The sequence below is a fragment of the Caballeronia sp. PC1 genome (genome assembly GCF_021353155.1).
GTDB lineage: Bacteria > Pseudomonadota > Gammaproteobacteria > Burkholderiales > Burkholderiaceae > Caballeronia > Caballeronia cordobensis.
Genome location: NZ_JAJUBH010000003.1, coordinates 741,472 through 797,490, shown reverse-complemented (window position 1 = coordinate 797,490; position 56,019 = coordinate 741,472). Strand labels below are relative to the sequence as shown.

At 64.1% G+C, this 56,019-nt stretch carries 58 protein-coding genes (2 of these 58 cut by a window edge); 31 read left to right on the top strand and 27 right to left on the bottom strand.

Annotation, left to right across the window (positions count from 1 at the left end):
- The 3 genes from LY284_RS28355 to LY284_RS28345 form a co-directional block, all read right to left on the bottom strand.
- Positions 1-199, bottom strand: the start of a protein-coding gene (locus LY284_RS28355; RefSeq protein ID WP_233389525.1) for a cellulose biosynthesis cyclic di-GMP-binding regulatory protein BcsB. Its footprint begins 2,039 nt before the window's first position; the window shows 199 of its 2,238 coding nt (coding positions 1-199); it begins with the start codon at positions 197-199; the stop codon falls past the left edge of the window.
- Positions 200-271: 72 nt separating this feature from the next.
- A complete protein-coding gene (gene wecB / locus LY284_RS28350; protein WP_233389523.1) occupies positions 272-1,474 on the bottom strand; it encodes a non-hydrolyzing UDP-N-acetylglucosamine 2-epimerase in 1,203 nt (400 codons plus the stop codon).
- A 198-nt stretch (positions 1,475-1,672) separates the two neighbouring features.
- The gene (locus LY284_RS28345) at positions 1,673-2,731 is read right to left on the bottom strand and encodes an NAD(P)-dependent alcohol dehydrogenase (protein ID WP_233389521.1); all 1,059 of its coding nucleotides are present in this window, start codon (positions 2,729-2,731) and stop codon (positions 1,673-1,675) included.
- A gap of 436 nt (positions 2,732-3,167) precedes the next feature.
- Between LY284_RS28345 and LY284_RS28340 the strand changes: the two genes are divergently transcribed.
- Positions 3,168-3,440: a hypothetical protein gene (locus LY284_RS28340; protein WP_045461657.1), complete on the top strand. Its 273-nt coding sequence runs from the start codon at positions 3,168-3,170 to the stop codon at positions 3,438-3,440.
- Between the two features lie 27 nt (positions 3,441-3,467).
- Here the strand turns inward: LY284_RS28340 and LY284_RS28335 are convergent, their stop codons facing one another.
- Entirely contained in the window at positions 3,468-3,899 is a 432-nt protein-coding gene (locus tag LY284_RS28335) for a hypothetical protein (RefSeq protein WP_233389519.1), read from the bottom strand.
- A gap of 298 nt (positions 3,900-4,197) precedes the next feature.
- Here LY284_RS28335 and napE point away from each other — a divergent pair, with 298 nt between their 5' ends.
- The 14 genes from napE to LY284_RS28270 are packed head-to-tail and all read left to right on the top strand — an operon-like array spanning position 4,198 to position 14,859.
- The gene (gene napE, locus LY284_RS28330) at positions 4,198-4,356 is read left to right on the top strand and encodes a periplasmic nitrate reductase, NapE protein (RefSeq protein ID WP_053571672.1); all 159 of its coding nucleotides are present in this window, start codon (positions 4,198-4,200) and stop codon (positions 4,354-4,356) included.
- Positions 4,357-4,390: 34 nt separating this feature from the next.
- A complete protein-coding gene (locus LY284_RS28325; RefSeq protein WP_045461668.1) occupies positions 4,391-4,729 on the top strand; it encodes a chaperone NapD in 339 nt (112 codons plus the stop codon).
- Entirely contained in the window at positions 4,701-7,184 is a 2,484-nt protein-coding gene (gene napA, locus LY284_RS28320; RefSeq protein ID WP_233389517.1) for a periplasmic nitrate reductase subunit alpha, read from the top strand. The genes LY284_RS28325 and napA overlap by 29 nt, the downstream gene beginning before the upstream one ends.
- A gap of 9 nt (positions 7,185-7,193) precedes the next feature.
- Positions 7,194-7,679 carry a nitrate reductase cytochrome c-type subunit gene (locus LY284_RS28315; RefSeq protein ID WP_045461673.1) on the top strand — a complete coding sequence of 162 codons (486 nt, stop codon included), beginning with the start codon at positions 7,194-7,196 and terminating at the stop codon, positions 7,677-7,679.
- A gap of 9 nt (positions 7,680-7,688) precedes the next feature.
- A complete protein-coding gene (locus LY284_RS28310) occupies positions 7,689-8,294 on the top strand; it encodes a NapC/NirT family cytochrome c (RefSeq protein ID WP_014252797.1) in 606 nt (201 codons plus the stop codon).
- A gap of 40 nt (positions 8,295-8,334) precedes the next feature.
- Positions 8,335-8,958: a cytochrome c biogenesis heme-transporting ATPase CcmA gene (gene ccmA / locus LY284_RS28305; protein ID WP_233389514.1), complete on the top strand. Its 624-nt coding sequence runs from the start codon at positions 8,335-8,337 to the stop codon at positions 8,956-8,958.
- On the top strand, positions 8,955-9,617 hold the full coding sequence (gene ccmB, locus LY284_RS28300; protein WP_014252799.1) for a heme exporter protein CcmB: 663 nt from the start codon (positions 8,955-8,957) through the stop codon (positions 9,615-9,617). The genes ccmA and ccmB overlap by 4 nt, the downstream gene beginning before the upstream one ends.
- A gap of 5 nt (positions 9,618-9,622) precedes the next feature.
- The gene (ccmC, locus tag LY284_RS28295) at positions 9,623-10,363 is read left to right on the top strand and encodes a heme ABC transporter permease CcmC (RefSeq protein WP_233389512.1); all 741 of its coding nucleotides are present in this window, start codon (positions 9,623-9,625) and stop codon (positions 10,361-10,363) included.
- Positions 10,360-10,488, top strand: a complete 129-nt coding sequence (locus LY284_RS38825) for a hypothetical protein (RefSeq protein WP_255724936.1) — start codon at positions 10,360-10,362, stop codon at positions 10,486-10,488. Before ccmC ends, LY284_RS38825 begins: the two co-directional genes overlap by 4 nt.
- The gene (gene ccmE / locus LY284_RS28290) at positions 10,485-10,946 is read left to right on the top strand and encodes a cytochrome c maturation protein CcmE (RefSeq protein WP_233389510.1); all 462 of its coding nucleotides are present in this window, start codon (positions 10,485-10,487) and stop codon (positions 10,944-10,946) included. Before LY284_RS38825 ends, ccmE begins: the two co-directional genes overlap by 4 nt.
- Complete coding sequence (locus tag LY284_RS28285) at positions 10,943-12,898, top strand: heme lyase CcmF/NrfE family subunit (RefSeq protein ID WP_233389508.1); 1,956 nt, start codon at positions 10,943-10,945, stop codon at positions 12,896-12,898. The genes ccmE and LY284_RS28285 overlap by 4 nt, the downstream gene beginning before the upstream one ends.
- Positions 12,895-13,434, top strand: coding sequence for a DsbE family thiol:disulfide interchange protein (locus LY284_RS28280; protein ID WP_233389506.1), 540 nt, complete (start codon positions 12,895-12,897; stop codon positions 13,432-13,434). Before LY284_RS28285 ends, LY284_RS28280 begins: the two co-directional genes overlap by 4 nt.
- Complete coding sequence (locus LY284_RS28275; RefSeq protein ID WP_052485893.1) at positions 13,427-13,810, top strand: cytochrome c-type biogenesis protein; 384 nt, start codon at positions 13,427-13,429, stop codon at positions 13,808-13,810. Before LY284_RS28280 ends, LY284_RS28275 begins: the two co-directional genes overlap by 8 nt.
- Positions 13,807-14,859 (top strand): tetratricopeptide repeat protein, encoded by a 1,053-nt coding sequence (locus tag LY284_RS28270; protein ID WP_233389504.1) that lies wholly within the window; start codon positions 13,807-13,809, stop codon positions 14,857-14,859. The genes LY284_RS28275 and LY284_RS28270 overlap by 4 nt, the downstream gene beginning before the upstream one ends.
- A 9-nt stretch (positions 14,860-14,868) precedes the next feature.
- Here the strand turns inward: LY284_RS28270 and LY284_RS28265 are convergent, their stop codons facing one another.
- The 17 genes from LY284_RS28265 to LY284_RS28185 all read right to left on the bottom strand — a co-directional run bounded on the left by LY284_RS28265 (position 14,869) and on the right by LY284_RS28185 (position 36,744).
- The gene (locus LY284_RS28265; RefSeq protein WP_233389502.1) at positions 14,869-15,090 is read right to left on the bottom strand and encodes a DUF3079 domain-containing protein; all 222 of its coding nucleotides are present in this window, start codon (positions 15,088-15,090) and stop codon (positions 14,869-14,871) included.
- Positions 15,091-15,215: 125 nt separating this feature from the next.
- Positions 15,216-16,391 carry a nitronate monooxygenase family protein gene (locus LY284_RS28260; protein ID WP_233391047.1) on the bottom strand — a complete coding sequence of 392 codons (1,176 nt, stop codon included), beginning with the start codon at positions 16,389-16,391 and terminating at the stop codon, positions 15,216-15,218.
- 75 nt (positions 16,392-16,466) lie between these two features.
- Positions 16,467-17,129, bottom strand: coding sequence for a response regulator transcription factor (locus LY284_RS28255; protein ID WP_014252807.1), 663 nt, complete (start codon positions 17,127-17,129; stop codon positions 16,467-16,469).
- A gap of 43 nt (positions 17,130-17,172) precedes the next feature.
- Positions 17,173-19,023, bottom strand: coding sequence for a type IV pili methyl-accepting chemotaxis transducer N-terminal domain-containing protein (locus LY284_RS28250; RefSeq protein WP_233389500.1), 1,851 nt, complete (start codon positions 19,021-19,023; stop codon positions 17,173-17,175).
- 15 nt (positions 19,024-19,038) lie between these two features.
- On the bottom strand, positions 19,039-19,722 hold the full coding sequence (gene narI / locus LY284_RS28245) for a respiratory nitrate reductase subunit gamma (protein WP_077161206.1): 684 nt from the start codon (positions 19,720-19,722) through the stop codon (positions 19,039-19,041).
- Entirely contained in the window at positions 19,719-20,393 is a 675-nt protein-coding gene (narJ, locus tag LY284_RS28240; RefSeq protein ID WP_233389498.1) for a nitrate reductase molybdenum cofactor assembly chaperone, read from the bottom strand. Before narJ ends, narI begins: the two co-directional genes overlap by 4 nt.
- Positions 20,394-20,407: 14 nt before the next feature.
- Complete coding sequence (gene narH, locus LY284_RS28235) at positions 20,408-21,961, bottom strand: nitrate reductase subunit beta (RefSeq protein WP_233389495.1); 1,554 nt, start codon at positions 21,959-21,961, stop codon at positions 20,408-20,410.
- Positions 21,958-25,674 carry a nitrate reductase subunit alpha gene (locus LY284_RS28230; protein WP_233389493.1) on the bottom strand — a complete coding sequence of 1,239 codons (3,717 nt, stop codon included), beginning with the start codon at positions 25,672-25,674 and terminating at the stop codon, positions 21,958-21,960. Before LY284_RS28230 ends, narH begins: the two co-directional genes overlap by 4 nt.
- Before the next feature lie 143 nt (positions 25,675-25,817).
- Positions 25,818-27,212, bottom strand: a complete 1,395-nt coding sequence (locus LY284_RS28225; RefSeq protein ID WP_233389492.1) for a NarK family nitrate/nitrite MFS transporter — start codon at positions 27,210-27,212, stop codon at positions 25,818-25,820.
- A 2-nt stretch (positions 27,213-27,214) separates the two neighbouring features.
- Positions 27,215-28,465 (bottom strand): nitrate/nitrite transporter, encoded by a 1,251-nt coding sequence (locus tag LY284_RS28220; protein WP_233389490.1) that lies wholly within the window; start codon positions 28,463-28,465, stop codon positions 27,215-27,217.
- 138 nt (positions 28,466-28,603) lie between these two features.
- Entirely contained in the window at positions 28,604-29,716 is a 1,113-nt protein-coding gene (locus LY284_RS28215; RefSeq protein ID WP_233389487.1) for an ABC transporter ATP-binding protein, read from the bottom strand.
- A gap of 22 nt (positions 29,717-29,738) precedes the next feature.
- Entirely contained in the window at positions 29,739-31,481 is a 1,743-nt protein-coding gene (locus LY284_RS28210) for an iron ABC transporter permease (RefSeq protein WP_233389485.1), read from the bottom strand.
- A 191-nt stretch (positions 31,482-31,672) separates the two neighbouring features.
- On the bottom strand, positions 31,673-33,025 hold the full coding sequence (locus LY284_RS28205; RefSeq protein ID WP_233389484.1) for an MFS transporter: 1,353 nt from the start codon (positions 33,023-33,025) through the stop codon (positions 31,673-31,675).
- A 38-nt stretch (positions 33,026-33,063) separates the two neighbouring features.
- Positions 33,064-34,038 carry an FAD-binding oxidoreductase gene (locus LY284_RS28200; RefSeq protein ID WP_233389481.1) on the bottom strand — a complete coding sequence of 325 codons (975 nt, stop codon included), beginning with the start codon at positions 34,036-34,038 and terminating at the stop codon, positions 33,064-33,066.
- Between the two features lie 11 nt (positions 34,039-34,049).
- On the bottom strand, positions 34,050-35,000 hold the full coding sequence (locus tag LY284_RS28195; RefSeq protein ID WP_233389479.1) for a PdxA family protein: 951 nt from the start codon (positions 34,998-35,000) through the stop codon (positions 34,050-34,052).
- Positions 34,997-35,464, bottom strand: coding sequence for an aromatic-ring-hydroxylating dioxygenase subunit beta (locus LY284_RS28190; RefSeq protein ID WP_233389477.1), 468 nt, complete (start codon positions 35,462-35,464; stop codon positions 34,997-34,999). Before LY284_RS28190 ends, LY284_RS28195 begins: the two co-directional genes overlap by 4 nt.
- 20 nt (positions 35,465-35,484) lie before the next feature.
- A complete protein-coding gene (locus LY284_RS28185; protein WP_375294303.1) occupies positions 35,485-36,744 on the bottom strand; it encodes an aromatic ring-hydroxylating dioxygenase subunit alpha in 1,260 nt (419 codons plus the stop codon).
- 98 nt (positions 36,745-36,842) lie between these two features.
- On the opposite strand from LY284_RS28185, the gene LY284_RS28180 reads away from it, so the two are divergent.
- The 9 genes from LY284_RS28180 (at position 36,843) to LY284_RS28140 (ending at position 45,379) form a co-directional block, all read left to right on the top strand.
- A complete protein-coding gene (locus LY284_RS28180) occupies positions 36,843-37,685 on the top strand; it encodes an IclR family transcriptional regulator C-terminal domain-containing protein (protein ID WP_233389475.1) in 843 nt (280 codons plus the stop codon).
- 238 nt (positions 37,686-37,923) lie between these two features.
- On the top strand, positions 37,924-38,811 hold the full coding sequence (gene cyoA / locus LY284_RS28175; protein ID WP_233389473.1) for a ubiquinol oxidase subunit II: 888 nt from the start codon (positions 37,924-37,926) through the stop codon (positions 38,809-38,811).
- Positions 38,812-38,814: 3 nt separating this feature from the next.
- Positions 38,815-40,824: a cytochrome o ubiquinol oxidase subunit I gene (gene cyoB, locus LY284_RS28170; protein WP_233389472.1), complete on the top strand. Its 2,010-nt coding sequence runs from the start codon at positions 38,815-38,817 to the stop codon at positions 40,822-40,824.
- Positions 40,824-41,432 (top strand): cytochrome o ubiquinol oxidase subunit III, encoded by a 609-nt coding sequence (cyoC, locus tag LY284_RS28165; RefSeq protein WP_014252825.1) that lies wholly within the window; start codon positions 40,824-40,826, stop codon positions 41,430-41,432. The genes cyoB and cyoC overlap by 1 nt, the downstream gene beginning before the upstream one ends.
- The gene (gene cyoD / locus LY284_RS28160) at positions 41,432-41,764 is read left to right on the top strand and encodes a cytochrome o ubiquinol oxidase subunit IV (protein WP_014252826.1); all 333 of its coding nucleotides are present in this window, start codon (positions 41,432-41,434) and stop codon (positions 41,762-41,764) included. The genes cyoC and cyoD overlap by 1 nt, the downstream gene beginning before the upstream one ends.
- Before the next feature lie 168 nt (positions 41,765-41,932).
- Positions 41,933-42,460 (top strand): 2,4'-dihydroxyacetophenone dioxygenase family protein, encoded by a 528-nt coding sequence (locus tag LY284_RS28155; protein ID WP_014252827.1) that lies wholly within the window; start codon positions 41,933-41,935, stop codon positions 42,458-42,460.
- 68 nt (positions 42,461-42,528) lie between these two features.
- Positions 42,529-43,830, top strand: coding sequence for an MFS transporter (locus LY284_RS28150; protein ID WP_233389470.1), 1,302 nt, complete (start codon positions 42,529-42,531; stop codon positions 43,828-43,830).
- Between the two features lie 11 nt (positions 43,831-43,841).
- Positions 43,842-44,570 (top strand): SDR family NAD(P)-dependent oxidoreductase, encoded by a 729-nt coding sequence (locus LY284_RS28145; protein WP_233389467.1) that lies wholly within the window; start codon positions 43,842-43,844, stop codon positions 44,568-44,570.
- Positions 44,567-45,379 (top strand): IclR family transcriptional regulator, encoded by an 813-nt coding sequence (locus LY284_RS28140; RefSeq protein ID WP_014252830.1) that lies wholly within the window; start codon positions 44,567-44,569, stop codon positions 45,377-45,379. Before LY284_RS28145 ends, LY284_RS28140 begins: the two co-directional genes overlap by 4 nt.
- Here the strand turns inward: LY284_RS28140 and LY284_RS28135 are convergent.
- A complete protein-coding gene (locus tag LY284_RS28135; protein ID WP_233389465.1) occupies positions 45,376-46,821 on the bottom strand; it encodes an AarF/UbiB family protein in 1,446 nt (481 codons plus the stop codon). The two genes, LY284_RS28140 and LY284_RS28135, sit on opposite strands and share 4 nt — an antisense overlap.
- 241 nt (positions 46,822-47,062) lie before the next feature.
- On the opposite strand from LY284_RS28135, the gene LY284_RS28130 reads away from it, so the two are divergent.
- Entirely contained in the window at positions 47,063-47,419 is a 357-nt protein-coding gene (locus LY284_RS28130; RefSeq protein WP_014252832.1) for a hypothetical protein, read from the top strand.
- 233 nt (positions 47,420-47,652) lie between these two features.
- Positions 47,653-48,048: a hypothetical protein gene (locus LY284_RS28125; protein ID WP_233389463.1), complete on the top strand. Its 396-nt coding sequence runs from the start codon at positions 47,653-47,655 to the stop codon at positions 48,046-48,048.
- Here the strand turns inward: LY284_RS28125 and LY284_RS28120 are convergent.
- Positions 48,024-48,491 (bottom strand): response regulator, encoded by a 468-nt coding sequence (locus tag LY284_RS28120; RefSeq protein WP_233389461.1) that lies wholly within the window; start codon positions 48,489-48,491, stop codon positions 48,024-48,026. The genes LY284_RS28125 and LY284_RS28120 overlap by 25 nt on opposite strands.
- Before the next feature lie 218 nt (positions 48,492-48,709).
- Between LY284_RS28120 and LY284_RS28115 the strand changes: the two genes are divergently transcribed.
- Together LY284_RS28115 and LY284_RS28110 are read left to right on the top strand one after the other, a co-directional pair.
- Positions 48,710-48,949: a hypothetical protein gene (locus LY284_RS28115; protein WP_233389459.1), complete on the top strand. Its 240-nt coding sequence runs from the start codon at positions 48,710-48,712 to the stop codon at positions 48,947-48,949.
- A gap of 97 nt (positions 48,950-49,046) precedes the next feature.
- Complete coding sequence (locus LY284_RS28110; RefSeq protein WP_233389457.1) at positions 49,047-49,601, top strand: universal stress protein; 555 nt, start codon at positions 49,047-49,049, stop codon at positions 49,599-49,601.
- Here LY284_RS28110 and LY284_RS28105 read toward each other — a convergent pair.
- The gene (locus LY284_RS28105) at positions 49,580-50,326 is read right to left on the bottom strand and encodes an IclR family transcriptional regulator (RefSeq protein WP_233389455.1); all 747 of its coding nucleotides are present in this window, start codon (positions 50,324-50,326) and stop codon (positions 49,580-49,582) included. The genes LY284_RS28110 and LY284_RS28105 overlap by 22 nt on opposite strands.
- 103 nt (positions 50,327-50,429) lie before the next feature.
- Here LY284_RS28105 and LY284_RS28100 point away from each other — a divergent pair, with 103 nt between their 5' ends.
- The gene (locus tag LY284_RS28100) at positions 50,430-51,617 is read left to right on the top strand and encodes a fumarylacetoacetate hydrolase family protein (RefSeq protein WP_233389453.1); all 1,188 of its coding nucleotides are present in this window, start codon (positions 50,430-50,432) and stop codon (positions 51,615-51,617) included.
- A 3-nt stretch (positions 51,618-51,620) separates the two neighbouring features.
- Here the strand turns inward: LY284_RS28100 and LY284_RS28095 are convergent, their stop codons facing one another.
- The 3 genes from LY284_RS28095 to LY284_RS28085 form a co-directional block, all read right to left on the bottom strand.
- Positions 51,621-52,604, bottom strand: coding sequence for a substrate-binding domain-containing protein (locus tag LY284_RS28095; protein WP_053571703.1), 984 nt, complete (start codon positions 52,602-52,604; stop codon positions 51,621-51,623).
- A 94-nt stretch (positions 52,605-52,698) separates the two neighbouring features.
- A complete protein-coding gene (locus LY284_RS28090) occupies positions 52,699-53,097 on the bottom strand; it encodes a DUF302 domain-containing protein (protein ID WP_233389451.1) in 399 nt (132 codons plus the stop codon).
- Positions 53,094-53,591 (bottom strand): GAF domain-containing protein, encoded by a 498-nt coding sequence (locus LY284_RS28085; RefSeq protein ID WP_233389450.1) that lies wholly within the window; start codon positions 53,589-53,591, stop codon positions 53,094-53,096. Before LY284_RS28085 ends, LY284_RS28090 begins: the two co-directional genes overlap by 4 nt.
- A 249-nt stretch (positions 53,592-53,840) precedes the next feature.
- On the opposite strand from LY284_RS28085, the gene LY284_RS28080 reads away from it, so the two are divergent.
- Together LY284_RS28080 and LY284_RS28075 are read left to right on the top strand one after the other, a co-directional pair.
- Positions 53,841-55,085 carry an ROK family transcriptional regulator gene (locus LY284_RS28080; RefSeq protein WP_014252841.1) on the top strand — a complete coding sequence of 415 codons (1,245 nt, stop codon included), beginning with the start codon at positions 53,841-53,843 and terminating at the stop codon, positions 55,083-55,085.
- Positions 55,075-56,019: the 5' portion of a sugar ABC transporter ATP-binding protein gene (locus LY284_RS28075; protein ID WP_052485894.1), read on the top strand. 594 nt of this gene lie beyond the right edge of the window; the window shows 945 of its 1,539 coding nt (coding positions 1-945); it begins with the start codon at positions 55,075-55,077; the stop codon falls past the right edge of the window. Before LY284_RS28080 ends, LY284_RS28075 begins: the two co-directional genes overlap by 11 nt.

Genomic DNA, 56,019 nt, shown 5'->3' with positions numbered 1-56,019 from the left:
GCAGCCCGAGCTGGCGCAGCGTCACCGTGCGCGATTCCTGCGTGTCGAGCCCGAGCCGGGCGAACGCGCCGGGGATGCCGCTATCCGCGGCCGACGCGCCGAAGACCGCGGCCGGCGAGCCGAAGAGCAGCACAGCGCACGCGGCGCATGAAGCGAGGACGGCACGCGGGCCGCGCCGCTCGAAGATGTCGTTGATCAAATTGGATGACTCGGAATATCGCTTCGCGGCGGCGGGCCGCGATGCAGTCCGCCCGGCGGACGGATGAGACGCTTATGCGAACGCCTCGCGCCAGGCCCACGGCGTATCGTTCGCCGCGCGCAGGACGCCGGGCCTGAATTCCTCGAACGGCCGGCCCGCGAGCGCCGCGACGATGCGCGCCGAAGCCTGCCCGTCGCCGTACGGGTTGGCATTGCGGGAGAACGACGCGCAGGCGTCTTCGTCGTCGAGCAGCAGATTCACCGCGCAGACGATCGCGTCGCTATTCGTGCCGACGAGTTGCGCCGTGCCCGCGTCGATGGCTTCGGGGCGCTCGGTGACGTCGCGCATCACGAGCACGGGCTTGCCGAGCGCCGGCGCTTCTTCCTGCACGCCGCCGGAATCGGTCAGGACGAGCGTCGCGCGCTCCAGCAGCCGCACGAAACCCATGTAGTCCTGCGGCTCGGTCAGGAACACGTTCGGCGCATCGCCGAGCGCGCCGACCACCGTCGCCTGCACGTTCGGATTCAGATGCACCGGATAGACGATCTGCACGTCACGGCGTTTGCCGATCTCCGCGAGCGCCCTGCAGATATTGCGCAGTCCCTCGCCGAAGCTCTCGCGCCGATGCCCGGTGACGAGCACGAGCTTTTTCGCCGGATCGAGAAACGGCAAGCGCGCATCGAGCGATGCGCGCAAAAGGTGGTCCGAATCGATGCGCCTTTTCACGGCGAGCAGCGCGTCGATCACCGTGTTGCCGGTGACGAACGTTCGTCCGTGCACCCCTTCCTCCGCGAGGTTGTCTCGCGAGCGCGGCGTCGGCACGAACATGAGATCGCTGACGACATCGACGACGCGCCGGTTCATCTCCTCCGGCCACGGGCTGTGCATGTCGCCGGTGCGCAAGCCCGCTTCGACGTGGGCGACCGGCACGCGGCGATGAAACGCGGCGAGCGCGGCGGAGGTCGCCGTGGTCGTGTCGCCATGCACGAGCACGCGGCAAGGCTGCTCTTTTTCGATGGCCTCGTCGATGGACGCGATCAGCCGCGACGCCAGCCCGTTCAGGCTCTGGTTCTCCGACATCACCGCGAGATCGTAATGAGGCTTGATGTCGAACAGGTCAAGGACCTGTTGCAGCATCGAACGGTGCTGGCCCGTCACGCAAACTACCGAGCGAACGTTCGGCTCCGCCTCCAGAGCCTTCACGAGCGGCGCCATCTTGATGGCTTCCGGTCGCGTTCCGAATATGGAAAGTATCGTTTTTTTCTTTGTATGCATGGCCCGACTGGTACACAATCTTTAACAATCCCGATTGTATTCAGGCGCTTAGAACCACCAATCAACTAAAGTGTAAAAAAGTCTAACGAGAAGCTTTGCTGAGTTTTTGTCTATCCGGTTTCAGGAATTTTTACGTCATCGCCGCGAAATTGCCCAGAGTTTGAGGCGCCGGCAAGACTCCACCGGCGCATTTCACGCTCAGCTTTCCAGCGTCGCCATGTCGATCACGAAGCGGTACTTCACGTCGCTCTTCAACATGCGCTCGTAGGCGTGGTTGATTTCGTCCATGCGGATCATCTCGATGTCGGACGTGATGCCGTGCTGGCCGCAGAAATCGAGCATCTCCTGCGTTTCCGCAATCCCGCCGATGAGCGAGCCGGCCAGCGAGCGGCGCTTGAAGATCATGTTCATCACCGAAGGCGACGGATGCGGATGCTCCGGCGCGCCGACGAGCGTCATGGTGCCGTCGCGCTTCAACAGCGCCATGAACTGATCGAGATCGTGCGACGCGGCCACCGTGTTCAGAATGAAATCGAAAGTATTGGCGTGCGCCGCCATCTGGTCCGCATCCTTCGAAATCACGACTTCATGCGCGCCGAGACGTTTGGCGTCGTCGATCTTGCCCGGCGACGTCGTGAAGAGCACGACATGCGCGCCCATCGCGGCGGCGATCTTCACGCCCATGTGCCCGAGTCCGCCCAGGCCGACGATGCCGACCTTCTGCCCTTTCTGCACGTTCCAGTGACGCAGCGGCGAATACGTCGTGATGCCCGCGCACAGCAACGGCGCGACCGCCGCCGGGTCGAGATTGCCGGGAATGCGCAGCGTGAACGCCTCGTCGACGACAATGGCCGTCGAATAGCCGCCCGCCGTGAAACCGCCCGACTTCGCGTCCGGTGAATTGTAGGTTTGCGTGAAGCTCGCGGGACCGTCGCAGAACTGTTCGAGTCCTTCCTGGCAGGACGCGCACACGCGGCACGAATCGACCATGCAGCCGACGCCCGCGAGATCGCCGGCCTTGAACTTCGTCACGTCCGCGCCGACCTCGACCACGCGCCCGACGATCTCATGGCCCGGCACGACCGGATAGTTCGAGCCGCCCCATTCGTTTCTCGCCATGTGCAGGTCGGAGTGGCACACGCCGCAGAACAGAATGTCGATGCGCACATCGTTCGGGCCGACATCGCGGCGCTGGATCTCGAGCGGACCGAGCGCCTTGTCGGCTGCCGATGCGGCATAGGAATACGCTTTCAGCATGGTTTGCTTCCTTTCTTTTTGATTCGAATCGTTGTGAACAGGACCAGCGCTTGCTCCAAAGGAACAAGCGCGGTTGATGACACATGCAAGATGATTGGTTTGTGTGCGACAGCGAACATGCATTCACTGTCATTGCCCAGCGCGTTGCAAGCGACTTGCCGATCGCGCCGATACTTTGGCGGCGATGTGCAACGCCGCTACTGTATGCCTTTGAAACGATCTCTGCCGAATCGACCGCGCGTTTAACGCGTTCTTGCAGAATTTGACAATCGTGCGCCCTACGTATGGCTCCCCGCTCAAGCGGGATTGTCCGACGATGGATGCGCGTCTTATGCTTGTAATGCGCGCGGAGACGACGACTCTTTTCGCGCGGCGCCGGGCGGCTCGCGCGCCCGGTGCCTGCTTGCGACTCATGCGACCTGGAGAGAGCTAGACAATGAAGGCGAAGGCAATCACGGTGAGCATCGATATGCCGGAGGGCGCGGTGAGCGCCGAATTCCATATCGATACGGGGCGCCTCAGAATTTCCGAGCGCGGACTTTTACGCGTTGAACTGTTTCCACCGCATTCGTGGTTCATGGTGGCGTCGGTGGCGGGCAACAGCCGCTGGGGCACGCGGCCGCGCGAAACGGATCTGCGTCTCGTGCTGGAGAATTTCATCCAGCAACGCTTCGGCATGAAGGCCTTGCAACACCAGACGCTTGCTTGATTAGCAAAGCGAATCTTTTTGCCCGGATCAGCAAGCGCTGCGTACCGGCGGCCGATAACCGGGAATCTGATGCAACGCATAGTCACACGCGGCCGAAAGCGCCGCCAGCCGCTCCATGTTCTCGCGCATGCCGGCCTGCGTTTGCGCCACCGTTTCGCGCAGCGCTTCGAGCCGCGGCATCAGCCGGTCTGCGATCACATCGCATTCTTCCTTGCGCGTGAGTAGCGCCTCCGCGTCTTCGCGCGCCTCGCGAAGCTCCATCAGCGACACCGCGTTTTGCGCCTGGAAACGCGCATAGCTTTCGGCGAGTTCACCGAGGCCCATCGATTGCATGCGCTCGACGAAATCGCGCGTCGAGTGCATGGCGAGTTCGCCGGCGTCGTAAGCCATGAACTGGACGTCGTCGATCGGCAGCGAGATGCGTCCTTCGGGTGTGGCGAATTCGAGTCTGGTCGGCATGAGTCGTGGTGCGCGGTAGTGAAGGTGCACGCATTCTAGAAACGCAAGCCTCGAAGGAATTTCGGATCACGCCTAAAGCGCAGTGGAATAAACGAAACGCTGAATTACACGCGACATTCATTCGCTTCGGATTTGTTTCAAAAGACGAAACGATACTCGACGCGTTCAATAAATCATTACGCGGGATGGGCGCGAGCATCGCCATATTTGACTTGAAAAGATGCATTCCATCTGCCAACAATGAATCGTCCTTCGTGCTGGCCATCCCACAATGCCAACCCGAGATCCGATGCGCCCAATGGATGAAAAAGACGAACTACGCAAGTCCGAAGAGTTGCGCAGCTTTTTGTTTCTGACCGTCGTCATGGTTCCCGTGCTCACGGTCATGATCATCGCTGGCTACGGATTCGCGGTCTGGTTTTATCAAATGCTGATTGGCGGCCCGCCACATCATTAACGAGCGTCGCGACTATTTCAATTAAATGGAGCCTATGCCCGTCGATAACAACGACCGCTACGGCGACAAGACGGACACGTCTTGCGAGTTTCACATCGCCGGAGTCGTTGTATACGCGCGTATAGAAGCACTGCAGCACGTCATGCATGCGCTCGCCGCGCTGCCAGGCGCTCAGGTGCACGGCGCCAGCGCCGACGGCAAGATCGTCCTAACGCTCGAAGGGAACCGCTCGTCCTACGTTGCGGAGCAATTGCACGCGGTTCAGGCGATTCCCGATGTCGTAAGCACCGCGCTCGTCTATCAGCATCACGAGCATGCCGATTCGTTGAACGAGGACATCGCCGATGAAACTGACTCGTCGCGCGTTCATTAAGCAGACGGCCGCGGCGACAGCGGCCGCCTCCGCGGGCATCACGCTGCCCGGCATGGAAGCTGTTGCGCAAAACGACGACATCGCCTGGTCGAAGGCGCCCTGCCGGTTCTGCGGCACGGGATGCGGCGTGGTCGTCGGCGTGAAGGCCAATCGCGTCGTCGCGACGCAGGCGGACCCGCAGGCGGAAGTCAATCGCGGGCTGAACTGCGTGAAGGGCTATTTCCTCTCGAAGATCATGTACGGCCAGGACCGCCTGACCACGCCGCTCATGCGCATGAAGGGCGGCAAGTTCGACAAGAACGGCGAGTTCGCGCCGGTATCGTGGGACACCGCGTTCAACGTGATGGCCGAGCAGTTCAAGCGCGTGCTAAAGGAAAAAGGGCCGACCGCCGTCGGCATGTTCGGCTCGGGGCAATGGACGGTGTGGGAAGGCTACGCCGGCGTCAAGCTCATGAAGGCGGGCTTTCGCAGCAACAACATCGATCCGAACGCGCGGCACTGCATGGCCTCCGCCGTGACCGGCTTCATGCGCACCTTCGGCATGGACGAGCCGATGGGCTGTTACGACGACATCGAGGAAACCGATGCCTTCGTGCTGTGGGGCTCGAACATGGCCGAGATGCATCCGGTGCTGTGGACGCGCGTCACGGGGCGGCGGCTCTCGGACCCGAACGTGCGCGTGGTTACGCTCTCCACGTTCGAGCACCGCTCGTTCGATCTCGCCGACGAAACCATTATCTTCACGCCGCAGACCGATCTCGCGATCATGAATTACATCGCGAACTACATCATCAAGAACGGCAAGGTGAACAAGGATTTCGTCGAGAAGCACACGGTGTTCAAGAAGGGCAATACGGATATCGGTTATGGGCTGCGGCCCGATCATCCGCTGCAGAAGGCGGCGAAGAACGCGAACGACCCGAACGGCTCGCAGCCGATTACTTTCGACGATTTCGCGAAGTTCGTGTCGCGCTACGACGCGGCCTACGTGACGAAGCTCTCGGGCGTGCCCAAGGCAAAGCTCGATCAGTTGGCGGAGTTGTACGCGGACCCGAAGACGAGAGTCGTGTCTTTCTGGACGATGGGCTTCAATCAGCACACGCGCGGCACGTGGGCCAACAACATGGTCTACAACCTGCACCTCCTGACGGGCAAGATCTCGACGCCGGGCAACAGCCCCTTCTCGCTGACCGGACAACCCTCCGCGTGCGGCACGGCGCGCGAAGTGGGGACGTTCTCGCATCGCCTGCCCGCCGACATGGTCGTGACCAACCCGAAGCATCGCGAGGAAGCGGAACACATCTGGAAGCTGCCGGCGGGCACGATTCCCGACAAGCCGGGCTTTCACGCCGTGCTGCAAAACCGCATGCTGCACGACGGCAAGCTCAACGCCTACTGGGTGATGGTCAACAACAACATGCAGGCCGGCGCGAACATCAATAACGAAGGGCTGCCGGGGTATCGCAAGGAGTCGAATTTCGTCGTCGTGTCGGATGTGTATCCGACCGTCACGGCGGTCGCGGCCGACATGATCCTGCCCTCGGCGATGTGGGTCGAAAAGGAAGGCGCGTATGGCAACGCCGAGCGCCGCACGCAGTTCTGGCACCAGCTCGTGAGCGCGCCCGGCGACGCGCGTTCGGACCTGTGGCAGATCGTCGAGTTCTCGAAGCGCTTCAAGGTCGAAGAGGTGTGGCCCGCCGAGCTTATCGCCAAGAAGCCGGAGTACAAGGGCAAGACGCTCTACGACGTGCTGTACCGCAACGGCCAGGTCGACAAGTTCCCGGCGTCGCAGGAAGACGCGAAGTATCGCAACGACGAGGCCAAGGGGTTCGGCTTCTACATCCAGAAGGGATTGTTCGAAGAGTACGCGAGCTTCGGCCGCGGACACGGCCACGATCTCGCCCCGTTCGACGACTATCACAAGGCGCGCGGGCTGCGCTGGCCCGTGGTGAACGGCAAGGAAACGCTCAGGCGCTACAAGGAAGGCTCCGATCCTTACGTGAAGGCGGGCACCGGCTGGCAGTTCTACGGCAATCCGGATGGCCGCGCGGTGATCTATGCGCTGCCTTACGAGCCGCCCGCCGAGTCGCCGGACAAGGAGTATCCGTTCTGGCTCGCGACCGGCCGCGTGCTGGAACACTGGCATTCCGGATCGATGACGCGGCGCGTGCCCGAGCTTTACCGCGCGTTTCCGAACGCCGTCTGCTTCATGCATCCCGACGACGCGAAAGCGCTCGGCATCCGGCGCGGCGTCGAAGTGCGCGTGATCTCGCGGCGCGGCGAGATGCGCACGCGCATCGAGACACGCGGGCGCGACAAGCCGCCGCGCGGGCTCGTGTTCGTGCCGTGGTTCGATGCGAGCCAGCTCATCAACAAAGTGACGCTCGACGCCACCGATCCGATCTCGTTCCAGACCGACTTCAAGAAGTGCGCGGTCAAGATCGTCAGGGTCTAGGAGCACGCCATGCGCACGTTCTTCGCCCTCGTCATCGCCTCGCTCGCCGGGCTTGCCGCGCTCGCAATCGCGCAGCCCACGGTTCCGGACCTGCCGTTTCACGACTCGCTGCGCGGCACGACCCCGCTCAACGAGGAGCCGAAGGCGCCGCTCATCGCGCCGACCGAAAACAAGGATGTGATCCGCGGGCTCAACTACGCGCAGCAGCCGCCGACGATCCCGCACAAGATCGACAACTATCAGCTCGACAAGAACGCGAACCGCTGTCTCGCCTGTCACGCGCGCAGCCGCGCCGAAGAGAGCGGCGCGGTGCCGGTTGCGGTGTCGCACTACATCGATCGCGACGGCATGGTGTCGGGACATCTGTCGCCGCGCCGCTACTTCTGCACGCAATGTCACGTTCCGCAAGCGGATACCAAGTTGCTGATCGGCAATACGTTCGTCGCCGTCGAGGATATCAAGCAGCCGGCGTCCAAGAGCCAACCCAAGAAATAAAGAATCATCATGCGCGAACTGATCAAGCGCTACTGGACCACCATTCGAAGGCCGAGCCTGTATTACAGCCTCGGCTTTCTGACGCTGGGCGGCTTCGTCGCGGGCGTGATCTTCTGGGGCGCCTTCAACACGGCGATGGAGCTCACCAACACCGAAGTCTTCTGCACGGGCTGCCACGAGATGCGCGACAACACCTATGCCGAACTGAAGAACACGATTCACTTCAGCAACCGCACCGGCGTGCACGCGAAGTGCTCGGACTGTCACGTGCCGCATAACTGGACGGACAAGATCGCCCGCAAGATGCAGGCGTCGAAGGAAGTGTGGGCGAAAGTCTTCGGCACGGTGAACACGCGCGAAAAGTTTCTCGACAAGCGGCTCGAACTGGCCGAGCACGAATGGGCGCGCTTCAAGGCGAACGATTCGCTCGAATGCCGCAACTGCCATTCGTTCCAGTACATGGATTTCACGCGCCAGAGTCCGCGCGCGCAGGAGGCGCATCAGCGCTTTCTGGAGACGGGCGAGAAGACGTGCATCGACTGCCACAAGGGCATCGCGCATGAATTGCCGAACATGGTGAAAGCCGAGGAAATGGAGAAGTCCAAGCGCAAGTGAGCCACGCCCCCACGACGCTATCGACTGAGAGGAAACCTCGATGCTGAGCGCCCGGCAACTCGACGTGATGCGCGGCAGCCGCACCATCGTGGCCGGCGTGGATTTTTGCGTCGATGGCGGCGCGGCGCTCCAGATCCACGGCGCGAACGGCAGCGGCAAGAGTTCGCTGATCGCCGCGCTCGCGGGCCTGCTGCCGCCCGCCGCGGGCAGCGTGTCGTGGCGCGGCGCGAACGTGCGCGACGATCCGGCGCGCTTTCGCCGCGAGCTCGCCTGGCTCGGCCATGCAGATGGTTTCAACGGCGAGCTGACGGTCGCGGAGAATCTCCGCTTTGCGGCTTGGCTCGGCGCGAACGGCGCGCATGCCGATGAGCGCAACGTACTCGACCGCGCCGGCGTGCTGCCGCTCATGAACGCGCGTCTGAACCGTTTGTCGCAAGGGCAAAGACGGCGCGTCGCGCTCGCGCGCCTCGTGCTCGCGAAGAAGCCGCTCTGGCTGCTCGACGAACCCACCGAAGCCATCGACGACGCGGGCGCGCTCTGGTTCGCCGCCTGCATCGACGATCATCTGCGCGAAGGCGGCATGCTCGTCGCGACGACGCATCGCCCGCTCGCGGTCGATGTCACGCGCGCGCGGCATCTGTACCTCGAACGGAGCGCGGCATGATCGTGCTTCAGGTGATCCGCCGCGAACTGATCCTCAACTGGCGCTCGCGCACCGTGACGCTGTCCGTGCTGCTGTTCTTCGTGCTGGCGTCGAGCCTGTTTCCGCTCGGCATCGGTCCCGATCCGAAGCTGCTGCACGCGATCGCGCCGGGCGTGCTGTGGGTCACGGCGCTGTTCGCGGCGCTCCTGTCCGCGGGCCAGCTCTTCAGCAACGATTTCGCCAGCGGCGCGCTCGAACAGATGCTGCTGTCGCCGCAGCCGCTCGCGGGCATCGTGCTCGGCAAGATCGCCGCGCACTGGATCACGACGGGCCTTGCGCTCGTCGTGCTCGCGCCGGTCGTCGCGCTCGAATACGGGCTCGATGGACGCACCGTCGTCATGCTCATGGCATCGCTTCTGATCGGCACGCCGCTCTTGTCGCTGATCGGCTCGATGGGCGCGGCGCTCACCCTCGGCGTGCGCGGCGGCCACGTCGTGCTCGCGCTTTTGATCCTGCCGCTCTACGTGCCGGTGCTCGTGTTCGGCGTCGGCGCGGCCGATCCCGCCGCGAGCGCCGCCTGGTCCAGCGCGAATTTCTCGCTGCTCGCCGCGGCCCTGTGCGTCGCGCTCTGGCTATGCCCGTGGGCCAGCGCGGCCGCCTTGCGCATCTCGATGGAATAGCGCCCATGAACTGGTTCCGCTTCGCCTCCCCGCACCGTTTCGAGCGCTTCGCCGCGCGCGCGACGCCGGGGTTCGCGCTCGCATCCGTGGCGTTCATCGTGGCGGGGCTGGTGATCGGTCTCGCCATCGCGCCCGCCGATGCGCTGCAACGCGACATCTACCGCATCATGTTCGTGCACGTCCCGGCGGCGTGGATGTCGATGTTCATCTACCTCGTGATGGCCGCGTACTGCGCGCTGCATCTCGCGATGAACACCCGCCTCTCCGCGATGATGGCCCGCGCGCTCGCCCCGACCGGCGCGCTCTTCACGGCGATCGCGCTCGTCTCCGGCGCGCTGTGGGGCAAGCCGACATGGGGCACGTGGTGGGTCTGGGACGCGCGCCTGACTTCCGAGCTGATCCTGTTCTTCCTGTATGTCGGTTTTCTCGCGCTGCATGCCGCGATCGACGGCACGCGCCGCGCCGATCGCGCGTGCTCGATGCTCGCGCTGATCGGCGTCGTGAATATTCCGATCATCTATTTTTCCGTGCAATGGTGGTACACGCTGCATCAGGGGCCGTCGCTCGGTTTCGGCAGTGGCGTGTCGATGACCACCTCGATGGCATGCGGCATCCTTGTGATGACGGCCGGCTTCTGGTGTTACGCGATCGCGGTGTCGCTGGCGCGCGTGCGCGTCATCCTGCGCGCGGCGCAACGCGTCTCGACTAACGAACGTCCATCGCGGATCGAGGAGCGTGCCGCATGAACGTCCTGTCGATGCTCGCCGCCAATCCGATCCTCGCCGCCGCGCTCGCGATCACGTTCCTGCTGATGGCCGCCGAAGCGTGGCTCGTATATCGCGCGCTGCGCGAGCCGGAGATGCGCCGATGAAGGCGCGCCATCGCCGCTTCGCCTTCGTCGCGCTGGGCATGGCGAGCGCGGGGCTCGCGTGCGCGTTCGTGCTCAACGCGTTTCGCGCCAACGTCATGTTCTTCGTGAGCCCGAGCCAGATCGCGACACAGGAAGCGACGCGCACGCAGCGCTTCCGGCTCGGCGGGCTCGTCGAACGCGGCTCGCTCGTGCGCGATAGCGACGGCCGCACGGTGCGCTTCGTCGTCGCCGACGCGCGGGCGTCGGTTCCCGTCACCTACACGGGCGCGCTGCCCGACCTGTTCCGCGAAGGCAGCGGCGTCGTCGCGCAAGGCAGGCTCGACGCGGACGGACGCTTTCACGCCGACGAAGTGCTCGCGAAGCACGACGAAAAGTACACGCCGCCGCAGCTCGAACGCGCGCTGCACGAAGTGCGCGCATCGACGGATGCGAACGCGAACGCGGGGTCGCGCCGATGATTCCGGAAATCGGCCATTTCGCGCTGATTCTCGCGATGCTGCTCGCACTCGTGGCGGGCGTCGTGCCGATGCTCGGCGCGCGCCTTTCCGTCGAGCGCTGGATGCGCGTCGCCGCGCCCGCCGCGTGTGGGCAATTCGTATTCGTGGCGATCGCGTTCGCGTGTCTCGCGGCGTCGTTTCTCGGCGACGATTTTTCCGTCGTCTACGTCGTCGGCAACTCGAACTCGGCGCTGCCGGCGATTTATCGCTTCACAGCCGTCTGGGGCGGGCACGAAGGCTCGCTGCTGCTCTGGGCGCTGCTGCTGACGCTGTGGATGATCGCCGTCGCGGGATTCGGCCGACGCCTGCCATTGCCCTTCGCCGCGCGCGTGCTCGGCGTGATGAGCTGGATCAATGCGGGCTTTCTGCTTTTCATGCTGCTGACGTCGAATCCGTTCACGCGCATCATGCCGCCCGCGATGAACGGGCGCGATCTCAACCCGCTGCTGCAAGACCCCGGCATGGTGATCCATCCGCCGTTGCTGTACATGGGCTATGTCGGCTTTTCGGTGGCGTTCGCGTTCGCGATCGCCGCGCTGCTCGAAGGCAGGCTCGACGCCGCGTGGGCGCGCGCGTCGCGGGCATGGACGCTCGCCGCGTGGATCTTCCTGACGCTCGGCATCATGCTCGGCAGCGCGTGGGCGTACTACGAACTCGGCTGGGGCGGATGGTGGTTCTGGGACCCGGTCGAGAATGCGTCGTTCATGCCGTGGCTCGTCGGCACGGCGCTGATTCACTCGCTCGCGGCGACGGCGAAGCGCGGCGCGTTCCGCGCATGGAGCGCGCTGCTCGCGATCTGCGCGTTTTCGCTGTCGCTGCTCGGCACGTTTCTCGTGCGCTCGGGCGTCGTGACATCGGTGCACGGTTTCGCATCCGATCCCACGCGCGGCGTCTTCATTCTCGCGCTGCTCGCGCTGTTCTCGGGCGGTGGCCTCGCGCTGCTCGCGTGGCGCGCGCCGCGTGCGGCGTCGGCGGTGGGCTTCGAGCCGGTATCGCGCGAGGCGCTGCTCTTGTCGAACAATCTGCTGATGCTCGTCGCGGCCGCTTCGGTCATGCTCGGCACCCTCTATCCGATGGCGCTCGACGCGCTCGATCTCGACAAGATTTCGGTCGGCGCGCCGTACTTCGACAGCGTGTTCGTCCCGCTGATGACGCCCGCCATCTTCCTGATGGGCGTCGGCCCGCTTGCGCGCTGGAAAGCCGCGCGTCTGCCGGAAATCGCCGTGCGTCTGCGCTGGGCCGCGCTCGTGAGCGTGGCGAGCGCGTTCCTGCCCGGCGTGTCGCGCCCGCTCGTGAGCCTCGGCTTTCTGCTCGCCGCATGGACCTTCGCGACCATCGCGACGAGCGTGTTCGAGCGCGTCGTGAGGGCGAGACAGCGCGTGCGGCTCGCGACGCTCGGCATGTGGCTCGCGCATGCGGGCGTCGGGGTGTTCATCGTCGGGGTGACGATGGTGAAGGGCTTTCCCGTCGAGCGCGATGCGCGGATCGTGCCCGGCGGCAGCGTGGATGCGGGCGGCTATCGCTTCCGTCTCGACGACGTGCGCGCGATCGACGGCCCGAACTATCGCGCGACGCGGGCGACGATCACCGTCACGCGCGACGGACGCGCCATCGCGACGCTCAATCCCGAAAAGCGCGAGTTCCTCGTCTCGAACATGCCGACGACGGAAGCGGCGATCGACCGCGGCGTGCTGCGCGATCTCTACGTCGCGCTGGATCAGCCGGCGGGCGCGAACGCATGGACCGTGCGCATCCAGATCAAGCCGTTCGTGCGCTGGATCTGGGGCGGCTGTATTTTGATGGCGCTGGGCGGGCTGCTCGCCGCGGCGGACCGGCGTTACGCGCGTATCAAAGCGACGCAGCCGCGCGTGACGACGGTTGCTGCGGAACCCATCGCAGAGACCGGACGATGAAGCGCTTTCTCATTCCGCTCGCCGTGTTGGGGGTGCTCGTCGCGCTGCTCGGGGCCGGATTGCGGCACGATCCGCGCCGGCTGCCTTCGGCGCTCATCGGCAAGCCCGCGCCCGCGTTCGATCTGCCGCGTCTCGACGCCGCCGGCCGCACGATGTCGTCCGACGCGCTGCGCGGTCAGGTGTGGATATTGAACGTGTGGGCGTCGTGGTGCGAGGCGTGCCGCGACGAGCACCCCGTGCTGATGAACTTCGCGGCGAGCGGCGCGGCGCCGGTCTACGGCCTGAACTACCGGGACGAGCGCGAACCCGCGCTGCAATGGCTGGAGATCGCGGGCAATCCTTACGTGACGTCGTTTGTCGATCGCGACGGGCGCACGGGCATCGACTATGGCGTGTACGGCGTGCCGGAAACGTTCGTGATCGACCGCTCGGGCGTCGTGCGATACCGGCAGGCGGGGCCGCTCACGACGGCGTCGCTGGAGCGCGTGATTCTGCCGCTCGTCGGCAAGCTGCAAAAGGAGACGGCGCGTGACTAGCCGATACGCGTGGATCCTTCTCGCGTGCATGGCGTGCGCCCACGCCCAGGCATCGCCCGACGACGAACGCGCGCGCCATCTCGCGGAGCGCTTTCGCTGTGTGGTGTGCCAGAACCAGAGTCTCGCCGATTCGAACGCCGACCTCGCCGCCGATCTGCGCGCGCGCATTCGCGAGCAGGTCGGGCAAGGCGCGAGCGACGAGCAGATTCAGGCCTACATGGTGCGGCGGTATGGCGACTTCGTGCTGTATCGGCCGCCGGTGAAGCCCGTCACATGGGCGCTGTGGTTCGGGCCGTTCGCCGTGCTCGCGGCGGGCGCGCTGGCGATGGCGCTGCATATCCGCCGTGCCCGCAAACACAGGAGCATGCACCGATGATCGCGTTCTGGCTGATCATTGCCGTGATGCTGCTCGGCGCGCTGGCCTGCGTCGTGACACCGCTCTTGCTGACGTTTGCGCACGAGCGTGGACAAGCGCACGCGGCGTTGGCTGGACTGATGATCGCGCTGATTCCGGCGTCGGCGCTCATGCTCTACATGCGTATCGGCGATCCGGCCGCGCTCGCGATCCAGACCGCGCCGCTCGCAGTATCCGGCGAACATGCCGACGCGCCCGCTTCGATGGAAGCTGCGGTCAGCCGCCTCGCCGCGCGGCTACGCGACAGCCCCGACGACGCGGCCGGCTGGGCGATGCTCGCGCGCTCCTACGTGGTGCTCGACCGTCCGGGCGATGCCGCCGAGGCGTACCGCCGCGCCGTCGCGCTGAATCCGCGCGACGCCGAGTTGCTCGCCGATTACGCCGATGCCTTGGCGAGCGCCAACGGCGGCGGGCTCAACGACGCGGCGCTGAATGTGATCGGCGCGGCGCTCGCGCTCGATGCGCAGGAGCCGAAGGCGCTCGCGCTGGCGGCATCGGCCGCATTCGACCGTCGCGATTACGCGAGCGCGATCCAGTTCTGGGACCGCTTGAGCAAGGTGCCGGATCTCGCGCCGCAGATCGCAGAGCAGGCGCAAAAGAATATCGATGAGACGCGCGCGCTCGCGGCGAAGGGAAGCGCGGCTTCAATGGTCGATTCAAAGGCGGCTTCGCTCGAAGTCCGCGTGCACTTGAGTGCGGCGCTGGAAAAGCGCGTTCGCCCGACGGATACGCTCTTCGTCTACGCGCTCGCGGACGACGGCTCGCGCATGCCGCTCGCGGTGCAGCGCCTGAGCGCGAGCCAGTTGCCCGCGACCGTGCGCCTGGACGATTCGATGGCGATGACGCCGAACCGCCGTCTCTCCGATTTTTCGCGCATCAGTGTCGATGCGCGCGTGTCGGCCTCGGGTCAGGCACGGCCCGCTGCGGGCGATTTCACAGGATCGAGCGGACTGGTGTCGTCTAAAGACGCGGGCGTCATCGACGTGACGATTTCTGATGTCGTCCGCTGAATACTTCGCCTAGCGCGGCTTGCCCGCGCAGGGCTGAACCGACTTCGCATTCTCGGCGATGTCGAGATCCCAGTCGCCTTGTTCATACCAGTCTTCGCCGAGCAGCTCGGCGGGATGCTGCGTGCGGCTGGAGCCGTTGCCGCAGCGCATGGCGTCGGTCGAACAGTAGTGATCGCAACCCCAGCAATTGCGTTCGGGATGCGTGGGGTTCAGCGGAAAGCGCTTCGACATGGCGAGACTCCTTCGATTGCGGCGTGCGAGACATCGGCATCGAGATTAGAGCCGGCGCTGGCTTCCGCCAATAGGAACCCGGCGATCCGAGGGCGCACGCGGCGAAGCAGACCATTTCGCATTTTTCAACAGCCCGACGGCACGGCCTTCGTCGCGCCCGTCAGCAGCAATTCGATCAGATCGCGCACACTGCGGATTGCCGCGCCGAACGGCAGCTTCTCGCGTCCGCGGAAAAACAGGCCATTGCCGACATCGCCGCGCAGTGTCGCGGCCAGCCGCGTGTCGATGCAGAAATGGCCGAATTTCTCAATGCCGTCGCGCAAGCCGCACGCGCTCAGACATTCGAGCGCAGACGGGCACGTCTGCTTGCGCGCGCCGATCTTCGTGCGGATGCGTTCTTCGTTGCGCAAATAGCGCATGAGCCACGGCGTTTTGACGGCGCGCGCGGGCAGGCCCGTCACGCTGATGAATTCGACGATATCGTCCGGCGTTGCCTCGACGAGCACGCGCTTGAAGTTGGGATGCGCGTCGCCCTCTTCGGTGACGGCGAACGGCGTGCCGATCTGCACGCCGTTCGCGCCCGCCGCGAGCCATGTGCGCACCGCTTCGTGGCTGTTGATGCCGCCCGCGACGATCACCGGCACGTCCGAGCGCTTCAGTCCAAGCGATTCGAACGACGCATCCAGTTCCGCCAGCACGCGCTCGAAACCGAAGCGTTCATTGTGCATGTCCGCGACGTCGTTGACGCCGAGATGGCCGCCCGCATGCGCGGGATGTTCGATCACGATGGCGTCGGGCAAGCGGCCTTTCTTCATCCACTTCTTGAGCACGAGCGTGACGCCGCGGCTGTCGGAGAGAATGGGGACGAGCGCGATATCGTGGCCTTGCGTGAGATCGGGCAAATCGAGCGGCAGGCCCGCGCCCATCACGATGGCGTCCGCGCCTTCCTCGCACGCGACGCGCACGTAATCCGCATGCGCGCTCACCGCTTTCATCACGTTGACGGCGATCATGCCGCGCCCTTCCGACAACTTGCGCGCCGCCGCGATTTCACGGCTGAGCGCGATCAGGTTGGCGCGTTCGAGCGTCGCGCGCGTATGGTCTTCGCGGCACATCTCGAGCAGATCGTCATGATGATGACGCAAGTCGATGCTCGCGATCGTGCCGACCGCGCCTTCCCGCGCCACGCTGCCCGCGAGCCGATGCGCCGAAATGCCGACGCCCATGCCGCCCTGCACGATCGGCAGCAGGCTGCGCCCACGAATCGTGAGCGGCGTGAAGGGATGATCGTGAGGCTTCATGTGCGATTCGGTTTGGTGTGAATTCATGTTGAACTGCTCGATGTGATGTGCGCTTCGGTGCCTGACGCGGGTCGCTTACGCGGTTTCCGTCGTCCTGGCCGTGTCATGACCGACCGCGTAAATCGCGACCTGCACGCGGCTCGTGAGATTGAGCTTGCGCAGGATGTTGCGCACGTGGATCTTCACCGTGCTCTCCGCGAGCATCAGCGAACGTGCGATTTCCTTGTTGCTTGCGCCATGCGCCAGTTCGCGCATGATGTCGCGCTCGCGCGTCGTGAGCGGATCGGCTGCGGGGGCCGGAGCCGGTGCGGGCTTCGGCGTGCGCATGCTCATGACAAGCTTCGCGGTCATGTCGTCGGCAATGACCGGATGGCCTGCCGCCGCCTTGCGGATTGCGCTTGCGAGCGTCTCCGCCTCGATGCTTTTCAGCAGATAGCCGCATGCGCCTTCGCGCAGCGCGAGAGAAAGTTCGTCGAGATCCTCGGAAACCGTCAGCATGACGACCACGGTTTGCGGTACGTCCTGCACGAGCAGCTTCAAGGTCTCTAGCCCCGAAAGCCCCGGCATGTTGAGGTCCAGCAGAATGACGTCCGGGCGAAATTGCTTCGCGCGCTTGAGGCCTTCGAGCCCATCGGCTGCTTCGCCGACGACTTCGAAATCGGACTGCCGTTGCAAAAGGGCGTGCACGCCGGAGCGAAACAGCGCGTGATCGTCGATCAACAGAATGCGGATGGTCATGACACAACTCGAAGCAGCGTGAAACGCGCGCCACGGACCATTTTCAGGCGGCCTGGCGCGCCGGGGCCGGCAAGACGAGCTCGACACGTGCGCCGCCTCCGGGTGTTCCCGTCAGCCGAAGCGAGGCGCCCAGACGTTGCGCGCGCTCTCGCATGATATGCAAGCCTACGTGCGTCTCGCCGAGTGCGGCCATTTCATCTGGATCGTAGCCTTGTCCGTCGTCCTCAACAAGGAGGCTGAAATCACGTCCATTGACAATCGTCACGTGAACGCACTGCGCCTCGGCGTGCTTTCGAATGTTCGAGAGCGCTTCCTGCAAAATGAACAGCACCTGCAATTGCTGATCCGGCGACAAAGGCAGCCCGCCTTCGTCACGGTAGTCGACGCGGGGCGCGACGCCTGACTGAACGGTGAAACGTTCGATCGACTCGTCCACCGCACGCCTGAATTCGCCAGTGCCAAGTCTCGTGCGGAAGTTGATGAGTAGTTCACGAACGTCGTCATAACTCTCGGCCACGCCGCCCGCCAGCAGGGGCACGATCTCGCGCACCTCATCCATGCGGTCCTCGCGCGTCGCGCCATCGAGGAGATGCACTTGCATCTTCAGAAAATTGAGACTCTGCGCGATGCTGTCATGCAAGCCTTGCGCCACGAGGTTGCGCTCCTCCGAGACGGCGAGTTGCCGCGCCAGCGCCGCGAGCCGCCTGCTCTTGAGCGCCGTGCCGAAATGCCCGCCGAGCGTGTCGAGCAACTGCGCCTCCGACGCGGGAATGGCGCGTTTCTCCCTGAAGTGCAGCGAGAACGTACCCAGCTTCTCCCCTTGCGAGACAATATCGAACGCGGCTACGGCCGCGAAGCCCACGCGCTCGCAGGGCCGCTCGTCGCAGGCGCAGTCAGTGGCGGCAAAGCAGCGCTCGTCCTGAAGCAGCGCGGCGGGCAATCCTTCCGATTCGATCAACCGTATCTGGCCGTCCTCCGTGGCAAGACGCACCGCCGCGGCGTCCGCGTCGAATTGACGCGTGAGACGTGCGAGAAAGCCCTGGCATAGCGCATCGACGTCATTCGGCTGATTGAGAAAAGCCGCCATCTGATAGAGCGCCGTAAGCTCGCGGTTCTGCGCGGCAAGCTCGGCCGTCTTCGCTTCGACGCAGCCTTCGAGATGGCTGTACAGCGTCTGAAGCTCGGCGGCCATACGGTTGAAGCCCGCCGTCAGGTGCCCGAACTCGTCGTGCGTCATGACCTGCAGGCGCGTGTCGAACTGACGCCGCCGGATGCGCTTGAGGCCGTCCTGCAAGCGCTGCACCGGCACGACGATCCACAGAAAGAGCAGATACACGATAGCCAGCGTTCCGATACACGCCATTGCGCCCAAGGCCATCTGCGACGTGCGCAGCCAGCCGGTCTTGCGCGCGTTTTCCTCCTCAATGAGCACGACCAGCTCGTCCGCCCCGGCGACGAAACCCGGCAAAGCGTCCACATAACCCGACACGGCTTTCGGATCGGCCGCTGCAACGCCCTTTTGCGCATCCGGTTCGAGTCGCGCGTGCCACTCATTCGCGACCTTGTCGAACTGGCTGCGCACGTTGGCGTCGTCGGGGAGAAATAGCGGGCGCGCGGGGTCGCCCCGGCGCAAGCGGTCGATTGTCGCGTTCATCTGATCGATCTGCGATTGCAGTGCCGATCCCGGCATGTCCTGCCGCTTGATGAGCGCGAGCGCAACCGCGTGCGCGCGCATGCGCAGGCTCCCCGCATCGTTGATGGCCGCGCCTGCGCCTTGCAGTTGCCACGACAGCCAGAGCGTCCCGCCGATCATCGCGAGAACGAGAACGAGCGACACCACCGACAGCGTGACGATGCGTGTGGTTAGACGTTCTCGATACGACGGCAGGGACATGTTCGATCTTCGAAATCAGCGGCTGCGGACCAGTTGCCACGCCCGCGTGAGATATCCGAGCGAAGCGAAGCCACTCCAGACATGTACCAGCCGCGTGAACGGGAAGATGACGAAAAGACTCATGCCCATGAACAAATGTACACGGAAGAGCAGCGGCGCATCTGCGACATAAGTGGCCGCATCGGCGCGGAACGTAACGATGTGTTGCGCCCAGGTCATGAGGCTCACCATCATCGCGCCATCCATATGACCGGCCGAGAGGCCGATGGTCGACAAGCCGAGCAGCAGCGTGATGAGGATCCAGACCAGCAGTACGCGGTCGCCCATTTTCGTCACGGCGGAGAGCCGCGCGCTCGTCAGGCGGCGATGCAGCAGGATCAGAAGACCCGCGAGACACATCGCGCCCATGATGCCGCCCGCGATCATCGCCAGCGCCTGTTTGACGCTGTGCTCGACGCCGAGCGCGTCCCACACGGCGACCGGCGTCAGCAAGCCGACGAGATGACCGAAGAACAGCCCGAGAATCCCGATGTGAAACAGGATATTGCCGAGCCTGAGATTGCCACGGTCGATGAGCTGCGTGCTGTCGGCCTTCCAGGTGTACTGCTCACGTTCGAAGCGCACGAGGCTGCCGAACAGGAAGATACTCGCGGCGATGTACGGATAGATGCCGAACAGGAAGGAGTTGAACATGTTCATCGTGCGTCCTTTGCGATGGGTGCGCCCGCGCCGCGCGATGCGTCGCGCGGATGAAAGCGAATGGTCTGCGTGTCCTGCCGCATGTGCGGCGCGAGCAAGGGCTCGACGCCGTCCGGCCCCGGCCCGAAGGTTTCGAGCATCTCGTCCATGTCTCGCACGGGCGGTTGCACCAGCGGGCGCGGCTTAACGGTGGCGAGCTCGCGCAAGACCGCGAACACGGCTGCATACGGGCTTTCGTCGCGCGCGAGACGCTCGCCGATCGCGTCGAGCACGTGAATGGCGTCGTTCAGCAAGGCTTGCGCACGGTCAGGATCGATCGCGCCGAGGACTTCGAGAAAGAGCGGCACATAGTCCGGCAACTCGTTCGTCTCGATATCGAGCCCAAGACCGCGATACTCGTCGAGCAGATCGACCATCGCCTGGCCGCGGTCGCGGCTTTCGCCGTGAACGTGCTCGAAAAGATGCAGCGAATGCGACGGATTGCGGTCGAAGGTCGACACGTAGGTCAGTTGCGAGTCGATCAGCGGACGCTTCAGCGACGCAACGAGCGGCGCAAGGCGCTTTTGCGCCTGCGGCCAGTCATGCAACGCGGTTCCGATCTCCGGCAGCGCGTCCAGCAGCGCGGGCTCGGGATAATCGAGCAGCGCGGAAAGAATGGAATAAAGCGACATCGTTCGTTCCTCGATCAACTTTCCGACAAGGCGTTCTTGCGCGACTTCGGCAACGCCGCGTAACTCACCTCGCCGTGGGTCCTCGACCCGAAGAGCGATCCCTCCGACTCGCCGGGCGAGCCGCAGTTGCCGAACGAGAAACCGCAACTGCCCTTTTCGTCGAAGCTGTCCTGCACCATTTCCTTGTGCGACGAAGGCACGACAAAGCGGTCTTCGTAGTTGGCGATCGCCATCAACTGGTACATCTCTTCCACTTGCGATGCGGTGAGACCGACGTCGTTCAACACCGCTTCGTCGTTCACGCGGTTCACGTTCTGCGCGCGCTTGTAGGCGCGCATCGCGAGCATGCGATCGAGCGCGGCGACGATCGGCGCTTCATCGCCCGCCGTAAGGAGGTTCGCGAGATAACGCATCGGAATGCGCAGGCTCTTCACATCGGGGATCACGCCGTTCATGCCCATATGCCCCGCGTCCGCCGCCGATTGAATCGGCGAGAGCGGCGGCACGTACCAGACCATCGGCAACGTGCGATATTCGGGATGCAGCGGAAACGCGACCTTCCATTCGCACGCCATGCGATAAACCGGCGAACGCTTTGCCGCGTCGAGCCAGCTTTGCGTGATGCCCTGACGCAGCGCTTCGGCCTGGACCTGCGGATCATGGGGGTCCAGAAACAGATCGAGCTGTGACTGATAAAGATCGGTGGTCGCCTCGACCGACGCCGCTTCGGCAATGCGGTCCGCGTCGTACAGCATCACGCCGAGATAACGGATGCGGCCCACGCACGTTTCCGAGCAAACGGTCGGCTCGCCCGCTTCGATACGCGGATAGCAGAACACGCACTTTTCCGCCTTGCCCGACTTCCAGTTGAAGTACATCTTCTTGTACGGGCAACCGGACACACACATGCGCCAGCCGCGGCACTTGTCCTGATCGACGAGCACGATGCCGTCGTCCTCGCGCTTGTACACGGAACCCGAGGGGCACGACGCGACGCACGCCGGATTCAGGCAGTGTTCGCACAGGCGCGGCAGATACATCATGAACGTGTTCTCGAAGGTCGAGTACATCTCCTTCTGCACGTTCTCGAAGCGCGCGTCACGGCCGCGCGATGCGAATTCGCCGCCCAGGTCGTCTTCCCAGTTCGGCCCCCAATGGATCTTGTCCATCTTCTTGCCGGTGATCGCCGAAACCGGTCGCGCGGTGGGCGGCGTTTCCGAAAGCGGCGCGTTCTGGAGGCGAGCGTAGTCGTAAGTGAACGGCTCGTAGTAATCGTCGATGCCCGGCAAATTCGGGTTCGCGAACAGGTTCGCGAGCACTTTCAGCTTCGGCCCCTGACGCAGCTCGATGCGCCCGTCGCTCTTGCGAATCCAGCCGCCGTTCCACTTCTCCTGGTTCTCCCACTGTTTCGGATAGCCGATGCCCGGCTTCGTCTCGACGTTGTTGAACCACGCGTACTCGACGCCGTCGCGCGACGTCCACACGTTCTTGCATGTCACCGAGCAGGTATGGCAGCCGATGCATTTGTCCAGATTCAGGACCATCGCCACCTGGGCGCGGATCTTCATGATGCTGCTCCTTCCTTGAGCGGGCCTTCGAGCCAGTCGATTTTCTTCATCTTGCGCACGATGACGTATTCATCTCGATTGCTGCCCACGGTGCCGTAGTAATTGAAGCCATAGGCCTGTTGCGCGTATCCGCCGATCATGTGCGTGGGTTTGAGCACCGTGCGCGTGACCGAATTGTGGATGCCGCCGCGCATGCCGCTCGTCTCCGCGCCCGGCACGTTGATGATCTTCTCCTGCGCGTGATACATGAGACACATGCCGCGCGGCACGCGCTGACTCACGACGACGCGCGCGGTCAGCGTGCCGTTCACGTTGAAGACCTCGACCCAGTCGTTGTCCGCGAGGCCGGCCTCTTTCGCTTCCGATTCCGACACCCACACGTGCGGGCCGCCGCGCGACAGCGTGAGCATGCGCAGGTTGTCCGTGTAGGTGGAATGGATGCCCCACTTCTGGTGCGGGGTGATCCAGTTCAAAACGAGTTCATGCTCGCCGTTGGGCTTCGCGCCGAGCATCGGCGAAACGGTCTTCGTGTCGATTGCGGGCTTGTAGACGCACGAACCCTCGCCGAAGTCCAGCATCCAGCGGTGATCCTGATAGAACTGCTGCCGCCCGGTGAGCGTGCGCCAGGGAATCAACTCGTGCACGTTCGTGTAGCCTGCGTTGTAGCTGACTTCCTCCGATTCGAGTCCCGACCATGTCGGTGCGGAAATGATCTTGCGCGGTTGCGCCTGCACGTCGCGAAAGCGGATCTTGTCGTGCTCGCGGCCAAGCGCGAGATGCGAGTGATCGCGTCCCGTGATCTTCGAAAGCGCTTCCCAGGCCTTCACGGCGACATGGCCGTTCGTCTCGGGCGCGAAGGTGAGGATCATCTCGGCGGCGTCGATGGCGGTATCGAGACGCGGCCGGCCCTTGCTCTCGCCGGACAGCGACGCGAGTTCGTCCACTTCATGCGCCGTGTTCCAGTTGATGCCCTTGCCGCCATTGCCGAGCTTCGCGAGCAACGGTCCGACCGACGTGAACTTGTCGTAGATCGCGTTGTAGTCGCGCTCGACGAGCGTCATCGACGGCGCGGTCTTGCCGGGGATCAGGTCGCATTCGCCATGACGCCAGTCCTTCGGCTCGAACGCCTGGCCGAGTTCGCCTGGCGTGTCGTGCATGAGCGGCGCGCAGACGAGATCCGTGCGCGTGCCCAGATGCTTTCCGCCGATTTCCGCGAACTTCTTCGCGATCGCCTTGTAGATTTCCCAGTCGCTCTTGCTTTCCCACAACGGCTGCACCGCTTCCGACAACGGATGGATGAACGGATGCATGTCCGACGTGTTGAGATCGTTCTTCTCGTAGAACGTCGCGCTCGGCAATACGATGTCGCCGTAGAGGCATGTCGTGCTCATGCGGAAATCGAGCACGGTCAGGAGATCGAGCTTGCCTTCCGCGGCTTCGCGCACGTTCACTTCGGACGGCTTGATCGCGTCGGCTTCGTCGCCGAAAAGCGCATTCTGCGTGCCGAGCAGATACTTCAGGAAGTACTCGTGACCCTTGCCGGAACTGCCGAGAATATTCGAGCGCCACACGAACATGTTGCGCGGGAAATTGACGGGATTGTCCGGGTCGTCGCACGCGAAGTTCAGCGCGCCGGACTTCAGTTGATCGACCGTGTATTCGATCGGATCGCGGCCCGCGCGCTTCGCGGCATCGACGATATCGAGCGGATTCGCGCCCAGTTGCGGCGCCGAAGGCAGCCAGCCCATGCGCTCGGACTTCGCGTTCATGTCGAGCATCGAGAGACGTTCGTAGCGCGACTTGTCGGCCGTGGGCCCGAGAATTTCATCGAGCGCGACTTTTTCGTGACGCCATTGGCTCGTGTGGTTATAGAAGAACGACGTGCCGTTCATCTGGCGGGGCGGGCGCGACCAGTCGAGCGCGAACGCGAGCGGCGCCCAGCCAAACTGCGGACGTAGTTTTTCCTGACCGACATAGTGCGCCCAGCCTCCGCCGCTCTTGCCGATGCAGCCGCACATCATCAACAAATTGATGATGCCGCGATAGATCATGTCGTTGTGATACCAGTGATTCAGCGCCGCGCCGACGATCACCATGCTCTTGCCCTGCGTGCGATCCGCGTTGTCCGCGAATTCGCGCGCCACCTGGATGACGAGATGGCGCGGCACGGTGGTGTGCTTTTCCTGCCATGCGGGCGTATAGGGCATGTCGTCATCGTAGGACGATGCGACGTTCGCGCCGCCGAGACCCCGATCGACGCCATAGTTCGCCATCTGCAAGTCATATACGGTCGCGACGCACGCGCTCGTGCCGTCCGCCAGCGTGATGCGCTTGACCGGCACGCGGCGCGCGAGCAGCGCGTCGTGCTCCGCGCCGAAGTACGGGAAGCTCACTTCCGCCACTTCGTCGTGCGAGCCGATCTGCGTCAGACGCGGATCGATATCGCGGCCCGAGCCGCCATCCTTCTGCTCGAGGTTCCAGCGGCCGACCTTCGCGCCGCCGTCATGGTTCACCTCGCCCCAGCGAAAGCCGATTGTGCCGTTCGGCGCGACGATCTTGCCGCTCGTCTCGTCAATGACGAGCGTCTTCCATTGCGGATTGTTCGCTTCGTCGAGATCGTTCTGCAATTGCGATGCGCGCAGGAAATGGTCGGGCACGAGCGTGCCGTCGCCATTCGGGTTCTCGCGCAACACGACCAACATCGGCATGTCGGTATAGCGCTTCACGTAATCGCGGAAGTACGCTGACTTGCCGCTTGCGTGGAACTCCTTCAGCACGACATGACCCATCGCCATGGCGAGCGCGGCGTCGGTGCCTTGCTTCGGCGCGAGCCAGATGTCGCCGAACTTCACCATCTCGCCGTAATCGGACGAGACCGCGACCGTCTTCGTGCCCTTGTAGCGCACTTCCGTGTAGAAGTGCGCGTCCGGCGTGCGCGTTTGCGGCACGTTGGAACCCCACACCATCAGATACGTGGAGTTGTACCAGTCCGCGGATTCGGGCACGTCCGTCTGCTCGCCCCAGACCTGGGGCGACGCGGGCGGAAGGTCGCAATACCAGTCGTAGAACGACAGGCACGCGCCACCGATCAGGCTCAGATAGCGCGCCCCGGCGGCGTAGGACACCATCGACATGGCGGGGATCGGCGAGAAGCCGATCACGCGGTCGGGCCCGTACTTGCCGACGGTGTACGCATTCGCCGCCGCGATGATCTCGCTTGCCGTGTCCCAGTCCGCGCGCACGAAACCGCCAAGGCCACGCACGCTCTTGTAGCGCTTCGCCTTGACGGGGTCTTCACAGATCGACGCCCACGCCGCGACCGGGTCGAGCGTCTTGCGCGCCTCGCGCCACATCTCGATGAGACGTCCGCGAATCATGGGGTGCTTCACGCGCTGCGCGGAATACACATACCAGCTATACGACGCGCCACGCGGACAGCCGCGCGGTTCGTGATTCGGCAGATCGGGACGCGTGCGCGGATAGTCCGTCTGCTGCGTCTCCCACGTGATCAGGCCATTCTTGACATAGACCTTCCATGAGCAGGAGCCCGTGCAGTTCACGCCGTGCGTGGAGCGCACGATCTTGTCGTGCTGCCATCGGCTGCGATAGCCGTTTTCCCATTTGCGGTCTTCGTTCACGACCGCGCCATGTCCATTCGAGAACGTGGACTTGATGCGCGACATGAACTTCAGCCGATCCAGAAAGTGACTCATCCGTTTCTCCGGGCGAGGCGGCCGCGAGCCGCCATGAATACGTTGATTCGAGTGTAGGGGCGCGATGACCACGCGCCCATTCCCCGAAAGGAGCGCTCGTTGCGCGTCATGCGGATTACTTCGCTTAGTCCTTTCGAACTAGTTCAGCACGGCATGTCCGCGTTGCGACGCGCATAGCAGACCCAGGTGACCACCGCGCACACGGCGTAGAAGCCGATGAAGCACCAGAGCGCGGCGTCGGGCGATCCGGTCATGCTCATCGAGGTGCCGAACCCGCGCGGGATGAAGAAGCCGCCATACGCGCCGATCGCACCGGCGAAACCCAGCACCGCCGCCGATTCCTTGCCCGCATCGTGCTGCGCCTGCTTTTTCGCCGCATCGGACTGGTTTGCGGATTCGCGCTGCTTCTGCGTGAGGAAGATCACCGGGATCATGCGGAACGTCGATCCGTTGCCGATGCCCGTCAGCGCGAACAAGGCGATGAACATCGCGAGGAAGCCGCCGAAGCTGCCGCCTGCGCCGTCGTGCGGCAAAGACGCCATCACGCCGAACACGGCTGCGATCATCGCGATGAAGGTGAACAGCGTCACGCGCGCGCCGCCGAGACGGTCCGAGATCCAGCCGCCGACCGGACGCGTGAGTGCGCCCGCGAGCGGCCCGAGGAATGCGTAGGCGGTCGGATTCACGGACGGAAATTCCGCCTTCGTCAGCAGCGCGAGACCGGCCGAAAAACCGATGAACGAGCCGAACGTGCCGATATACAGCAGGCACATGAGCCAGTTGTGCTTGCGCCTGAAGATGACGGCCTGCTCGGCGAACGATGCCTTCGCGTCGGCGATGTCGTTCATGCCGAACCACGCCGCGAGCGACGCGACGGCGATGAACGGCACCCAGATGAAGCCCGCGTTCTGCAGCCAGATGCTGTGCTCGACGCTGTTGACGGTGTACGACTGCCCCTCGCCCGCGAGCGCGCCGAACACGCCCGCCGAGATCACGAGCGGCGTGACGAACTGCACGACGGACACGCCGAGGTTGCCGATGCCGGCGTTCATGCCGGTCGCGAAGCCCTTCTCCGCTTTCGGGAAGAAGAAGCTGATGTTGGCCATCGACGAACTGAAGTTCGCGCCGCCCAGACCGCACAGCAACGCGAGCACGAGCAGCGTCGGATAGGTAGTCGAGGGGTCGCGCAACGCGATCCCCATGCCGATTGCCGGAATCAGCAGGCTCGCGGTGGACAGCGCGGTGAATCGCCGTCCGCCGAAGATCGGCACGAGGAACGAATAGAAAATGCGCAAGGTCGCGCCCGAGAGCGCGGGCAGCGCGGTCAGCCAGAACAACTGGTCTTTCGTGAAATGGAAGCCACCTTTATCGAGACTGACTACGACGACGCTCCAAAGCGACCACACCGTGAACGCGAGCGCCAGCGCGGGAATCGAGATCCAGAGATTGCGGCGGGCGACCGACTGGCCGCTCGCGCGCCAGAACGCCGCGTTTTCCGGCTCCCATTTGGTGAGCAAGTAACGTGATGGTGTTGACATGATTACGCTTTCGATTGAAATGTGAAGTGCATGCAGATCAGGCTGACCGCGGTCGCGCCGAACATCAGCATGAAACAGGTGGTGCGCACGCCGGTCAGGTCGACGAGCAGTCCAAAGAGAATCGGCAAAAGGAAACCCGCAAGCCCGCCAGCGAGGCCGACGACGCCCGAAACCGCGCCGATGTTCGACGCGAATTCATCCGATACGAACTTGAAGACCGACGCCTTGCCGACCGCCATTGCCACGCCGACGACGAACATCAGCGCGGTGTAGCCGAGCGGTCCCATGGCGATGTGGAACGTGACCGGGCCGTCTTTCGCGTGGACCACGAAATCGGTCACGGGGTAGCTCAGCAGGAAGAAGCACGCGAGCGCGACCCACATGACGATCCATGTCGTGCGATACGCGCCGAAGCGGTCCGACATCCACCCGCCGAACGCGCGCAGCACGCCGCCGGGCAGCGAAAAGCACGCGGCGAGGAACGCGGCCTGTTCGATGCCGAAGCCGTATTGATTCACGTAGTACTGCGGCATCCACAACGCGAGACCGACATAACCGCCGAACACGACCGAGTAGTACTGCGCGTAACGCAACACCCGCCGGTCTTTGAGCACGGCCATCTGCGCGCCGAAACGCTGCGTGCCGGCGCTCCGGTGCGCCGGGTCGGAAGCGGAAAAGAGCCAGAACAGGAGCGCGGTGACGAGCATCGCAACGGAATAGACCTTCGGCACGATGGTCCACGTGCCCGCCGTAAGAATCAGCACCGGCGCGACGAATTTGGTCAGCGCGGCGCCCGAATTGCCCGCGCCGAAAATGCCCATGGCGAGACCCTGACGGGACTTCGGAAACCAGCGCGCGACATACGGCGTGCCCACCGAAAACGACGCGCCCGCGACGCCGACGAACAGCCCGAGCACGAGGAATTGCCACAACTCGGTGGCGTAGCTGATCAGCCAGATCGGCACGATGGTCACGGCCATCGTGAAGAAGAACACGGCGCGGCCGCCCAGGCGGTCGGTCCAGATGCCGAGCGGCACGCGCGCGAGCGAGCCCGTCAGGACGGGCATCGCGGCGATGAGGCCGAATTCGGTATCGGTGAGATGGAGCTGCTTCTTGAGAGGAATGCCGAGGATGGCGAACATCATCCATACGGCGAAGCAGATGGTGAAGGCGAAGGTGCTCGCGCCGAGCACGCGCCATGCGCGCGCGTCGGCGGAGACCGAGGTAGTGGCGGGTGTGTTGACGACGCTCATCGTCCGTTCCTTGTCGTGTGTAGCTTGCTCGACAAGGGTACGGAGCGCCGCGCGAAACGCCTATTCGCCGGACGGATGCAGCGTTGATTTGCCGCTAGTCATTGCGGCGTAGTCCGGCTGGATGAGGCGTCTGCCTCTTCAGTCCTTCTGCGATGACAATGCGATACAACTTCCCGGATCGATCGAAAAGTGAATCGTCTCGCCGACCGGCGTCTTGTGCGACGGATGCACGCGCGCCAGCACGATCTGTTCGCCGACGCGAATCTGGAAATCGAGCGTCTCGCCGAGGAACACTTTCGCCGCGACCGTGCCGGTGTAGACGTTGCGCGCGCTCACGCCATCGAGCGTCTCGTGCACCATCACGTTTTCCGGGCGCACGGAGATCACGGCTGCGTCGCCGGGGCGGCACGAGACCGCGTTCGCCACCGCGATCGTGCCGAGGGCGGATTCGATCAGCACGTTGCCGTCCTCGTCATGGCAGTCGCGCACGCGGCCGTCGATGAAATTGGTCGTGCCCACGAAGTCCGCGACGAACTTGCAGTTCGGCAAGTCGTAGATCGCGCGCGGCGCCGCTTTCTGCACGATCTGCCCGTCTTTCATCACGGCGATTTCGTGCGACAGCGCGAGCGCTTCCTCCTGATCGTGCGTCACGTAGATCGTCGTGATGCGCAGTTCGCGCTGCATGCGCTTCAGCTCGAACCGCATCTTGTCGCGCAGCTTTGCATCGAGGTTCGAGAGCGGTTCGTCGAGCAGCAGAAGCTTCGGCTCCATCACGAGCGCGCGCGCGAGCGCGAGGCGTTGCTGCTGGCCGCCGGACATGCGCGTGGCGTCGCGGTCCGCGACGTGATCTAGGCCGACGGCCGTCAGCACGCGCATCACCTTATCTTCGATCTCGCGCTTCGAATATTTCTTTTCGCCGACTTCAAGCGGAAAACTCGCGTTGCGAAAGACCGTCATGTGCGGCCAGATCGCGTAAGACTGAAACACCATGCCGAACTTGCGCCGGTTCGGCGGCACGAAGGTGTCCTCGCGCGCGGAAAACACGGTCACGCCGTTCACCGAGATCGACCCGCCGACAGGCCGTTCGAGGCCCGCGATGGAGCGCAGCGTCGTCGTCTTGCCGCAGCCGCTCGGCCCGAGCAGCGTGAAGAGCTTGCCCTCGGGGACATCGAACGAAACGTCGCGGGCGGCGCGCACGCGCACGTTGTTGCCATCGACATATTCGGTGTTGAGGCCTTGTACGTTCAGCACGTTCGTCTCCGATGTGTTCTTTTCAGGCGTGGTTCGCTTTCACGCCGAACTTTCCGCCGATCCATTGCAGCAGCATGACGAGCGCGAGCAGCGCCAGCACGAGCATCACCGACAGTGCCGACAATTCCACGTATTGCCCGTTCTGCCACAACTCCCAGATCACGATGGACACCGTCTCCGAGCCGGGGCTATACAGCAGGATCGAGCTCGACAGTTCGCGGATCGACACGATCATCACGTAGATCCAGCCCGCGAGCAGACCGGGCTTGAGAAGCGGCAGCACGATGCGAAAGAACGTCGCGCTCCAGCTTGCGCAACTCATCGCGGCGGACTCTTCGAGCTCCTTGTGGATCTGCACCATCGATGTCGTCGTATAGCGCATGCCGTAGGGCATGAAACGCGTGATGTAGGCGGTCAGCAGAATCCATAGCGTGCCGTAGATGCCGATATCCACCTTCAGCGACACGATCATGAACGACAGGCCGAGCACGAGCCCCGGAAACACCAGCGGCAGCGACGCGAGGTTGTCGAGCAGCCAGCGGCCCGGCAGCTTCGTCTTGACGACGATCCAGCAAATCACCGCGGACAGCAGCATGACGGCCGTCGCGCAGCCGAACGAGAGCGCGAGGCTGTTGATCACGGCATGACGCAAGGTGGGCAGATGCAGGATGTAGCGGTACGCGTCGAACGAAAGATGATGCAGCGCCGAGAGCGACGGCGTGCGGTAATACTTCTGCAGCGACGACCACAGCAGCACGGCAAACGGCAACGCGACGATCAGCAGAAAGTAGACGACGAACACGCCGACGGTCAGATAACGCCACTTGCCGATATCCACCACGCGCGGGCGAAAGCCTTTGCCGCTCATCGTCGAATACTTGCCGCCGCCGGACGACACGCGCGATTGCAGATACAGCCCGACGGACGTGATGATGAGCAGCAGCATCGAATACGACGATGCGAGACCGATCTGGCTCGGATACTGTTCGATCGCCTCGTAAATCGATGACGTGAACACCTGCAGCTTCACCGGCAAGCCGATCAGCGCGGGCACTTCGAACGATTCGAGCGCGCGCACGAAGAGAATCAGCAGCGTCGAGACGATGGCCGGAAACGCGAGGCGCAGCGTGATGCGCCACATGGTCCGCGCGACGCCCGCGCCGCTCATCAGCGACGATTCCTCAAGCGAAGGGTCCATGCCGCGAAAGGCGGCGGACATGAGGAGAAAGGCCATCGTCGAATAATGCAGACCGTCGACCCAGATCATGCCGCTCATGCTGTAGATGTTGAAGACGGGCCGTGTCACGCCGAAGAGCGAACCGAGCGCCACGTTCAGCACGCCGATCTTCGGACTCGCGAGAAAGATCCATGCAATCGTGAAGAGGATGCTCGGCACGATCAGCGGCACGATGGTGATCGCGTAGAAGAACTTGCGCAACGGCGTGTTGGTGCGCTCGATGATCCATGCGAGCATGGTGCCGATCGAGAACGACACGCACGACGCGCCGAGCGCGAACTTGAGCGAGTTGAAGAGCGTGCGCAGCGTTTCGGGGCTGCCGTAGGCGAGCTTGTAGTTGCCGAAGGTGAAGACCGCGGGGTTATCGGCAACTTGCGGCGTGAAGAAGCTTTGCCAGAAGAGAAACACGAGCGGGATCAGCGCCAGCACGCCCACGACGATCACCGCGCCACCGATCACGAGCCACTTCGCGTCGAGCCGCGTGGAACGCGACAGGGCTGCCTTCATCGCATCGAATGTCTGTTCCAAGCGCGGCTCCTCCTCGAAGTGATCGACTGACTCTCATCGGATGAAGCGCATCATAAGCTTAGGTATCTAAGCAAATAAACCTGCGGAAAGTACTGAGGAGCCGCTGGCACGGCGGGCGTTCTGTCAAGTGGAATAAAAAACGCGGCGGGCTGGGAGGCCGCACCGCGTCTTTGAAGTCGGAAGCCGAGCGTTCAACTCGTCACGCGCGCCCCTGTGACCGATTCATGCGCCCCCGACAACCGCCCCATCAAAAACACCGCGAACCCCGCCACGAGCACCGGCAACGCGGCAATGCGAAACACCTCGGCGGGCGTCCAGTGCGCGGAATACATCACGCCGACGATCAGCGGCCCGGCGATCCCGCCCAGCCGCCCGATGCCGAGCGCCCAGCCCACGCCGGTCGAACGCAGATTCGACGGATAGTAGATCGCCGCGAGCGCGATCACGCTCTTCTGCCCGCCGCTGATGCAAAAGCCCGCGCAGAACACCGCGACCATGAGCAGCCACACGGGCGCGGCAAACGTCGAGGCAACCATGAACATGAAGAGGCATCCGGCGACATACATCACCGTCAGCGTGACGTAGGGGCCGACGCGATCCATCGCGAGTCCGAGCGGCACGGCCGATATCACGCCCGCGATCGTCGGCAACGCCGTCACCCAGACGACCGTCGCGGCGGGATAGGCGAGACCGGTGAGCATCGTCGGCAGCCAGCTTTGCAGGAAGTAGAACTCGGCGAGATTCAGGAAGAACACGCCCCACAGCAGCAGCGTGCCGACGGACGTGCGGCCGCGAAACAGCGCCGCGACGCTCGCGCGCGACTCCTGCTCGTCTTCGAGAACGAAGCGGCTGCCCGGCGCAATGTGCGCGGCCGGAAACACCTTCAACACAAGTGCACGGATGCGGTCATCGCCGTGCGGATGTTTCCTGAGATACGCGAGCGATTCGGGCAGCAGAAGCGCAAGCGGCAGCGCGAGCAGAAGCGGTGCGATCGCGCCCGCCAGCATCAGCGATTGCCAGCCGAATGCCGGAAGCAGCGCGCCGGATGTGAAGCCCGCCACCACGAAGCCCAGCGAGAAGCCGCAATACACGAGCAGCACGAAGGTCGAACGCACGCGCTTCGGCGCGAATTCGCAGGTCAGCGCGACCGCGCTCGGCGCCGCGGCGCCCAAGCCGATGCCCGTCAGAAAACGCAGGCCGATCAGCTGGGTCACGTTCGTCGCGAACACGGTGAGAAGCGTGAAGATCGCGAAGAACACGGTGCTGAACACCATCATGCGCTTATGGCCGAAGCGGCCGGACATCGGCGATATCGCCAGATAGCCGACCATCAGGCCGACGAGCGCCGCCGAGAAGATCGAGCCGAGAATCTCGCGCGGCAAGTGCCAGGTCTTCGCGAGCACCGGCACGATATAACTGACCGCTTGTGTGTCGAAGCCGTCGAGGAACATGAGCAGCGCGCACAGCAGCACGATGAGATATTGCCGTCCGTTGATGCGCTGCCGCTCGATGAGTTCTGAAACGTCGATGCTTGGGGATGCCACTTTGTTGTCTCCGTTCGCTTGTTATCTGTTGCTTGAGGCTATGCCGCCGGTTCGAGCGTGCCGGTCTGCACGAAGGCGTCGCAGAAGAATTCGTCTTCCGGCAGGCCCGCGCTCGTGAACGCATCGCGCGCGGCGCTCGTCATCGACGGATTGCCGCATGCGTAGACCTGATGCGCCGCGAGCGACGGATGATCCGCCAGCACCGCGCGATGCACGAATCCCGTGCGGCCCGTCCAGTTTCCTTCGGGGTCGGACAGCACCGGAACGAACTCGACGTGTCCCTCTTCGTGCCATTTGCGCGCGAGTTCCGCGAGATACAGGTCCTGCTCGCGGCGCGCGCCCCAGTAGAGCTTCATCGGCCGCGCGAGCTTGCGTTTGATCGCGTCCTCGACGATCGATTTCACCGGCGCGAAGCCCGTACCCGTCGCGACGAGAATCACCGGTTTCGCCGATTCGTCGCGAAAGAAGAACTCGCCGTAAGGCAATTCGATGCGCAGCTTCTTGCCCACCGCGAGCTCCTTCAGCACGCCATCGGAGAAGCGGCCGCCCGCAACGTGACGCACGTGCAGATGAACGCTGTCGCTCTGATGCGGCGGATTGGCCATCGAATAATTGCGCACGGTTTCATCGTCGAGATGAATCTGCAGGTATTGGCCCGCGCGGAACTTCGCGCGCACGCCTGTCGGCAGGCGCAGTTGCAGCACGGTGACGTCGGGCGCGGCCTGCGCGATGCGGAACACGGACGCATCGAGCTTCTTGCGCACGACGCGTTCGCGCTTCTCGATCTTGCGCGGCGCAATCGTGACGTTCGCCGACGGACGCACGCAGCACAGCAGCGCCTTTTCCGTGATGCCCTGCGCATTGATCACGCCGCCCTGGCACTCCGAACACACGCCCTTGCGGCACGAATAGGGCAGCGCGAAGCCCGCGCGTTCGGCCGCATCGAGCACGCTCTCGCCATCGTTGCAATCGAAGGTGATGTCGCTTGCCGCGACCTTGATCTGGTAAGACACTTATGCTCCTTTCAGGCAGGCGATTCGCCGCGCGTCACGAGCCCGATCGCGCCGAGCAAAGGCGCCGGGTCCGCAACGAGCCGCCCGGCGATATCGAAGCCGCTGCCATGTCCGACACTCGAAAACACCACATCGCCGCCAATCGACATCGCCGCGGAATGACGTCCCGCGCGCAGCTTCACCGGAATGTGGCCCTGATCGTGATACATCGCGACGAACACGTCGATGTCCTCGCGCGTCAGCAGCAAGTCCGCGCCTTGAGGGCCGACCACGTCGATGCCTTCATCGCGCAACGTGGCGACGGTGGGCTCGGTCACGTCGATGTCCTCGCGCCCGAACAATCCGCCTTCGCCCGCATGCGGGTTGATGCCCATCACGCCGATGCGCGGCTTGTCGACGCCCATCGCGTTCATGGCGCGAACCGCCGCGCGCGCCGCGCCTTCGACCTGCTTCGACGTGAGACGCGCGAGCGCGCCCGCGAGCCCTTCGTGCAGCGTCGCATGCACGATGCGCAGGCCGCCGCCGATGAGCAGCAGATACACATCGTCGGCGGCAAGTCCGAGCTGCTGCGCGACGTAGCCGGGATAGCCCGCGAACGCCGTGCCGGACGCATTGATCGCCGTTTCCGAATGCGGGCACGCGATCACGGCATCGGCCTCTTCGCGGCGCGCGAGATCGAGCGCGGCGCGAACGTAGGCGAGCGTCGCCGCGCCGGCCGCCGCGCTCACTTCGCCGGGCCTGAAGGAATCGGCGGGCAGCGCTTTCACGTCGAGCACGTGGAGCGCATCGAACGACAGCGCGCAACGCTGCGCGTACCAGCGGATCACATGCGCATCGCCGACGAGCACGACGCGCGGCGCATCCTGCGTCGCCAGCCGCGCCGCCGCCTTGACGGCGATCTCCGGCCCGATGCCGTTCGGGTCGCCGATGGCCAGCGCGATGACGGAAGCGGCGCGCGTCATAGCGGCAACGCGAGCAGCGTATCGATGCGCGAGCTGTCGCACACCGCGATGCGCTCGCGCAGCTTCACGCTGTTTTCGTGGCGCACGTAGACGTCGAGATAACGTCCGGTCACGAAGAGGCTCGTGCTTCCATCGCGCATGATGCGCGCGACGATGAACGAGGTTTCGCTGCGCACTTCATCGCCCTCTTCCGACACGATGTACGGCTGCCCGAGCAGATGCCGATACGCGTGCCGCTCGTAGATGTTCGCATCGCGCAGCGACGCGATGCGGTCGATCAGCATGCCGCGCGACGCCGCGTAGATCAGGCCCGCTTCGAGCCCGCGCTTATGGTTCTCGGCGGTCGTCACCTTGTACACGCATTCGCCGACGAAAAAGTCCGGCCATTGCGCGAGATCGCCGTCGTCGATGCAGCGCGCGTATTCCGCCTGCGCCCGCGCGATCAACTGGAAAGTGTCTTGCATGATGCTTGTCCCCGTCGTGATCAATAGTTCATTGCGTGGCGATACGCCTTCCAGAAGCCGCGAATCGACGCTTCCGTCACGCGGCTTTCGCTGCTTTCGGCGGTGTCGCCGCCCATTTCGATGACCGAGCACGCGTGCTCCGCGCCTTCGATGCCGCGTTGCACGAAACCGCCGACGCAGCCGTCTTCCATCGACACATAACCCGCCGGGCCGACGAGATTCGCCTGCCGCAGACGCATTTCGCGCAGTTCGGGCGTGTCGTCGTCGAAGCCCAGATAAATCCAATTGAGCTCAGTTTCCTCCGTGCCGCGCGGCAGGATCTGGCGCACGGCGATGGCGTTCTGGATCTGCTGCAGCACGAAGCCGGGAAACACGGAGAGGATTTGCAGCGTGACGCCGTCGCCGAATTCGTCGGTGCCTTTGAGCACGGACGTGTCTTCCAGCCGGTGCCCGCTTTCGGAGCGGATGTTCTGCTGCGAATAGTCTTTCGACGATGTTTCCTGAGCATGATCGACCGCCGAATAGCTGACGTGATGCGCGCCGCTCGAATCGACGATGATCCCGCCACGCTGCGACAGACGGTTCAACTGAAACGTCGTGAAAAACAGATGCAGGATGCTCGCATGATAGGAGTCCTTCACGTTCTCCATATAAAGCTTCCAGTTGTTCGGTAGCATCTGCGTGAAGCGCCCGAGCACGACGGGCGTGCGGCCTTCGAGCACGCGGGCGATGCGCGCGACGATTTCTTCGCCGAGGTATTCGTCGAGCGGGGCGACGTCGTCGGAATAGCTGCCGAATACGAGGCCGTGCAGCGTCTCGACGCGCAGTTTGCGCAGGCCGTGATCTTCCATGCAGAAGTCCGGCTTCATGCCGCCCTTGCCGTTGATGCCGTCCTTGAACGCGACGCCCTGCAGATCGCCCTGCAGGTTGTAGGTCCACGCGTGATACACGCAACTGAAGTCCTTCGCGTTGCCCTGATCTTCGAGACACACGAGCGCGCCGCGATGCGCGCAGCGGTTTTCGAACGCGTACAGCTCGCCGTCTTCATCGCGCGTGACGACCACAGGCGTGTCGCCGACGAAAGTCGCGCGGAAATCCCCCGGATTCGGCACTTCGACTTCGAGGCACAGGAAATTCCAGTTCGCGCCGCGAAAGATGTTGTCCTGCTCGTCGGCGTAGACGTCCCGGCTCTGGAAGACGGTGTATGGCACGCGCGTCAGCCCTTCTTCGGGCCAGGCGATCTCGGCGCGCGGCGCCGGGTGAATGGGGATGATGTTCAAGTCGTTCTCCTTCGTCTTCGTTTTCGTTCGCGGCGGGCGCTTGACACTGCGCTTTCGTCGTGTTCGAATACCGTACATTGTTCGAATATAGAACCATCATGACATCCGTCAAATTGCCTGTCAACGCCGAGGACGGCGCGTCCGCGTCCACCGCCGACATCGAAGCCGCCACCGAAGAAGCATCCGAACCGCGTGCGCGGGAGGGCATGGGCGGTCTCGCCAAAGGCCTCGCGATCATCGAGGCGTTCAGCACGACCACCGTGCGCATGACTGTCGCCGAGGCCGCGCGTCTCGCGGACGTCACGCGGCCCGCGGCGCGCCGCTGCCTGCTCACGCTCGTCGATCTCGGTTATCTGTCGCACGACGGCAAGTTCTTCACGCCGCTGCCGCGCATGCTGCGGCTCGGCGGCGCGTATCTCTCGACCTCGTCGCTCGCGCAGATCGCGCAGCCGCTGCTCGCCGCCGCGCGCGACGAGTTGCAGGAATCGGTATCGCTCGCCGTCCTGGACGAAGGTCACTCGGTGTTCGTCGGGCGCGCGGAAGCGGTTCGCATCGTGTCGACGGGCGCGAAGCTCGGCGGCCGGTTCCCCGCGTACTGCTCGGCGACGGGCCGCGTGCTGCTCTCGCAGAAATCGGAAGGGGAGATCGTCCGGCACATTTCGGCGGTGCCGCTCAGGAAACTCACGGCGCGCACCATCCATGCGCCCGACGAAGTCATCGCGGCGATCCATCGCGTGCAAACCGATGGCTACGCGATCAGCGATGAGGAACTGGAACTCGGCATGCGCGCGATGGCCGTGCCGGTGAAAAATCGCCAGGGCGGCATCGAGGCGGCGGTGAGCGTGAGCGTGTCGTCGGCGCGCGTGAGCGTGGACGCGATGAAGCGCGACTTCCTGCCGGTCCTTCAGCGTCTCGCGTCGCGGCTAGAACGCGCGCTGTGAGCATGCTTTATTACACGCGCGACCCCATCCCTTCGTTGTAGACTTCGCTACCCCTTCCGGACGAACCCGGAAGGGCGTGCCCCCTGCGCGACACCCTGTCGCATCAGCTTGATCTGAAACAAAATTTCAACCATTCGCGCCATCGCGAAAAATCGCGCGTGGCATGATCCTGACGCGGCGCAACGCCGTGCAGCAGCGCCCTCACGGGACGCTCCGATCATAGAAACCAGCGAATGCAATGAATGAGAATAGCCAACGTTTAGCAGTGCCATTGTTATCGGGGTTGATAGCCAGTCTCTCTCTTTCGGGATGCAAGCTTGAGGTTCTGGACTCGAAAGGCGTGATTGGCACAGCGGAATCCTCGCTGATCGCCACCGCGACCTACGCCATGCTTCTCGTCGTAGTGCCGGTGATTCTGTTGACCCTGTTCGTCGCATGGCGCTATCGGGCGTCCAACAAGCACGCCACCTACGCGCCGAAGTGGGCGCACTCCACGGCCATCGAAATCGTCGTCTGGGCGATTCCCGCGGTCATCATTCTGTATCTCGGCATCCTGACGTGGAAGACCACGCACGAGCTCGATCCGTACAAGCCGCTCGAATCGAACGTCAAGCCGATCAACGTCGAAGTCGTCGCGCTCGACTGGAAGTGGCTGTTCATCTATCCGGACCTGGGCGTCGCGTCGGTGAACCAGCTCGCGTTCCCGGTCGGCACGCCGGTGAACTTCCGCATCACGTCGGATTCGGTGATGAACTCGTTCTTCATCCCGCAGCTCGGCAGCCAGATCTACGCGATGGCCGGCATGCAGACCCGTCTGCACCTTCTCGCCGACCACGCGGGCGACTACGCCGGCATCTCGGCCAACTACAGCGGGGCAGGCTTTTCCGACATGAAGTTCCGCGCCCTGGCCATGTCCGGCGCCGAATTCGACGCATGGCTCAAGAAGGTCAAGACCGCGCCCGAATCACTGAGCATGGATGTCTACTCGGGCGTCGCGCGTCCGAGCGAGAAGGTTGCCGTGCGCTACTTCTCGACCGTCGATCCGAAGCTCTTCAACAACATCGTCGCCAAATACAACAACGGCCGCTTCGATGTGAATGGCGCAAATTGTGTAACCAAGGGGTAAGCCATGTTCGGCAAACTAACGCTTGAGGCCATCCCGTACCACGAACCCATCATCATGGGGGCGACCGTCTTCATGGCGATCCTCGCAATCGGTACGGTTGGCCTTATCACCAAACTCGGCAAATGGGGCTGGCTCTGGCGCGAGTATCTGACTTCGGTCGATCACAAGCGCATCGGCGTCATGTATCTCGTCGTTGCCGGGCTGATGCTCGTGCGCGGCTTCGCCGACGCCGTCATGATGCGCATTCAGCAGGCCATCGCGCTCGATTCGCCCGGTTATCTGCCGCCGCATCACTACGACCAGATCTTCACGGCGCACGGCACCATCATGATTTTCTTCATGGCCATGGCGCTGCTGGTCGCGTTCTTCAACCTCGTCGTGCCCCTGCAGATCGGCGCACGTGACGTGGCGTTCCCGTTCATCAACTCGCTTTCGTTCTGGATGACGGCCATCTCCGCCATCCTGATCAACCTGTCGCTGTTCGTCGGCGAGTTCTCGAAGACGGGCTGGCTCGCGTATCCGCCGCTTTCGGAAACGCAGTTCAGTCCGGGCGTCGGGGTGGACTACTACATCTGGGCCCTCGAATTGTCCGGCATCGGCACGCTGCTGACCGCCGTGAACTTTTTCGTGACCATCGTGAAGATGCGCGCGCCCGGCATGACGTGGATGAAGATGCCGGTGTTCACGTGGACGGCGTTCTGCTCCAACGTGCTGATCATGGCGACCTTCCCGATCCTGACCGTCGCGCTCGCGCTGCTGGCGCTGGACCGCTACATGGGCATGCACTTCTTCACGAACGACGGCGGCGGCAACCCGATGGTCTACCTGAATCTGATCTGGGCCTGGGGTCATCCCGAGGTCTACATCCTGGTTCTGCCCGCGTTCGGCATCTATTCGGAAGTGGTCGCCACGTTCTCGAAGAAGCCGCTCTTCGGCTACAAGACGATGGTCTGGGCCACCTGCTGCATCATGGTACTGTCGTTCCTCGTGTGGCTGCATCACTTCTTCACGATGGGTTCGGGCGCGAACGTCAATGCCTTCTTCGGCATTATGACGATGATCATCTCCATACCGACCGGCGTGAAAATCTTCAACTGGATCTTCACGATGTACCGCGGCCGCGTGGAGATGACGTCGCAGGTTCTGTGGACCATCGGCTTCATCGTCACGTTCACGCTGGGCGGTATGACGGGCGTGATGCTCGCCATTCCCGGCGCGGACTTCGTGCTGCATAACAGCCTCTTCCTCATCGCACACTTCCATAACGCGATCATCGGCGGCGTGGTGTTCGGCTACTTCGCGGGCGTGTCGTACTGGTGGCCGAAGGTGTTCGGCTTCAAGCTCGACGACAAGCTCGGCAAGAAGGCGTTCTGGTGCTGGTTCGTGGGCTTCTTCGTGGCGTTCGTGCCGATCTACATTCTCGGCTTCATGGGCGCGACGCGCCGCCTGAATCACTACGACAATCCGGCATGGCAGCCGTACTTCACGGTCGCCGCTATCGGCGTGGGCATCATCGCGGTTGGCGTGGTGTTCCAGGTCCTGCAGATCGTCGTGAGCATCATCCGCCGCAATCAGCCTGCTTACCGCGACCTCTCGGGCGATCCGTGGAACGGCCGCACGCTGGAATGGACCATGAGCTCGCCGCCGCCCGTCTATAACTTCGCGAATCTGCCGGCCGTGCGCGAGCTGGACGATTTCGCGGATGCGAAGGAGCACGGCCGCATCGATACGCGTCCGTACCGCGACATCCACATGCCGTCGAATACGAGCGCGGGTCTCGTGATCGGCCTGTTCGCGCTGGCGTTCGGCTTTGCCGCGATCTGGCATATCTGGTGGCTCGCTGGCGCCGGTCTGATCGGCGTGGCCGCGACGGTCATCGGCTATAGCTTCCGTGAGAACGCCGGCTTCATCATTCCGGCCGCGACCGTGAAGTCGACCGAAGAGCGCAATCGGCCGCCGAAGATGCCCGTCAAGGCCGGCACGGTGCGCGAACCCGAACTGGAGGCAATGTAATGTCGCAATCGACACTTTCCGCGCAGCATGCGCACGGCCATGAGCATGAGCACCAGTCGCATTCGGTGTTCGGCTTCTGGGCCTACCTGATGACCGACTGCGTGCTGTTCGCCTCGCTCTTCGCGACCTTCGCGATGTTCGCGATGCAGACAGCCGGCGGCCCCACGGGCAAGGATCTGTTCAAACTCCCGGACGTCGCGTACGAAACGGCCCTGCTTCTCACGAGCAGCCTCACGTTCGGTTTCGCGATGATCTCGGCGTATCGCCGCAAGTCGGGCGCGGTGCTCGCGTGGCTCTTCGTCACGTTCGTGCTGGGCGCGGGCTTCCTCTGGCTCGAAATGCATGAGTTCGCGCATCTGATCGCCGAAGGCGCGGGTCCGCAGCGCAGCGCGTTCTGGTCGGCGTTCTTCACGCTCGTCGGCACGCACGGTCTGCACGTCACCATCGGTCTCGTGTGGCTCGTCGTGCTGGCCGTGCAGATCGTGAGCAATCCGGAAATGAACGAGCGCGAGCTGCGCCGTCTCGCGTGCCTGAGCCTCTTCTGGCACTTCCTCGACATCGTCTGGATTTGCGTGTTTTCCTTCGTCTATCTCGGGAGCGTCGTCTGATGGCTCATACGCATACCAATTCGGGCGATTTCCCGCACGTCAGCGTGCGCGGTTATCTCATCGGCTTCGTGCTGGCCGTGGTGCTGACGGTGGCATCGTTCTGGGCCGCGACGTCGGGCGCGTTCAAGGGCGAAAACGCGATCGTCGCACTCGCGGTTCTCGCCGCGGTTCAGATGATCGTGCATGTGATTTTCTTCCTGCACGTCAACGCGTCGAAGGGCCAGCGCTGGCATGCGCTGTCGTTCGCCTACACCATTCTCATGTCGCTGATTCTCATCGTCGGCACGGTCTGGGTGATGCATAACGTCCACATGCTGATGATGGCGCGATAACCCGTTCGGGTTTTCGAGCGAATCGCGAAAGCGGGCCCTTCGGGGTCCGCTTTTTTTTTGCCCGCGCGAATTCATCATCCGCTAAAGAATCTTGACAATTCCTTCGACGAGGCACACCATTTGTCCATAATTTGATTTTATTATCCACAATATGGACAAGGAGACGCGATGACCGCGCCAAAGCCGTCGGCGGACGCCATGACGCCGTATCAACTTCCCTTCCCCAAGGAAGCGCAAAAGGAAATCGTCGTCGGCAGCGCGATTCCAGCCGACGAACGCGAGTGGGTTCCGCAAGCCGAAAACGTGTGGTTCCGGCCGCTGTGCCTGAACGTGTCGACGGGCTACTGGATGAACCTCCTGCGCGTGCGCAAGTCCGGCGTGCTGTCGCGGCATCGTCACCCGCAAGCGGTGCACGGCATGGTGCTGAAAGGCCGCTGGCGTTATCTGGAGCACGACTGGGAAGCGACCGAAGGCAGCTACGTGTTCGAGCCGCCCGGCGAGACGCACACGCTCTACGTGCCTGAAGACGTCGAAGAGATGATCACGTACTTCCAGGTGAACGGCGTGATGTTCTATTGCGATCCGTACGGCAACTACACCGGCTACGAAGACGTGTTCACCAAGGTCGACATGTGCCGCAAGCATTACGAGGCCGTCGGGCTCGGCGCCGATTTCGTCGACCAGTTCATCCGCTAGATCACCCTCGACCAACCGAAACCATCCAACCCCGAAGCCTCGAAGAAGCGCATTCGGAGGAGACGAACATGCTGGAAAAATCACCGCGCCTCAAGCGCATTCAGATCGTCGCGATCACGTTTCTCATGCTTGCGGGCATCGTGAACTATCTCGATCGCAGCACGCTTTCGATCGCGAATCATTCCGTCACGCAGGAACTCGGCCTGTCCGCGTCGCAAATGGGCCTGCTGCTCTCCGCCTTCTCGTTCGCCTACGCGTTCTCGCAGTTGCCGGTCGGCGTGATGCTCGACCGCTTCGGCGCGCGCATCATGCTCGGCCTCGGGATGTTCGTGTGGTCGGTGGCGCAACTGTTCGGCGGCCTCGTCACGAACCTGCATCAGTTCCTCGCGGCGCGCATCACGCTCGGCATCGGCGAGGCGCCGCAGTTTCCGGCCGGCGCGAAAGTGGTCTCCGAATGGTTCGCGCAACGCGAGCGCGGCAAGCCGACGGGCATTTTCGTCACCTCGTCGACGATCGGACCGGCGCTCGCGCCGCCCATTCTCACCGTGCTGCTGCTGTCTTTCGGGTGGCGCAACATGTTCGTCATCATGGGCGCGCTCGGGATTGCGGTGTCGATCGGCTGGTACATCGTCTATCGCAACCGGCGCGACATGAAGCTCGAATCGCACGAGATCGCGCATCTGACCGAAGGCGAGCCCGCGCAGCGCAAGGAACGCAACATGACGTTCGCGGAATGGCGCGGCCTGTTCGGCAAAGCCACGACCTGGGGCATGATTTTCGGCTTCATGGGCGTGATCTACATGGTGTGGCTGTACCTCACGTGGCTGCCCGCGTATCTCGAACACGAGCGTCATCTGACGATCGCGAAGACCGGCTGGGTCGTGACGATTCCCTATCTGGCGGGCACGCTCGGCATGCTGTCGTCGGGCTTTATCGCCGATGGCCTGATGGCGCGCGGCGTCGCACCGATCAAGAGCCGCAAGTGGCCGATCTGCTCGGGCCTCATCGGCGGCGCGCTCTTCACCGTGCCGGCCGCGTTCACGCCGAACCTCACGCTCGCAATCGTGTATCTCTCCGCCGCGATGTTCTTCGTCAACATGGCGAGCGGCGCAGCATGGGCGCTCGTCTCGGTTGCCGCGCCGCGCCACATGGTCGCGTCGCTCGGCAGCATTCAGAACTTCGGCGGCTACTTCGGCGGCTCGTTCGCGCCGTTCATCACCGGTCTCGTCGTCGACAAGACGCATTCGTTCGTGAACGCGTTTCTGATCAGCGCGGGCGTCGCGTTCGCCGCCGCGCTCGTCTACATGTTCGTCGTGCGCTCGCCGATCGAAGACGTCGAGCAGCAAACCGAGCCCGTTCCCGCCGTCTAAATCACATCGCCATGACTTTTCAAGCTGATCTCTTCAAGGACAAGACCGTCGTCGTCACGGGCGGCACGCAGGGCATCGGCGCGGGCATCGCGCAGCAATTCGCGGCGCTCGGCGCGCGCGTCGTCGCGGCGGGCCTCGCGCCCACCGAAGCGCAGCGCGAAGCACTGGGCGGCGGCGTCGAAGTCGCACCGCTCGATGTCGCCGATGCCGACAGCGCCGCCGCCCTCTTCGCGTCGCTCGACACGCTCGACGTGCTCGTCAACTGCGCGGGCATGATCCGCCGCGGCGACGAGCACGACATCGAAACCTTCGAGCGCGTGGTCGCGGTGAACCTGAGCGGCACGATGCGCATGTGCGCCGCCGCCCGCCCGCTGCTCGCCGCCACGCAAGGCTCGATCGTCAATACCGCGTCGATGCTGACGTTCTTCGGCGGCGGCCTCGTGCCCGCGTACAGCGCGAGCAAGGGCGGTGTGGCGCAACTGACGAAGTCGCTCGCGATCGCCTACGCCGCCGACGGCATCCGCGTGAACGCGGTCGCGCCGGGCTGGATCGCGACGCCGCTGACGCAAGCGCTGCAGGACGACGACGGCCGCTCGCAAGCCATTCTCGAACGCACGCCGATGAAGCGCTGGGGCCTGCCGGAAGACGTCGCGCGCGTGACGGCGTTTCTCGCGTCGCCGGCGGCATCGTTCATGACGGGCACGATCGTGCCTGTCGATGGCGGCTATTTGGTGGCATGATTCGCAGCATCATGCTGACCGACTCTTCCTCTCTCGACGCCGCCAAGGCCACCGGCACCGCCGCCTTCTCGAAGTTCATGGCGGTGCTGCAACTCGTCGCCGACGCGAACGAGCCGCCGACCATCGCGCGTCTCACGGCGGCGAGCGGCTATCCGCGCCCGACTGTGTATCGCATCGTCGGCGCGCTGATCGCGGAAGGACTCGTTGTCGAGAGCGCGCGCGGCGGCTGTTACGCGCTCGGGCCGCGCCTCATGTCTCTCGCGAGCCGAAGCTGGGAGCGTTCGGACTTGCGCATCGCCGCCACCGACGCGTTGCAGGCGCTGCGCGACGCGACGCAGGAAACCGTGCACCTCGCGGTTCGCAGCGCGTCGGAGATGGTGTACATCGAAAAGCTGGAAAGCCCGCATGCGGTGCGCATGGCATCGCGCATCGGCACGCGGGTCACGCTTTATTCGAGTTCGGTCGGCAAGGCGTATTTATCGACGCTCGCGCCCGCCGAACGCGATGTGCTCCTGCAAGGCATCGCGTTCGAGCGCTTCACGCCGAACACGATCGTCGATCGCGCCGCGCTCGACGCCGAACTCGACGAGACACACGCACGCGGCTATTCGGAAGACCGCGAGGAAAACGAGGCGCAGATTTTCTGCTACGGCAGCGCGATCGTCGGCGCGAATGGCGCCACGCTCGGCTGCGTGAGTGTGAGCATTCCGCTGTTCAGAAAGAGCGCGACGCCGCTCGAAACCTACGTTGCGCCGCTCAGGGAAGCGTGCCGCGCGATCGCGCAGCGCATGAGCCCCGGCACGCGCTAGCGAAAGATCGTGCCGCGCGTGCGTTGCGTCGCCGCGGCGTGAAGCGCGATGAGTCTCGGCAAACGCGGCAGCGTGTGCGGCCAATGCGTCGCTTCGTGCGCGAAACGCGCCGCCATGCTGCGCAGGCTGAATTGATCCGCGGCGATCCGCACGATGACCCGGCGCGCGATCTTCCACACATCGACATCGGGCGCGATCTCGTGCGCGACGCGCTCGATTCGCTCGGCCGCCCTCGCCAGCAGCACCGCGCGCGACGCGATGCGCCCGTGCGACGCGCTGAACATGTGCTCGGCAGGCGCCTTGCCGATCGCGCCGAACAGATGCGCAACGCCGGCGCCGCGCTTCGATTGCGCCGACGCGAAACGCTCCGCCTCGCGCCGGTACGTCGCCTCGACCCGCACTTCGTGATGCGTCGCGTGAACCGCGGGCCGGCCGTGTTCGAGATGCATGCGCGCCGCCGCCTTGTGATCGCCCTCCATGAGCGCATGCGACACGCCTGCGATGAAGTCCTTTTCGTGCGCCGCGAAGATCATCATCGGGTTATCGGCTTCGAGGACGATCTGACCGCGCGTGCCGGGCTCGATGCTCACGCGCGCGCCCGCCGCATCCAGCCCCGCGTGATACACGCCGACGCCGAGCGCCATTTCGAAAAACGCTTCGATGAAGGTCGCGAGCACATCGGCCTGATCGAGGCCGCAGGAGGCGAGCGTTTCCGTATCGGTGAGCGAGGCCGTTTCGATCGCGCGCGTGGTCAGCACCGCATCGTTGCAATAGTCCCAGAGAACTTCGGGCACGGCGAGGCGCGCGTCGTCGCGCAGGCGAAAACGCAGGTAGCTCTGATCGGCGGCGCGCTGGCGCAAGTCGATCATCGCATCGACGCTCTCGCACGCGCGGCGCACCCATTCCACGGGATGCAACGCGCGGGCCTTCGCCGAACGCCGTTCCGCGAAACGCGCCGCCGCCAGCGCCAGATCGAGATCGTCCACGAGTTCGGCGTGCGCATCCGGGCGCAAGAGCGTAATGCGCACGGGAATATCGCCGACGCGTGCCCGGTGCGTCTGCTCCGCGACGCCCGCGCGCAAGGGCACGTCGCTCAGATCCGTGAGTTCGAATGCAAGCGCGGGCGGAAACGCCGCGATGCAGGCGTCGCGAAAACGCGCGGCGTCGTAGGGCGTGAAGAGTCCGTCGAGTTCGTGCAGCGCGACGCGCACCGCCGTTTCCGCGAGCGCGGGATGTGCCGCGAGCGCGCCCGACGCGCTTTCCAGCACGCGCGACAGTTGCGACAGCGCGGGCACGCCAGCCGCGAGCGGCGCGGCACGCGCGCCGTGTGACGCAAAAAAGCGCGCGACGCGCGTCATCGCGGCGCCGTCATCGGTCAGATGGCTTTCATGGACGAACGCCCGGCCAAGCCGCCAGAGCGTTGCGAGTCGTCGGACAGACAAATTCAGGCTCGCTGAAAGTGAGTTGAAACCGCTGAAAGACCGCGATGCCCGCGAGCATGGCGCCGATCGCACAATTTAATACGAATGCGCCGAGCGCGCACGCCCACGAAATCGCCCCGCCGCGTTTCAGTTTTCGATTCGATCCGTTTCCCGCCGGCGACGGCCGTTTAAGATGTGTCTCACTGATTCTTATGCCGCGCTCGGCTTTAATGTCGACATCACAGACGAGCCCAGGTGCTAAATGAAACCCCTCCAGATTACAGTCGATGCGCAAGGCCATACGGTCATCTCTCACTCCACGTCGATCAGCGAGCACTGCAAGAGCCGCGCGCGCCTGCTGTCGTCGCTCGTGAACATGGTGGCCGCGCCGGGCGGGTTCGAGCACTTCTCGGCGTTCCCCGATGCGATGAAGCGCGACATCCTGAGCCTCATGCATTCGATTGCCGAAGAGCAGTTGCCGGTCATCGACGCGCTCGAACAGCACACGGCGCAGTCGTATTACGAGCGCGGCGCGAATGCGTCGGCGGAGCACTATCGGCAAAAACATCTGCCTGAAGTCAGCGAAATTCAACAGCCGATCGAATACACGCAGCACTGATCCGGCACGAGAATCATCGAAGCGAAGCGCCTCTGCATGCGAATGCAGGGGCGTTTCGCTTTTACGCAGTCCAAAACAAACCTCCTCACTGTATCTTTTTGTGCATGCATATTTCGGAATAGTCGTAATGCGGTATCTTATTAATGCCGGACGCTACAACGTATCAATAACGAGATTGAGGCCGCATCGAGCGTTCGTGCACGAAGACCCATAACGATAATCCGAGAGGCACCATGCAACACCCTTCCGAGCGGCCGATGGCCAAGGCGATGTATATCCTCGGCCAGATCGGCGCGATCATCTGTCACGAACGCGGGCCGCGCCCGCAGACCGCGGTGCTCACCAAGATGGCATCGCGCCCCGCCGAAGGCTTTTCGATCGCCGTCGCGAGAATGAACGAAATGTGCCCGCCGCGGCGCGGACATCGCCGGGCGCTGCTGCAATGGAAGCACAAGGAAATCCGGCGGCTCTCCCGCATGCTGCCCGACCCGTTGCCCACCGCCGCGTCCGCGTATTCCCAGATGCCGTTCTGGGCCGGCTATTGCCAGTACTGGGAGGACATGCTCAAGGAGCACGTCCATCCCGACATCCACTTCGACGCCCGTCAGCTCGAACGCGCCGAGGCTTGATCGCCTTCGCCTTTGTTCGTCGAGAAATAATCGCGAAACACCGCGATCATGCCGTCGAGTTCCGTCGGCTTGACGAAGTAACCGTTGAAGCCGGTGCGCTGCGCGCGCGTCAGGTCCTCCGGGTCCGTGCGGCTCGTATGCGCGATCAGCAACATGGAAAGATCGATCGCGCGTATCGCTTCGGCGGCCTCCCAGCCGTCGCCGAGCGGCATCATCAAGTCGAGCAGCACGACGCCCGGACGCCATTTGCGCGCCAGGGATACCGCATCGAGCCCGGTATGCACGGCGCGCACGGTGAAATCGGCGTCTTCGAGTGCGAGACAGATGGCGCGCGTCGCATCGATATCGTCATCGGCGATGAGCACGCGCGGCTCGTGGTGGCGTGTCGCCGGCGACGGAATCTGCCATAGCGCTTGCGAAGGAACAGGGTCGTAGCGTTGCATCGTATGGGCCTCGGAATGGACGGAGAGTGCAGCAACGATCATTCCTCTGCGGGCTCCGAAACGCGCGTCCTCAGGCGGCATGCGGCCCGCCGACGCTACACTTCGGGAATACCCGATGGCTGTCGCGGCGCGTCGATGCACGAGCGCCGTGCAGGTTTTGCATCGCCGTGGCGCGAGCGACGGCGACGATGCTCCATCTCCAATCGAGAGGCTAATCGATGTTCGTCGTGTATTGGCTCGGCGCCAACCCTGATATCGAAGGCGCGGCGCGCTTCAAACGCTTCGATGCGAACGCGCTCGCGGACGCGCTGCGCTTTGCGGAAGCGCTTCGACGCCGCCAGGCCGGCGGCGAAGACATCGGCTACGTGACGCTGTGCAGTGAAAACCCGCATTCGGTCGGCCAGCCCGGCGTCGCCGATCCGCCCGGCGACTACGAATGGAAGAAACGCCGCCGTTAGCACGAACGTGTGTGCGGGCCGCTGCAGACGCGCGCTCATTCGCGGCTAAGTCTGCGCGGCGATGATCCGTCTCATCGATTCAGACCGGAGACGCACCATGTACAAGCACATTCTCGTGGCCGTGGGTACGAGCCTCAGCGAAAGCGCCCTGACGACCGCCATCACCCGCGCGCGCGACTGCAATGCGCGGCTCACGGCGCTGCATATCGTCGATCAGGCGCCGTGGTGGGCGGTGCCGACGGCGGAAAGCGATCCGGACGATACGCTCGATGTCATCGACGATCATGCGCGCGCCGTCACACGCTACGCCGCGCGGCTGATCGAAAGCGCGGGCATCGACGGCCTTGCGCGCAGCGTGACGCAGCCGCTCAACGGCATGAGTGTCGGCGAACTGATCGCGCAGGAGGCGAAGCTGGCGGGCGCGGATCTCATCGTGCTCGGCGGCGAATCGGACACCGGCTGGCGGCATGGCGAGGCGCGTCTGCGCGACGTGGTGTGCCTGCACGCGCGTTGCGACGTGCTGATCGCGGCGCACGCGCCCGTGGCGTCGCATGCGGAAAACGAAATGGAATCGATCGAAGCGCGCATCGCCGGATCGCAAGGCCGGGTGAATGCACGCCCGGCGCATCGTCAGAGCGCGCCGCGCAAGTGAGCCGCCAGCTGCACGATGCCCATCGAAATCTGCTTCTCGCGTTTCGCATCGAGCCGGCCGATCGGCACGCTCGTCGATACCGCGACGCGCTTGCCCGCCGGCGTCCTGCCGACATAGGCCGCGAAGCACGCGAGCCCTTCGGCCACTTCCTCGCGCTCGACCGCGAGACCGCTCGCGCGGATCGCGGCGAGTTCGCGTAGCAACGCCGCGCGCCGCGTGATGGTGCGCGGCGTCACCGCTTCGAGCCGCTCGGGAAGACGCTCGATGACATCTTCGTCGGTCATGCCGGCGAAGAGCGCCTTGCCGAGCGCGCAGCAATGCGCGGGCAGGCGCGAACCGAGATCGGAGACGAGCCGCACCGGCCGATGCGCGTCCTCGCGCGCGACATACACCACCTCCACGCCGTCGAGCACGGCAAGCTGCACGACCTCGTTGTGCTTGTTGATGAACGCGCCCGCGCCTTCGCGAAACGCCGCCTGCAGCTTGTCGTGGCGCACATACGCGTTGCCGAGCTCGAACAGGCCGACGCCGACCACGTAGCCGTCGTCGCGCTTTTCGATCCATTGCATGCGCGCGAGCGTTTCGAGCATCAGATACAGCGTGCTGCGCGAAAGGCCCGTCTGCTCGGCGAGCGCCGCCGCGCGCACCGGTTTCGCGGCGCTGGCGAGCGCTTCGAGAATGTCGTTCGCGCGGCGCAGCGCAGGCACGTCGTAGGCTTTTTCCATAGCCGTCATATTCCAACAGGTTGGATATTTAATCAACCTGATGGACACTGCCGGACGCGCGGGCTAGCATCGGCTTTCCTTTTTCGCCAGCCCATTCCAGCTCATGCAAACCGTCAACATGTCCTCCTGCCTGCCCGAAGATTTCGCCGATGCCGTGCTCATCGGCCGCGTGTGGCGTCCCGCGCCGGTGAACGGTCCGTCGGTCGTGGCGGTGCGCAAGGGCGAAGTGTTCGACATCACGCGGGCCGCGCCGACGACCGCCGATCTCTTCGATCGCCCCGATGCGCTCGATATCGCCCGCAACGCCGAAGGCGAGCATCTCGGCAACGTTCAGGACGTGCTGCAGGCGACGCTCGACGCCTCCGCCGATGGTCTGCGCCTGCTCGCGCCCTGCGACGTGCAAGCGGTGAAAGCGTGCGGCGTGACGTTCGCGGTGAGCCTGCTCGAGCGCGTGATCGAAGAGCAGGCGGGCGGCGACGCAAGCCGTGCGCAAGAAGTGCGCGAGACCATCAACAAGCTGATCGGCGCGGATCTCTCGAAGATCAAGCCTGGCTCGGAAGCCGCAATGAAGCTGAAGGCCGAACTGGAGCGGCGCGGCGCGTGGTCGCAATACATGGAAGTCGGCATCGGGCCGGATGCGGAAGTGTTCTCGAAGTCGCAGCCGATGTCGTCGGTGGGTTTCGGCGCGGACGTCGGCCTGTATCCGACATCGCAATGGAACAACCCGGAACCGGAGATCGTGCTCGCGGTGAATGCGCGCGGCGAGATCGTGGGCGCGACGCTCGGCAACGACGTGAATCTGCGCGATATCGAAGGCCGCAGCGCGCTGCTGCTCGGCAAGGCGAAGGACAACAACGCGTCGTGCGCGATCGGTCCGTTCGTGCGTCTCTTCGATGAGCGCTTCACGCTGGATTCGGTGCGCGCCACGAGCGTGTCGCTGAAGATCGAAGGCGCGGACGACGACTTCGTGCTCGAAGGCGTGAGCCACATGAGCGAAATCAGCCGCGATCCGGCCGATCTCGTGACGCAGACGCACGGCGCGCATCATCAGTATCCGGACGGCTTCATGCTCTTTCTCGGCACCATGTTCTCGCCGATCAAGGATCGCGATACGCAAGGCGGCGGCTTCACGCATCATCTCGGCGACGTCGTGACGATTTCCACGCCTTCGCTCGGCGCGCTCGTCAATACCGTGCGGCTGTCGACGGAAATCGAGCCGTGGACGTTCGGCGTGCGTGCGCTGTATCAGAGTCTCGCGGCGCGGAGATTGCTCGGCGCGTCCGCGCAGTGACGATCACGACGCGCCGAAGCCGAATCCCTTCGCCTGTCCTTTCGTGACGAGCTGAACCGGCGTCTCCATGTACGGCGACAAATCCCTTTGCCGCCGTTTTTCCACGAGCGCCTTCACCGCCACATCCAGCCCGAATACCGCCTGCCGCGCGCCGAACTGTTCGACGGTCGCGAGCAGGCGCCCGTCGTCGAGCATCGGCTGCACGGCGTCGATATTGTTGTAGCCCGTCACCAGCACGCGGCCGCTCTTGCCCGCGATGCGCACCGCGTCGATCGCGCCGATTGCGATGTTGTCGTTCGCGCAGAGCAAGCCGCGCAGCGTCGGATGCGTATAGAGCATCTGCAGCGCCGCCGACTTGCCGCCCATCACAGTCCAGTCGCCGCCGTCCGGCGGCGCGATGCGCAAGCCCGCCGCGTTCATCGCGTCCTTGAAGCCGAGCGTGCGCTGCTGCGAATTGCGATCGTTCGGCGGCCCTTCGATGATGCCGACTTCATCGCCCGCCGCGAGCTTCGACGCGAGATAGCCGCCGACGAGCTTGGCCCCGCGCCGGCTGTCCGGTCCGACGAACGGAATCGTGAGGTTCGCGGCTTCCTGCGCGGCTTCGTCGAACGGATTGTCGATCGCAATGACGATGACGCCCGCCGCGATCGCTTTCGCGGCCACCGGGAGCAGCGCTTTGGAATCCGCGGGCGCGATCACGATCGCGTTGGTCTTCGCCTCGATCAAAGTTTCGACGATGTGAATCTGCCCGGCGATATCGTTGTCGGTGTTCGTGCCGTGCGTCGTGAGATCGAGCTGCGACGCGTAATGCCGCTGATAGTTGCGCGCGCCATCGATCATCGATGCGACGAACGGATCGTTCAGCGACTTCAGCACGAGCGCGACCGTCGCCTTGTCCGAGGCCGCGCGCGCCTCGCGCATGCGCGCGAACCCGCACGCGCTCAGGGCGCACGCGGCAAGCAGGCGGCGGCGGGCAAGGCTCGTCATGGAAACTGATGGTTGAGACGGTCGAAGACGTCTCATTGTAGACGCACGGGTTCGCGCGCCGAAGGCAGCCCGGTCGCCCGTAAGGCTTCCCGTTTCAGCGCGCCGCCGCTTCCACGAGCGCGGCCACGCCGCTCACCGGCTTCATCAGATCGGCGTCGAGGCCGTGGCGCGCGCGCAGATACTCCGTCGCGTTATAGGACAGCCACGCGCGGCCGCCCCCGTCTTCCCATGCCAGCACCTTGAGCGGCAAGTCGAGCGCGGCGGTCGGCACGGCCTGCATCAGCGGCGTGCCCGCCTGCGGATTGCCGAACACGAGCAACTGGCTCGGCGGCATCGCGAGACCGGCGCGCGCCGCGTCGCCGCTGAAGTCGATGCGCGCGAACAGCATCAGGCCGCGCGCGCGGATCAGCGCTTCGAGCTTGTCGGCGCTCGCGATGGCGCCCTGCGCGCTAGCAATCGTGACGACGCCGTTGTCCGCGGGATCGATGCTCATTGCCTGCTCCACGCCAGCGCAACGAACGCCGTGCACAGCGCTTCCATGCCGAGAGCGTCTTCATCGTCGAAGCGGTTGGGCACGGGGCTATCGACGTCCCACACGCCGATCAGCGTGCCGTCGTTCGCGACGAGCGGCACGACGATCTCCGAGCGCGACGCCGAATCGCAGGCGATATGGCCGGGAAACGCTTCGACATCCGGCACGACCTGCGTGCGCCGCTCGCGCGCCGCCGTGCCGCACACGCCGCGCCCGATCGCGATGCGCACGCACGCGGGCTTGCCCTGAAACGGCCCGACGACGAGTTCGGTTCCATCGAACAGGTAAAAGCCCGCCCAGTTGAGGTCGGGCAGCGTGTGATAGACGAGCGACGAAAAATTTGCGGCATTGGCGACGAAGTCGGCTTCGTCGGCAATCAGGGCGCGGGCTTGCTGCAACAGGTCGTCGTACTGCGCCGCCTTGGTGGCGTGCGTGGCTTGAGAGATCGAGAACATGGCGAAAAGCATCAAAAAGTTTCGCCGACGATAGCACAACGATCCGGCGCGCGTTTTTCGCTTCGCCGAGCATTTGTAAGAACCATCGCCTAGTGTGAAAGGCGCACCGGTCGTGGTTGTCTGCATCGGTTGCTTAGAAGCAGCTTCGGGAATTCCCTGCTTTACTTCGCGCCGTCTTCGTTCTTAAATAAATCAACTTGATTTAATTAATACGCGGCAGCAAGACCGCTTCGAAAACGGAGACAGCGCGTGAAACCCCTAAGCGGCCGAGGAAGCAATTCTGCGAGCGTGCGCCGGTACAACGAGCGCCTGCTGCTGCAGGCGTTGCGGCGCACCGAGCCGGCTTCGAAAGCCGAGCTTGCGCGTCACGCGAATCTGACGAGCACGGCGGTCGGCAGCATCGTCGAGTCGCTGGAAAATGCGGGCCTGATCGAATACACCGGACGTCGTCTGGACGGCCAGCGCGGCCAGCCCGCGTCGCTCATCCGGCTCGATCCGCGCGGCGCGTTCGGTATCGGCGTGCGGCTGGATCGCACGGGCATCGAGACGGTGCTCGTCAATTTCGCCGGCGACGTGCTCGCCCGCAGCGCGCTCGACGCCGTGCTGCCGCACCCGTCCGAAGTGCTGAGGATCGTGCGTCGCGATATCGAAAGCATGCTCGGCCTGCTGTCGGCGGCGGAGCGCGAACGGCTGACGGGCGTCGGCATCGCGCAGCCCTTCAATCTCGGCAGCTGGCTGCGCGAACTCGGCCTGCCCGCCGAAACCTTCCGCGCCTGGGACGAAACCGATTTCGCCGATACGCTCGGCCGCGCGCTGTCGCTGCCGGTTTTCAGCGAGAACGACGGCAACGCCGCCGCCACCGCCGAACTCTTCTACGGCCACGGCCGCCGCTGCGACGACTTCGTCTATCTCTTTCTCGGCTCGGCGATCGGCGGCGGCATCGCGATCCACGGCGACTGCCTGCGCGGCGCGTCGGGCAACGCGGGCGATATCGGCGTGATTCCCGTGCCGCCGAGCCGCCTGCCGTCCGCGCCGCAGCCTGCGGGCCAGTGGGACATTCTGCTGTCGCGCGCGTCGCTCAACGCGCTCGTGCGGCATCTCAACTACAGCGGCGCGGCGGCGGACAACCGCGTCGATTTGCAGGCGTGCATCGAACGGCGTCTGCCGGCCGTCGACGAATGGATCGACGACTGCATCGAGGCGCTCGCGCCCGCCTTGCGCGCAACGCTCTGCGTGCTCGACGTGCCGATGGTCGTGATCGATTCCGATATCGACGGCGGCCTGCTGGACAAGCTCGTAAAACGTCTCTCGACGACGCTCGCCGCGAACGCGCCCGAAGCGCGCGGTACGCCAACGCTGGTGCGCGGCACCTTCGGCCCGGATGCGGGCGCGATCGGAGCCGCCACGCTGCCGATGTTCTTCAACTTTTCACCGCGCGCGGCCGGTCTTCGCCACGCCGGCATCAAATCGCAGGAGGTGAACCATGCCGCATGATGTTTCGACTCGACCGCCATTGCTGGAAATGCGCGGCATCAGCAAGACCTTTCCGGGCGTGCGCGCGTTGAACGACGTGCGTCTCTCGGTCTATCCCGGCGAAGTGCATTCGCTGATGGGCGAAAACGGCGCGGGCAAATCCACGCTGATGAAAATCCTGTCCGGCGCGTATCAGGCCGACGCGGGCGGCGAGATTCTCATCGATGGCCGCGCCGTCACCATCGACGGGCCGCTGGCCGCGCGCGCGCTCGGCGTCGCCGTGATCTATCAGGAACTGAGTCTCGCGCCGAATCTCTCGGTTGCGGAAAACATCTATGCGGGGCGCGAATTGCGCCGCGGCAGGCTGGTGGACCGCGCGGGCATGGAGCGCGGCTGCGAGGAGGTGCTCAAGCGCCTCGGGGCCTCGTTCAAGCCGCATACGCTCGTCGGCGATCTGTCGATCGCGGAGCGGCAGCTCGTCGAAATCGCGCGCGCCGTGCATGCGAAGGCGCGCATCCTCGTGATGGACGAGCCGACGACGCCGCTGTCGTCGCGCGAAACCGACCGCCTCTTCGAACTCGTGCGCCAGTTGCGCGAGGAAGGCATCGCGATCATCTACATCAGCCATCGCATGGCGGAGATTTACGAGCTCAGCGACCGCGTGTCCGTGCTGCGCGATGGCTCGTATGTCGGCACGCTGATGCGCGACGAGCTTTCCGCCGAAAGCCTCGTGAAGATGATGGTCGGCCGCGATATTTCCGGCTTCTACAAGAAGGAGCACGCGCCCTACGATCCGGGCAACGTCGTGCTCTCGGTGCGCGATATCGCCGACGACAACCGCGTGAAAGGCTGCAGCCTCGATCTGCACAAGGGCGAAGTGCTCGGCATCGCGGGCCTCGTCGGCGCGGGGCGCACGGAGCTTGCGCGCCTCATCTTCGGCGCGGAGGAGAAAACG

What these genes read in the sequence shown, in the direction of transcription:
- wecB (WP_233389523.1), bottom strand. Translation starts at nt 1,474, where the DNA reads ATGCATACAAAGAAAAAAACGATACTTTCCATATTCGGAACGCGACCG.
- LY284_RS28345 (WP_233389521.1), bottom strand. Translation starts at nt 2,731, where the DNA reads ATGCTGAAAGCGTATTCCTATGCCGCATCGGCAGCCGACAAGGCGCTC.
- LY284_RS28340 (WP_045461657.1), top strand. Translation starts at nt 3,168, where the DNA reads ATGAAGGCGAAGGCAATCACGGTGAGCATCGATATGCCGGAGGGCGCG.
- LY284_RS28335 (WP_233389519.1), bottom strand. Translation starts at nt 3,899, where the DNA reads ATGCCGACCAGACTCGAATTCGCCACACCCGAAGGACGCATCTCGCTG.
- napE (WP_053571672.1), top strand. Translation starts at nt 4,198, where the DNA reads ATGGATGAAAAAGACGAACTACGCAAGTCCGAAGAGTTGCGCAGCTTT.
- LY284_RS28325 (WP_045461668.1), top strand. Translation starts at nt 4,391, where the DNA reads ATGCCCGTCGATAACAACGACCGCTACGGCGACAAGACGGACACGTCT.
- napA (WP_233389517.1), top strand. Translation starts at nt 4,701, where the DNA reads ATGAAACTGACTCGTCGCGCGTTCATTAAGCAGACGGCCGCGGCGACA.
- LY284_RS28315 (WP_045461673.1), top strand. Translation starts at nt 7,194, where the DNA reads ATGCGCACGTTCTTCGCCCTCGTCATCGCCTCGCTCGCCGGGCTTGCC.
- LY284_RS28310 (WP_014252797.1), top strand. Translation starts at nt 7,689, where the DNA reads ATGCGCGAACTGATCAAGCGCTACTGGACCACCATTCGAAGGCCGAGC.
- ccmA (WP_233389514.1), top strand. Translation starts at nt 8,335, where the DNA reads ATGCTGAGCGCCCGGCAACTCGACGTGATGCGCGGCAGCCGCACCATC.
- ccmB (WP_014252799.1), top strand. Translation starts at nt 8,955, where the DNA reads ATGATCGTGCTTCAGGTGATCCGCCGCGAACTGATCCTCAACTGGCGC.
- ccmC (WP_233389512.1), top strand. Translation starts at nt 9,623, where the DNA reads ATGAACTGGTTCCGCTTCGCCTCCCCGCACCGTTTCGAGCGCTTCGCC.
- LY284_RS38825 (WP_255724936.1), top strand. Translation starts at nt 10,360, where the DNA reads ATGAACGTCCTGTCGATGCTCGCCGCCAATCCGATCCTCGCCGCCGCG.
- ccmE (WP_233389510.1), top strand. Translation starts at nt 10,485, where the DNA reads ATGAAGGCGCGCCATCGCCGCTTCGCCTTCGTCGCGCTGGGCATGGCG.
- LY284_RS28285 (WP_233389508.1), top strand. Translation starts at nt 10,943, where the DNA reads ATGATTCCGGAAATCGGCCATTTCGCGCTGATTCTCGCGATGCTGCTC.
- LY284_RS28280 (WP_233389506.1), top strand. Translation starts at nt 12,895, where the DNA reads ATGAAGCGCTTTCTCATTCCGCTCGCCGTGTTGGGGGTGCTCGTCGCG.
- LY284_RS28270 (WP_233389504.1), top strand. Translation starts at nt 13,807, where the DNA reads ATGATCGCGTTCTGGCTGATCATTGCCGTGATGCTGCTCGGCGCGCTG.
- LY284_RS28265 (WP_233389502.1), bottom strand. Translation starts at nt 15,090, where the DNA reads ATGTCGAAGCGCTTTCCGCTGAACCCCACGCATCCCGAACGCAATTGC.
- LY284_RS28260 (WP_233391047.1), bottom strand. Translation starts at nt 16,391, where the DNA reads ATGAAGCCTCACGATCATCCCTTCACGCCGCTCACGATTCGTGGGCGC.
- LY284_RS28255 (WP_014252807.1), bottom strand. Translation starts at nt 17,129, where the DNA reads ATGACCATCCGCATTCTGTTGATCGACGATCACGCGCTGTTTCGCTCC.
- LY284_RS28250 (WP_233389500.1), bottom strand. Translation starts at nt 19,023, where the DNA reads ATGTCCCTGCCGTCGTATCGAGAACGTCTAACCACACGCATCGTCACG.
- narI (WP_077161206.1), bottom strand. Translation starts at nt 19,722, where the DNA reads ATGAACATGTTCAACTCCTTCCTGTTCGGCATCTATCCGTACATCGCC.
- narJ (WP_233389498.1), bottom strand. Translation starts at nt 20,393, where the DNA reads ATGTCGCTTTATTCCATTCTTTCCGCGCTGCTCGATTATCCCGAGCCC.
- narH (WP_233389495.1), bottom strand. Translation starts at nt 21,961, where the DNA reads ATGAAGATCCGCGCCCAGGTGGCGATGGTCCTGAATCTGGACAAATGC.
- LY284_RS28230 (WP_233389493.1), bottom strand. Translation starts at nt 25,674, where the DNA reads ATGAGTCACTTTCTGGATCGGCTGAAGTTCATGTCGCGCATCAAGTCC.
- LY284_RS28225 (WP_233389492.1), bottom strand. Translation starts at nt 27,212, where the DNA reads ATGTCAACACCATCACGTTACTTGCTCACCAAATGGGAGCCGGAAAAC.
- LY284_RS28220 (WP_233389490.1), bottom strand. Translation starts at nt 28,465, where the DNA reads ATGAGCGTCGTCAACACACCCGCCACTACCTCGGTCTCCGCCGACGCG.
- LY284_RS28195 (WP_233389479.1), bottom strand. Translation starts at nt 35,000, where the DNA reads ATGACGCGCGCCGCTTCCGTCATCGCGCTGGCCATCGGCGACCCGAAC.
- LY284_RS28190 (WP_233389477.1), bottom strand. Translation starts at nt 35,464, where the DNA reads ATGCAAGACACTTTCCAGTTGATCGCGCGGGCGCAGGCGGAATACGCG.
- LY284_RS28180 (WP_233389475.1), top strand. Translation starts at nt 36,843, where the DNA reads ATGACATCCGTCAAATTGCCTGTCAACGCCGAGGACGGCGCGTCCGCG.
- cyoA (WP_233389473.1), top strand. Translation starts at nt 37,924, where the DNA reads ATGAATGAGAATAGCCAACGTTTAGCAGTGCCATTGTTATCGGGGTTG.
- cyoB (WP_233389472.1), top strand. Translation starts at nt 38,815, where the DNA reads ATGTTCGGCAAACTAACGCTTGAGGCCATCCCGTACCACGAACCCATC.
- cyoC (WP_014252825.1), top strand. Translation starts at nt 40,824, where the DNA reads ATGTCGCAATCGACACTTTCCGCGCAGCATGCGCACGGCCATGAGCAT.
- cyoD (WP_014252826.1), top strand. Translation starts at nt 41,432, where the DNA reads ATGGCTCATACGCATACCAATTCGGGCGATTTCCCGCACGTCAGCGTG.
- LY284_RS28155 (WP_014252827.1), top strand. Translation starts at nt 41,933, where the DNA reads ATGACCGCGCCAAAGCCGTCGGCGGACGCCATGACGCCGTATCAACTT.
- LY284_RS28150 (WP_233389470.1), top strand. Translation starts at nt 42,529, where the DNA reads ATGCTGGAAAAATCACCGCGCCTCAAGCGCATTCAGATCGTCGCGATC.
- LY284_RS28145 (WP_233389467.1), top strand. Translation starts at nt 43,842, where the DNA reads ATGACTTTTCAAGCTGATCTCTTCAAGGACAAGACCGTCGTCGTCACG.
- LY284_RS28140 (WP_014252830.1), top strand. Translation starts at nt 44,567, where the DNA reads ATGATTCGCAGCATCATGCTGACCGACTCTTCCTCTCTCGACGCCGCC.
- LY284_RS28130 (WP_014252832.1), top strand. Translation starts at nt 47,063, where the DNA reads ATGAAACCCCTCCAGATTACAGTCGATGCGCAAGGCCATACGGTCATC.
- LY284_RS28125 (WP_233389463.1), top strand. Translation starts at nt 47,653, where the DNA reads ATGCAACACCCTTCCGAGCGGCCGATGGCCAAGGCGATGTATATCCTC.
- LY284_RS28120 (WP_233389461.1), bottom strand. Translation starts at nt 48,491, where the DNA reads ATGCAACGCTACGACCCTGTTCCTTCGCAAGCGCTATGGCAGATTCCG.
- LY284_RS28115 (WP_233389459.1), top strand. Translation starts at nt 48,710, where the DNA reads ATGTTCGTCGTGTATTGGCTCGGCGCCAACCCTGATATCGAAGGCGCG.
- LY284_RS28110 (WP_233389457.1), top strand. Translation starts at nt 49,047, where the DNA reads ATGTACAAGCACATTCTCGTGGCCGTGGGTACGAGCCTCAGCGAAAGC.
- LY284_RS28105 (WP_233389455.1), bottom strand. Translation starts at nt 50,326, where the DNA reads ATGGAAAAAGCCTACGACGTGCCTGCGCTGCGCCGCGCGAACGACATT.
- LY284_RS28100 (WP_233389453.1), top strand. Translation starts at nt 50,430, where the DNA reads ATGCAAACCGTCAACATGTCCTCCTGCCTGCCCGAAGATTTCGCCGAT.
- LY284_RS28095 (WP_053571703.1), bottom strand. Translation starts at nt 52,604, where the DNA reads ATGACGAGCCTTGCCCGCCGCCGCCTGCTTGCCGCGTGCGCCCTGAGC.
- LY284_RS28090 (WP_233389451.1), bottom strand. Translation starts at nt 53,097, where the DNA reads ATGAGCATCGATCCCGCGGACAACGGCGTCGTCACGATTGCTAGCGCG.
- LY284_RS28085 (WP_233389450.1), bottom strand. Translation starts at nt 53,591, where the DNA reads ATGTTCTCGATCTCTCAAGCCACGCACGCCACCAAGGCGGCGCAGTAC.